This is a genomic window from Sphingomonas melonis, assembly GCF_013409985.1.
Taxonomy (GTDB): domain Bacteria; phylum Pseudomonadota; class Alphaproteobacteria; order Sphingomonadales; family Sphingomonadaceae; genus Sphingomonas; species Sphingomonas melonis_A.
This window is the reverse complement of the sequence record NZ_JACCBY010000007.1, coordinates 1-57,671: the sequence shown is the minus strand read 5'-3', so window position 1 is coordinate 57,671 and position 57,671 is coordinate 1. Positions and strand designations below refer to the sequence as shown.

49 protein-coding genes, 1 pseudogene and 1 riboswitch (1 of these 51 running past the window's edge) are annotated in these 57,671 nt (G+C 66.7%); of the genes and pseudogenes, 25 read left to right on the top strand and 25 right to left on the bottom strand.

Annotated elements, in window-relative coordinates; all coding sequences use genetic code 11:
• Positions 1 to 626, top strand: partial view of a hypothetical protein gene (locus tag HD841_RS17745; protein WP_179510225.1) — the end only. Its footprint begins 1,795 nt before the window's first position; the window shows 626 of its 2,421 coding nt (coding positions 1,796-2,421); the start codon falls outside the window, past its left edge; it ends in the stop codon at positions 624 to 626.
• Between the two features lie 10 nt (positions 627 to 636).
• Here HD841_RS17745 and HD841_RS20820 read toward each other — a convergent pair whose 3' ends face one another.
• Both HD841_RS20820 and HD841_RS17740 read right to left on the bottom strand, forming a co-directional pair.
• Positions 637 to 768, bottom strand: a complete 132-nt coding sequence (locus tag HD841_RS20820; protein ID WP_257015749.1) for a hypothetical protein — start codon at positions 766 to 768, stop codon at positions 637 to 639.
• A gap of 73 nt (positions 769 to 841) precedes the next feature.
• Positions 842 to 1,024, bottom strand: a complete 183-nt coding sequence (locus tag HD841_RS17740; RefSeq protein WP_179510224.1) for a hypothetical protein — start codon at positions 1,022 to 1,024, stop codon at positions 842 to 844.
• A 169-nt stretch (positions 1,025 to 1,193) separates the two neighbouring features.
• Here HD841_RS17740 and HD841_RS17735 point away from each other — a divergent pair, with 169 nt between their 5' ends.
• The 3 genes from HD841_RS17735 (at position 1,194) to HD841_RS17725 (ending at position 2,222) form a co-directional block, all read left to right on the top strand.
• Positions 1,194 to 1,538, top strand: coding sequence for a PilZ domain-containing protein (locus HD841_RS17735; RefSeq protein WP_179510223.1), 345 nt, complete (start codon positions 1,194 to 1,196; stop codon positions 1,536 to 1,538).
• Positions 1,539 to 1,607: 69 nt separating this feature from the next.
• The gene (locus tag HD841_RS17730) at positions 1,608 to 1,973 is read left to right on the top strand and encodes a hypothetical protein (RefSeq protein WP_179510222.1); all 366 of its coding nucleotides are present in this window, start codon (positions 1,608 to 1,610) and stop codon (positions 1,971 to 1,973) included.
• A 51-nt stretch (positions 1,974 to 2,024) separates the two neighbouring features.
• Positions 2,025 to 2,222: a hypothetical protein gene (locus HD841_RS17725; RefSeq protein ID WP_257015744.1), complete on the top strand. Its 198-nt coding sequence runs from the start codon at positions 2,025 to 2,027 to the stop codon at positions 2,220 to 2,222.
• A gap of 19 nt (positions 2,223 to 2,241) precedes the next feature.
• Here the strand turns inward: HD841_RS17725 and HD841_RS17720 are convergent, their stop codons facing one another.
• The 4 genes from HD841_RS17720 to HD841_RS17705 form a co-directional block, all read right to left on the bottom strand.
• The gene (locus HD841_RS17720; protein ID WP_179510221.1) at positions 2,242 to 4,305 is read right to left on the bottom strand and encodes a beta-galactosidase; all 2,064 of its coding nucleotides are present in this window, start codon (positions 4,303 to 4,305) and stop codon (positions 2,242 to 2,244) included.
• A 34-nt stretch (positions 4,306 to 4,339) separates the two neighbouring features.
• On the bottom strand, positions 4,340 to 5,878 hold the full coding sequence (locus HD841_RS17715; RefSeq protein ID WP_179510220.1) for an alpha-L-fucosidase: 1,539 nt from the start codon (positions 5,876 to 5,878) through the stop codon (positions 4,340 to 4,342).
• A gap of 95 nt (positions 5,879 to 5,973) precedes the next feature.
• On the bottom strand, positions 5,974 to 6,834 hold the full coding sequence (locus tag HD841_RS17710; RefSeq protein WP_373563063.1) for an amidohydrolase family protein: 861 nt from the start codon (positions 6,832 to 6,834) through the stop codon (positions 5,974 to 5,976).
• A gap of 73 nt (positions 6,835 to 6,907) precedes the next feature.
• Complete coding sequence (locus HD841_RS17705) at positions 6,908 to 7,264, bottom strand: L-rhamnose mutarotase (protein WP_179510218.1); 357 nt, start codon at positions 7,262 to 7,264, stop codon at positions 6,908 to 6,910.
• 167 nt (positions 7,265 to 7,431) lie between these two features.
• On the opposite strand from HD841_RS17705, the gene HD841_RS17700 reads away from it, so the two are divergent.
• Together HD841_RS17700 and HD841_RS17695 are read left to right on the top strand one after the other, a co-directional pair.
• Complete coding sequence (locus tag HD841_RS17700) at positions 7,432 to 8,211, top strand: IclR family transcriptional regulator (protein WP_179510217.1); 780 nt, start codon at positions 7,432 to 7,434, stop codon at positions 8,209 to 8,211.
• 84 nt (positions 8,212 to 8,295) lie between these two features.
• Entirely contained in the window at positions 8,296 to 9,306 is a 1,011-nt protein-coding gene (locus HD841_RS17695; RefSeq protein WP_179510216.1) for a zinc-binding alcohol dehydrogenase family protein, read from the top strand.
• A gap of 8 nt (positions 9,307 to 9,314) precedes the next feature.
• On the opposite strand, the gene HD841_RS17690 is transcribed toward HD841_RS17695, so the two are convergent.
• Together HD841_RS17690 and HD841_RS17685 are read right to left on the bottom strand one after the other, a co-directional pair.
• On the bottom strand, positions 9,315 to 10,322 hold the full coding sequence (locus tag HD841_RS17690; protein WP_179510215.1) for a zinc-dependent alcohol dehydrogenase family protein: 1,008 nt from the start codon (positions 10,320 to 10,322) through the stop codon (positions 9,315 to 9,317).
• Between the two features lie 119 nt (positions 10,323 to 10,441).
• Positions 10,442 to 11,638: a multidrug effflux MFS transporter gene (locus HD841_RS17685; protein WP_179510342.1), complete on the bottom strand. Its 1,197-nt coding sequence runs from the start codon at positions 11,636 to 11,638 to the stop codon at positions 10,442 to 10,444.
• Between the two features lie 248 nt (positions 11,639 to 11,886).
• Here HD841_RS17685 and HD841_RS17680 point away from each other — a divergent pair, with 248 nt between their 5' ends.
• From HD841_RS17680 to HD841_RS17625, 12 genes are all read left to right on the top strand, one after another.
• Positions 11,887 to 14,757 carry a TonB-dependent receptor domain-containing protein gene (locus tag HD841_RS17680; RefSeq protein ID WP_257015741.1) on the top strand — a complete coding sequence of 957 codons (2,871 nt, stop codon included), beginning with the start codon at positions 11,887 to 11,889 and terminating at the stop codon, positions 14,755 to 14,757.
• A gap of 99 nt (positions 14,758 to 14,856) precedes the next feature.
• Entirely contained in the window at positions 14,857 to 15,858 is a 1,002-nt protein-coding gene (locus tag HD841_RS17675) for an SDR family oxidoreductase (RefSeq protein ID WP_218845632.1), read from the top strand.
• Between the two features lie 126 nt (positions 15,859 to 15,984).
• Positions 15,985 to 16,959: a cytochrome c oxidase subunit II gene (gene coxB, locus HD841_RS17670; RefSeq protein ID WP_179510214.1), complete on the top strand. Its 975-nt coding sequence runs from the start codon at positions 15,985 to 15,987 to the stop codon at positions 16,957 to 16,959.
• Positions 16,956 to 19,466, top strand: coding sequence for a cytochrome c oxidase subunit I (gene ctaD / locus HD841_RS17665; RefSeq protein ID WP_179510213.1), 2,511 nt, complete (start codon positions 16,956 to 16,958; stop codon positions 19,464 to 19,466). Before coxB ends, ctaD begins: the two co-directional genes overlap by 4 nt.
• Positions 19,463 to 19,840 (top strand): hypothetical protein, encoded by a 378-nt coding sequence (locus tag HD841_RS17660; RefSeq protein WP_179510212.1) that lies wholly within the window; start codon positions 19,463 to 19,465, stop codon positions 19,838 to 19,840. The genes ctaD and HD841_RS17660 overlap by 4 nt, the downstream gene beginning before the upstream one ends.
• A complete protein-coding gene (locus HD841_RS17655; RefSeq protein ID WP_179510211.1) occupies positions 19,837 to 20,415 on the top strand; it encodes a cytochrome c oxidase assembly protein in 579 nt (192 codons plus the stop codon). Before HD841_RS17660 ends, HD841_RS17655 begins: the two co-directional genes overlap by 4 nt.
• A complete protein-coding gene (locus HD841_RS17650) occupies positions 20,412 to 21,440 on the top strand; it encodes a c-type cytochrome (RefSeq protein ID WP_179510210.1) in 1,029 nt (342 codons plus the stop codon). Before HD841_RS17655 ends, HD841_RS17650 begins: the two co-directional genes overlap by 4 nt.
• Positions 21,441 to 21,576: 136 nt before the next feature.
• Positions 21,577 to 21,717, top strand: a complete 141-nt coding sequence (locus tag HD841_RS17645; protein ID WP_179510209.1) for a hypothetical protein — start codon at positions 21,577 to 21,579, stop codon at positions 21,715 to 21,717.
• Positions 21,718 to 22,502: 785 nt separating this feature from the next.
• Positions 22,503 to 23,789, top strand: coding sequence for an MFS transporter (locus tag HD841_RS17640; RefSeq protein ID WP_179510208.1), 1,287 nt, complete (start codon positions 22,503 to 22,505; stop codon positions 23,787 to 23,789).
• 71 nt (positions 23,790 to 23,860) lie between these two features.
• Positions 23,861 to 25,267, top strand: coding sequence for a hypothetical protein (locus HD841_RS17635; RefSeq protein WP_218845631.1), 1,407 nt, complete (start codon positions 23,861 to 23,863; stop codon positions 25,265 to 25,267).
• Complete coding sequence (locus HD841_RS17630) at positions 25,268 to 25,981, top strand: DUF2161 domain-containing phosphodiesterase (protein WP_179510207.1); 714 nt, start codon at positions 25,268 to 25,270, stop codon at positions 25,979 to 25,981.
• Positions 25,978 to 26,997, top strand: coding sequence for a patatin-like phospholipase family protein (locus HD841_RS17625; RefSeq protein ID WP_218845630.1), 1,020 nt, complete (start codon positions 25,978 to 25,980; stop codon positions 26,995 to 26,997). The genes HD841_RS17630 and HD841_RS17625 overlap by 4 nt, the downstream gene beginning before the upstream one ends.
• Before the next feature lie 3 nt (positions 26,998 to 27,000).
• On the opposite strand, the gene HD841_RS17620 is transcribed toward HD841_RS17625, so the two are convergent.
• Together HD841_RS17620 and HD841_RS17615 are read right to left on the bottom strand one after the other, a co-directional pair.
• Positions 27,001 to 28,290, bottom strand: coding sequence for a sigma-54-dependent transcriptional regulator (locus tag HD841_RS17620; RefSeq protein WP_257015739.1), 1,290 nt, complete (start codon positions 28,288 to 28,290; stop codon positions 27,001 to 27,003).
• Positions 28,287 to 29,981, bottom strand: a complete 1,695-nt coding sequence (locus tag HD841_RS17615) for an ATP-binding protein (protein ID WP_373563062.1) — start codon at positions 29,979 to 29,981, stop codon at positions 28,287 to 28,289. Before HD841_RS17615 ends, HD841_RS17620 begins: the two co-directional genes overlap by 4 nt.
• A 333-nt stretch (positions 29,982 to 30,314) precedes the next feature.
• On the opposite strand from HD841_RS17615, the gene mqo reads away from it, so the two are divergent.
• From mqo to pnuC, 4 genes are all read left to right on the top strand, one after another.
• The gene (gene mqo / locus HD841_RS17610) at positions 30,315 to 32,030 is read left to right on the top strand and encodes a malate dehydrogenase (quinone) (protein ID WP_179510206.1); all 1,716 of its coding nucleotides are present in this window, start codon (positions 30,315 to 30,317) and stop codon (positions 32,028 to 32,030) included.
• A gap of 99 nt (positions 32,031 to 32,129) precedes the next feature.
• Positions 32,130 to 32,218, top strand: a riboswitch (TPP riboswitch).
• A gap of 131 nt (positions 32,219 to 32,349) precedes the next feature.
• The gene (locus HD841_RS17605; protein ID WP_257015759.1) at positions 32,350 to 34,563 is read left to right on the top strand and encodes a TonB-dependent receptor; all 2,214 of its coding nucleotides are present in this window, start codon (positions 32,350 to 32,352) and stop codon (positions 34,561 to 34,563) included.
• 4 nt (positions 34,564 to 34,567) lie between these two features.
• Positions 34,568 to 35,710, top strand: a complete 1,143-nt coding sequence (locus HD841_RS17600) for a phosphotransferase enzyme family protein (protein ID WP_257015735.1) — start codon at positions 34,568 to 34,570, stop codon at positions 35,708 to 35,710.
• Complete coding sequence (pnuC, locus tag HD841_RS17595; protein ID WP_179510204.1) at positions 35,707 to 36,291, top strand: nicotinamide riboside transporter PnuC; 585 nt, start codon at positions 35,707 to 35,709, stop codon at positions 36,289 to 36,291. The genes HD841_RS17600 and pnuC overlap by 4 nt, the downstream gene beginning before the upstream one ends.
• Positions 36,292 to 36,295: 4 nt before the next feature.
• Here the strand turns inward: pnuC and HD841_RS17590 are convergent, their stop codons facing one another.
• Genes HD841_RS17590 through HD841_RS17580 form a run of 3 tightly spaced genes read right to left on the bottom strand, consistent with a single transcriptional unit; the run spans position 36,296 to position 38,012 of the window.
• Positions 36,296 to 36,448, bottom strand: a complete 153-nt coding sequence (locus HD841_RS17590) for a CsbD family protein (RefSeq protein ID WP_179510203.1) — start codon at positions 36,446 to 36,448, stop codon at positions 36,296 to 36,298.
• Between the two features lie 35 nt (positions 36,449 to 36,483).
• A complete protein-coding gene (locus tag HD841_RS17585) occupies positions 36,484 to 37,326 on the bottom strand; it encodes an exonuclease domain-containing protein (RefSeq protein WP_179510202.1) in 843 nt (280 codons plus the stop codon).
• Positions 37,326 to 38,012, bottom strand: a complete 687-nt coding sequence (locus HD841_RS17580) for an alpha-ketoglutarate-dependent dioxygenase AlkB (RefSeq protein WP_306455799.1) — start codon at positions 38,010 to 38,012, stop codon at positions 37,326 to 37,328. Before HD841_RS17580 ends, HD841_RS17585 begins: the two co-directional genes overlap by 1 nt.
• Positions 38,013 to 38,171: 159 nt before the next feature.
• Between HD841_RS17580 and HD841_RS17575 the strand changes: the two genes are divergently transcribed.
• On the top strand, positions 38,172 to 39,215 hold the full coding sequence (locus HD841_RS17575; protein ID WP_179510333.1) for a rod shape-determining protein: 1,044 nt from the start codon (positions 38,172 to 38,174) through the stop codon (positions 39,213 to 39,215).
• A gap of 176 nt (positions 39,216 to 39,391) precedes the next feature.
• On the opposite strand, the gene HD841_RS17570 is transcribed toward HD841_RS17575, so the two are convergent.
• Entirely contained in the window at positions 39,392 to 39,784 is a 393-nt protein-coding gene (locus HD841_RS17570) for a hypothetical protein (protein WP_179510201.1), read from the bottom strand.
• A 152-nt stretch (positions 39,785 to 39,936) separates the two neighbouring features.
• Between HD841_RS17570 and HD841_RS17565 the strand changes: the two genes are divergently transcribed.
• Positions 39,937 to 40,443 (top strand): TIGR02594 family protein, encoded by a 507-nt coding sequence (locus HD841_RS17565; RefSeq protein ID WP_179510200.1) that lies wholly within the window; start codon positions 39,937 to 39,939, stop codon positions 40,441 to 40,443.
• 180 nt (positions 40,444 to 40,623) lie between these two features.
• On the opposite strand, the gene HD841_RS17560 is transcribed toward HD841_RS17565, so the two are convergent.
• From HD841_RS17560 to HD841_RS17520, 9 genes and pseudogenes are all read right to left on the bottom strand, one after another.
• Positions 40,624 to 41,340: an IS6 family transposase gene (locus HD841_RS17560; RefSeq protein ID WP_179510199.1), complete on the bottom strand. Its 717-nt coding sequence runs from the start codon at positions 41,338 to 41,340 to the stop codon at positions 40,624 to 40,626.
• A 127-nt stretch (positions 41,341 to 41,467) separates the two neighbouring features.
• On the bottom strand, positions 41,468 to 42,190 hold the full coding sequence (locus tag HD841_RS17555; RefSeq protein ID WP_179510198.1) for an IS6 family transposase: 723 nt from the start codon (positions 42,188 to 42,190) through the stop codon (positions 41,468 to 41,470).
• Between the two features lie 12 nt (positions 42,191 to 42,202).
• Positions 42,203 to 42,505, bottom strand: coding sequence for a hypothetical protein (locus HD841_RS17550; RefSeq protein WP_179510197.1), 303 nt, complete (start codon positions 42,503 to 42,505; stop codon positions 42,203 to 42,205).
• A gap of 490 nt (positions 42,506 to 42,995) precedes the next feature.
• On the bottom strand, positions 42,996 to 46,280 hold the full coding sequence (locus HD841_RS17545; protein WP_179510196.1) for a TonB-dependent receptor: 3,285 nt from the start codon (positions 46,278 to 46,280) through the stop codon (positions 42,996 to 42,998).
• A 730-nt stretch (positions 46,281 to 47,010) separates the two neighbouring features.
• The gene (locus HD841_RS17540) at positions 47,011 to 47,898 is read right to left on the bottom strand and encodes a trypsin-like serine peptidase (protein ID WP_179510195.1); all 888 of its coding nucleotides are present in this window, start codon (positions 47,896 to 47,898) and stop codon (positions 47,011 to 47,013) included.
• A 105-nt stretch (positions 47,899 to 48,003) separates the two neighbouring features.
• A pseudogene (locus tag HD841_RS17535) lies at positions 48,004 to 48,720 on the bottom strand (IS6 family transposase).
• 23 nt (positions 48,721 to 48,743) lie between these two features.
• Positions 48,744 to 48,947 (bottom strand): LacI family DNA-binding transcriptional regulator, encoded by a 204-nt coding sequence (locus HD841_RS17530; protein ID WP_257015733.1) that lies wholly within the window; start codon positions 48,945 to 48,947, stop codon positions 48,744 to 48,746.
• Between the two features lie 77 nt (positions 48,948 to 49,024).
• Positions 49,025 to 49,885, bottom strand: coding sequence for an IclR family transcriptional regulator (locus HD841_RS17525; protein WP_373563061.1), 861 nt, complete (start codon positions 49,883 to 49,885; stop codon positions 49,025 to 49,027).
• Between the two features lie 244 nt (positions 49,886 to 50,129).
• Positions 50,130 to 53,042 carry a TonB-dependent receptor gene (locus HD841_RS17520; protein WP_179510193.1) on the bottom strand — a complete coding sequence of 971 codons (2,913 nt, stop codon included), beginning with the start codon at positions 53,040 to 53,042 and terminating at the stop codon, positions 50,130 to 50,132.
• A 186-nt stretch (positions 53,043 to 53,228) separates the two neighbouring features.
• Between HD841_RS17520 and HD841_RS17515 the strand changes: the two genes are divergently transcribed.
• Positions 53,229 to 54,029 (top strand): GDSL-type esterase/lipase family protein, encoded by an 801-nt coding sequence (locus tag HD841_RS17515; RefSeq protein ID WP_179510192.1) that lies wholly within the window; start codon positions 53,229 to 53,231, stop codon positions 54,027 to 54,029.
• Between the two features lie 215 nt (positions 54,030 to 54,244).
• On the opposite strand, the gene HD841_RS17510 is transcribed toward HD841_RS17515, so the two are convergent.
• Both HD841_RS17510 and HD841_RS17505 read right to left on the bottom strand, forming a co-directional pair.
• The gene (locus HD841_RS17510) at positions 54,245 to 55,465 is read right to left on the bottom strand and encodes a glycoside hydrolase family 27 protein (RefSeq protein ID WP_218845629.1); all 1,221 of its coding nucleotides are present in this window, start codon (positions 55,463 to 55,465) and stop codon (positions 54,245 to 54,247) included.
• A gap of 421 nt (positions 55,466 to 55,886) precedes the next feature.
• A partial coding sequence (locus HD841_RS17505; protein ID WP_179510191.1) for a glycoside hydrolase family 3 protein occupies positions 55,887 to 57,671 on the bottom strand: 1,785 nt, incomplete at its 5' end.

Below are 57,671 nucleotides of genomic sequence, written 5' to 3'. Positions count from 1 at the left end.
TCGCGGTCACCGTCGGCGCCGCCCGCCCCACGCCGGTGCTGCTGCAACGCCATGTCCAGCCCGCACCGCGCCCCGGCGTCCTGCCGATGACGTTGCGGCCGGACGGCGCGGTCGCGCAGGATGCGCGGCTGACCTTCGCCTTCCGCCTCGATCCCGCGATGCCGCTGACCGGCAGGGAGGTGGTCGAGGTCGCCACCGTCGATGGTCAGGCGATCGGGCGACTGACCGCCGGCAAGGGCTATGACCTGCAGGATGCGACGACCGGCATCGTCGGCTTCGTGCCGGCCGAGGCGCTCGGTGGCCTCGCCCATGGCGCGATCCGCTTCCGCATCGTGCAGGACGGCGTGGCGACGCGGTGGACGCCGCTCGGCAGCATCGTCCGCCTGCCGGAGCTGCGCGCCGTCGCCTGTACCCCGGCGGGGCGCTGCACGGTGACCGGGGAGCGCCTGTTCCTGGCGCAGGCGATCGCCACCAACGACCGGTTCGACGCGGCACAGCCGATCCCCGACGGCTTCACCGCCAATACGATCGACGTCGCCCCGGCCGCGACCGGCCAGAAACCGGCGCAGCTGTTCCTGCGCCTGCGCGACGCCGCCGATACGGTCGCGACCGTCGTCGTGCCGTAAGCGAGGCCGGCTAGCCGCGCTTGGCGTGGCGGACGCGGACGAGGCCGCAATGGCGGCAGCGGTGCACCGCGGTTCCCGGGCGGTGGGTGGCGGGCTTGATCGTCCATTGATGCAGGCCGAAGCGGCAGCGTAGAGCAGGCATAAGACGCTCCTGAAAAGCCACGCTGTGGGCGACGGGCGATGCAGCGACGCTGAACCGCACGTTTATCTGCGGTTCAGCGCTGGGGTGACGATAAATCCTGCCGCGGCGCTGTCACGCCGGCGCGGGCTCCGGCCATCGCCCGTGTCAGCCGTCGGCGCGCGACGCTGCGCCGCTCCACCCGCTGCCGGTGGTGACCATAAGCGTAGGTCGCGACAGCGGCGATTGCGACCGCCGCGGCGATGATGAGATAGGTCATGCGAGCCCCCGGCGATCCAGCCTGTCGGGCGCAGGCGTAGGAGCGTCGCGGCGTCGCCGATACGGGCCGCGGCATTGCCGATGTTCCACCGGCTGTTGCCGCGGTGTCACCAGCCCGCCGCGGCGGTGTCGCAGGATAGGATGTTAACCTCTTTTTCGTAACGGGCGCCATGGCTTCCATCGTAGATCCCACTCCGCATCCGACCTGGCTCGCGCAAGACGAGCGGCAGGCCGACCGGCTCGCCGTCGTCTGGCCGGCCACCATCGCGTCGATGAAGTTCGATCCCGAAGCCTGTTCGATCAGCGACATCACGCATCGCGGCTGCCGCATCCTGCTCGGCCATCACATCACGGTGGGGACCTATGTCACCATCGACATGCCGCAGTTGACGAAGCTGGAGGGCTGGATCGCCTGGAACCGCGGGCATGAGGTCGGCGTCGAATTCAGCCACCCGCTGCCCAAGGATGTGCTCAGCGACATCGAGACTCGGATCCAGTCCGGGCCGCCGCACTGATCCTCTTCGTAAGTCGTTGATTATCAACATAAACTCAAGTTAAGTACTGACCTTTAGGGGGGAGAGGTCATGCCGCGCACCTTGACGGCATCCGATGGATCGGTGCGGGTCGTCAGCACGACGACGACGACCAAGTTGGCCGAGCGGATGCTCGCCGCGGCGCAGGTCATCGCCGAGACGCTGCCGGCCGGCTTCAACGCGCCGCTGCCGACCAACATCCTGCTCGCCCTGTTCGTCGCCGAGGAAGAGGCGCATTATCCATCGGAAAGCGAAGTCGGCGGCCCGCGCGCGACCACCGACCGATGGATCGCCGCGCTGGCGCAGGCAGGGCTGGTCGAGCGCCGCGATGGTCTGCTCGCCCTGTCGGAACGGGGCCATGCGATGGTGCAAACGATGCTTGAGCGGCTGTTCGACGCACAGCGTCGCCTGGACTGACGGCGCGACTCTCCGCTGCCCGTTCCGCAATACCTCTGCTAGGACGCCGCAATGCTCAAGACACGTATGAAACGGCTCACGCATCAGGGGGAACTGGCGGCGCAGCGGCTCGCCGCCATCGAAGCCTCGATCCTCGGGCTCGGCGACGAGGATCTGCTCGACCTTGCCGACATCTTTGGCGCCTCGTCCGACACGCCGCTCGGCGCGATCGCGGTGGCGGAGATGACGCGGCGCGGCATCCGTCTATAGGCACCGCGCCGACCGGCGATCACTCGACCAGCGCCACGTCATAGGCGGGCAGCGTCAGCGATCCCGCCACCGGCCGGCCACCGATCACGTCGCGCCCGGGTTTGGCGAGCGGCACGGCGACGGGTGCGGTGGTCGTGTTGACGTACATCGTCCGCCCCTCGACCCGACGCGCGACGACGCCTGCCGGTGTCGTCGGTCCCGGCACGATCCCGGTTTCCGCATAGAGCGATCGGATCAGCGGCCCCAGCAATGCCGCCTGCGGTGCGGTCGCGAGGTAGATCGCGCGGCCCTTGCCGAAGCGGTTGACGGTGATCGCCGGCGTCCGCTGCCCCGCCCCCTCGAACAGCGCGAGCGGCCGTGCGGTGGCGGGCTCCAGCACCTCGTAATAGCCGTCGGTCGCGGTCAGCGTCGTGCCGTTGAACGTCACCTTGAGCGGCGTGGCGGCGCGGTAGAAGGCATTGGTCCGCAAGCCGAACACATCGGTCAGCCGCCCCGGCAGCGGCGTCGCGAACCATTGTCCGGTCGCGTCCGCCTTCGCCGAATAGCCGGTCATCACCACCGTCCCGCCGTTGGCGACGTACCGGCGCACCGCCGCCGCGGTGGCAGCGTCCATGATATAGGCGCTCGGCAGCACCACGAGCTTGTAGGCGTCGATGGAATCGTGCGCGATGTCGATCACCGCGGCATCGACATTGTCCTCGAACAACGGCTGGAACGCCGCCTTGGCCTGATCGACGTAATTGCCGGCGAAATATTGCTTCATCGTATTGGGGCCGGGCGGCGGATTGACCAGCCAGTTGGTCTCGAACGAATACGCGATGGCGACCTGCGGCTGGCGATCGCGCGGGAAGCCGAGCGCCTTCATCCTGCCGAACTCCTTGGCGATCCGCGCGAACTCGGCGACCTTCCACGACGGCCGGTCGTCGTGGTCGATCAGGCCGAACAGCGACTGCTCCTCGCCGCCGAGATGCGAGTTGAACGTCCAGGCAAGGAAGGTCTGCGCGTAGGTGAGCAGCCCGAAATAGGCCCACATCCGCGATCGCCCCGGCGTGCCGTAATCGCCGCCGCCGCCCGCGGTGAACTCGTTGAACCAGACCGGCGTCTGGTGCCCCGCCTTCATCATCATCACCTGGAACGCCGCGCCCAGTGCGTCGCCGGGGTAGAAACCGAGCGCGCCATAGGTGGCATATCGGTTCCAGCTGCGCAGATAGTCGAACCCCTTGTTGCCCGACTCGGGCCACAGGTTGGACGCGGTCGGCAGGTGCGGCGCATAGTGCCGGCGCACGCCGTCGAGGTCTTCGAGCGCGGCGATCGTCTGGTCCGACCAGAAGCGGTGCAGGTCGAGGTTGCGCTCGTTCGGCCCCGGTCCGTTGCCATAGGGGATATCGACGCCGTCCCAATCGACGATCCGCCGCGACCAGCGCTGCGTCGCCCAGGCGGTGTTGAGCGCCTCGATCGTGCCGTAGCGCTGCCGGAGCCAGCCGACGAACCGCTGCCGGACGCCGTCCGAATAGGACATCGGCGAGCTGCCGACCTCATTGTCGTAACCGATCGCGATCACCGCCGGATGGTGGGCGTAGCGCTTGAGCATCTGCTCGGCGAGCGCATGGACGTGCCGGCGATAGTCGGGATCGCTGATATCGTCCCAATAGCGGCTCGCCGCATGCTGGCGCGCGCCATCCTGGTTGACGATGTCGACGCCGGGATATTTTTTGTGCAGCCAGCCCGGCGCGGGCAGGCCGGGAATGTCGAGCACGACGCGGATGCCGGCGCGGTGCATCTGGTCCATCACGCTGTCGAACCAGCCGAAGGTATAGCGCCCCTCTTCGGGCTCGAACGAATCCCACGACAGGTCGCCCATGCGCACCATCGTGAAGCCCGCCGCCTTCATCACCGCGATATCCTGCGCGATCTGCGCCGGCGACCGGTCGACCGGCTGGTAGCAGGTGCCGACGAACAGATCGCCCTTGCCCGGCCAGTCGGCGCGTAGCGCGGTAGCCGGTGCGCGTTCCTGCGGTGCGGGCGCTGCGGCGAGCAGGGCGGTGCCCAGCGCGAGCGCGGCGAAGGGCTTGATCGAGACCATGATGCGAATTCCGTCCTGAAAATGGGGCCGCCGCTCAGGCGAAGCTGATCTCGAACACGCTGGCGTGGCGGGTCGGCAGGCGATCGGGTCGCGCGATCACCAGCGCCTGACCGGTCTGCTCGAAGCCGATCGTGCCGCCATGGCCGAGCAGGCGGACCCGCTTGATCCGGCGCGCATCGTGCGGATTGCCCGCGGCCAGCGCCGTGATCGCGGTCGCCCCCGACGGCTCGCCAAGTGTGATCGCGTACAGCCGGCCGCGCTTCGTCGTGAAACGCACGTCCTGCGCGACATAGCTGCCGTCTTCCTTGAAGCTGCCCGCCACCGCCTCGGTCGGCCCCTCGCCGAAGATCGCCCAGGGGCGCGTGCCGTGGATCGCCTCGGCATTGACCGCCATCCACGCGGCGAGCTCGGCGAGCAGCTCCTGCGACTGCGGCGGCAGGCTGCCGTCGGCGTGCAACGCGACGTTGAGCAGCATATTGCCGTTCTTGCTGACGATATCGGCGAGCATCGCGATCACCTGTGGCGGCGTCTTGAACCTGTCGTCGACATTGTCGAACCAGTCGCCGTTCGACGTGTCGGTCTGCCACGCCAGCGGATTGATCCCGGCGAGCACGCCGCGCTCGACGTCCTGGACGCACGCGCCCTTGTAGAAGTCGCCCGAGCCCTGATCCTTGCAGGTATAGACCGCGTCGAGCGTGCCGTGCCGCGCAATGCTGCTGTTGTAGAGATGCGCGACCAGCGACCGCCCGACCGCCCCGAACGGCAGGCCGCCATCGGAATAGAGCAGGTCGGGCCCATAGGAATCGACCAGGTCACGGATGCGCGCGAACCACAGCGCATGGTAAGCGGGATCATTGGTGTACCAGCTGCCGGGCTTGTTGGTGTAGGGCTCGTCGTGTTTGGCGTGGTAGAGGTCGGCGAAGCGCGGATCGGCGCCGTCGTAATCGACGCCGAGCTTCGGCCAGAACTGGTCGTAGAGATGGCTGGGATACCACCAATTGTGGCTGGCGCCGAGATGTTCGGACACGCCGAAGCGCAGCTTGTTCCGCCGTGCCGCCTTTTGCCAGTCGCCGACGATGTCGCGCTTGGGCCCCATCGCCACGGCGTTCCAGCGGTGATGCTTGGACGCCCACAGGTCGAAATTGTCGTGATGGACGCCCATCGACACGAAATATTTCGCACCCGCCGCGGCATAGCGGTCCATCAGCGCATCAGGATCGAACTTGTCCGCCGTCCACAGCGGGATGATGTCCTTATACCCGAACTCCGACGGATGGCCGTAGGTGGCGACGTGATGCGCGTAATGCGGATGGCCGGGCACGTACATGAAGCGCGCATACCAGTCGCCGCGGCGCGGCACCGCCTGCGGCCCCCAATGCGCCCAGATGCCGAACTTGGCGTCACGGAACCAGGCGGGCGTCTGGTAGGTGCTGAGCGATTCGACGGTGGGCTGAAAGCGGCCCGGCGCGATCGCCGGCAGCGGCGCCGCCGCGACGGCACGCGCGAACGGCCCGGCGGCGAGGCTCGCGCCGAGCGACGCCCCCAACAATTCGCGCTTGCTGATGCCCGCCATGTCCGTCTCCCGCCGCGACGTCCCGTGCGAACGCTTGGCCTAAGTATCATACTTGCAAACGTATTTTCATTAGGCAAGCAATCTTCCGTACTTCGTTAGCCGGAGGGAAGCCCGTAGAAGCGGCGCGCGCTGTCGGCGAACAGGCTGCGCTCTCCCGCGGCATTGAGCCCGGCAAGGTTGCGCGCGGTCTCGAACCAGCACCCATAGTCATCGCCGGTGAGGGTGAGCACCGGCCAGTCGCTTCCCCACATCAGCCGCTCGCCAAAACAGGCGACGAGATGCGCCACATAGGGCGCCAGCGCCGCCGCCGGCGCGCCCGCCGCCTGTTCGGTGCGCAGGCCCGACAGCTTGCACCACACGTTGCCCAATCCGGCGAGCGCCGCGATCCCCTCGCGCCACGGATCGAGCCCGCCGGCCGCCGCGCTCGGCTTGGCGGCATGATCGATCACGATCGGCAGGTCGGGCCAGCGTCGCGCGAACCGGTACAGCGCCGCGAGATGCCGCGGCTGCACCAGGGCATCGAAGCGCAGCCCATGCGCGATCATCGCCGCGATCGCGTCGTCCAGCGCCGGTTGCAGGATCCACGCCTCGTCCGCGATCGCCTGGAGCATCGGCCGCAGCCCGCGCAGCTTCGGCCGCGCCGCCAATGTCGCGATCCGCGCCGACGCCTCGGCCGATGCGAGATCGACCCAGCCGACGACCGCCCCGACCAGCGGCTCCCCCGCGGCAAGCGCGCACAGCCAGTCAGTATCGGTATCGGTCGGCTGCGACTGGACCAGCACCGTCGCGGCGAGGTCCACGCCACGGCTCGCCGCGCGCAGGTCGGCGATGGCGAAGTCGCGGTGGATCGCCGGCAGGCTCGCGTCGGGCCATTGATGCCCCGGCGCGTCGAGCCGCCAGCAATGATGGTGCGCGTCCACCACGCCGACGACCGGCGGCTTGTCCTCGACCGTCACGCTATCCTCCCCACGCCGTACAACCCCATCGCCTTCCATGGACGTGCCCCCGCACCAGGGCCGGCGACGCGGGTCAGGGCTGCTCGTCCAGCGCGTAGATGCGCTCCGCCGCGACCCATTTGTCGCCCTCGGGCGCGAACGGCAGCCGTCGCTGGAATCGCTCCATCAGCGCCTCCCACGCCTGGACGTCGGGGTCCGCGGCATCGGCCGCCGCCTTCGCCGCCGCCGAGAAGTCGGGGCCCGTCTCCATGACCATCGCCAGCCGGTCGCCGACGTGCCAGATCTCCAGCGATTCGATGCCGCTGGCGCGGATCGACCGGTTGATCGCCGCCGGCGGCCCGCCGGCGCGATGCCAGTCGCGATAGGCGGCGACCGACTCCGACGACGGATCGATATCGAGGAGGAGGAGGTGGCGCGTCATCGTCGGCATTCTCGATGCAAGTGTTTGGAGACGCGGCAACATTGCGCGACGACCGGCGCGCGGCAAGCCGCCTTGGGCCGCGGACGCGCACGGCCGGCCGCACATCGCGCCGATGCCGCGGATTTGACAGCCGCCGACGCGCCCCGCATGGCTCGGGCAGGACAAGGGAGGGCCAGATGGCATCGGGTTCGAAAACGACCTATGCGGCGCCGGCCGTGGAGAAGGCGTTCGAGATCTTCGAACTGCTCGAAACGCAACCGAGCGGCATCCTGATCAGCGAGATGGCGGTGCGGCTCAACCGCTCGGTCGGCGAGCTGTTCCGCATCGTCGTGGTGATGGAAAAGCTCGGCTATCTCCAGAAATCGCGCAAGGACGATCGCTATTCGGTCGCCTACAAGCTGCTCGACCTCGCCTATCGCGCCACCCCGGCGCAGGATCTCGTCACCGCCGCGCGGCCGGCGATGCGCCGCCTGGCGATCGACACCGGCCAGTCCTGCCATCTCGTCGTGATCAACGGCGGCAGCGGACTGGTCATCACCCGCGAACAGAATCCGGGGACGCGCGGTTTCTCGCTGCGGCTCGGCGCGGCGATCGACATGCTGGCAAGCTGTTCGGGCAGCATCCTGCTCGCCTTCTCCTCCGACGAGACGCGCGACCATGTGCTGGCGGAGGCGATTGCGATGAGCGACAAGCCGGTCGATCGTGCCGCGCTGGAGGCGCAACTGGCGCAGGTACGCGCCCGCGGCTACGAACAGCGCAAGAGCCCGATCACCCGCGGGGTCACCGATCTAAGCTTCCCGGTCTTCGGCTTCGACGGACAGGTGGCGGCGGCGCTCACCATCCCCTTCCTCGAACTCATCGACGGGTCGCAGACCGTCGACATGCCCGCCGCGCGCGATCACCTGCGCCATGCGGCCGCCGACATCTCGATCGCGCTCGGCTACCACCCCTCCTGATCCGCATCGCCGGCGATCGGCGCTTGCAACGTCGCGAGCGATATTTCATATTTGCAATCTTACTTGCAAATCGGGGCTGCGTGCGTGCTGACGATCCTTTGCCAGCAACCGTTCGACCTGCGACTGGTCGACCGTGACCCGCCGCAGGCCGGCCCCGGCGACGTGCTGGTGCGTATCCGCCGCGTCGGCCTGTGCGGCACCGACTATCACATCTACGCCGGCGACCAGCCGTTCCTCGCCTATCCGCGGGTGATGGGCCATGAACTCGCCGGCGAGGTGATCGAGGCGCCGGCCGGCTCCGCCTGCCGCGTCGGACAGCGCATCACGATCAACCCCTATCTCGCCTGCGGTCACTGCGCCGCCTGCCGCCGCGGCAAGCCCAATTGCTGCGTCAATGTCGCGGTGCTCGGCGTCCACGTCGACGGTGGCATGGCCGAAATCATCGCCATCCCCGAACGCGCCGCGATCGACGCCGCCGGGCTCAGCCTCGACCAGGCCGCCATGGTCGAATTCCTCGCGATCGGCGCGCATGCGGTGGCGCGCGCGCGGCCGGGGGCGGGCGAGCGCGTGCTGGTCCGTGGCGCGGGCCCGATCGGCATCGCCACGGCGCTGTTCGCGCGGCTCGACGGCGCGCAGGTCGTGCTGTGCGACACGCGCCAAGCGCGGCTCGACCATGCGCGCGACCGGCTGGGCTTCGCCGAAACCGTCCTCGCCGATGACGGCGCGACCGACCGCCTCGCCGCGCTGAGCGAGGGCAGCGGCTTCGCCACGGTGTTCGACGCCACCGGCAGCATCGCCGCGATGAATGCCGGCCTCGCCGATGTCGCGCACGGCGGCAGCTACGTGCTGGTCGGGGTCGCCAGAGGCGCGCTGACCTTCTCCGACCCCGAATTCCACAAGCGCGAGACGACGCTGCTCGCCAGCCGCAACGCGCTCGCCGCCGACTTCACGCGGGTCATCGCCGCGATCCGCGACGGCGCGATCGACACCGACGCGCTGCACACCCACAGCATTGCCGCGATCGACCTGCCCGTCGAACTGCCCAGGCTCGCCGCCCAGGCCGATCACGTCCTCAAGGCGATCGCGGCCTTCTGAGCGTCAGCTCACCATTCGATGCCGATCTTGCCGAAGTGGCTGCCGTCCATTTCGTACTGGAAGGCGTCGGCGAGCTGGTCGAGCGGGAAGCGGCGGTCGATCACCGGCCGAATACCGGTCGTCTCCAGCGCGCGGACGAACTCCTGCTGCTCGCGGCGGCTGCCGACGATCAGCCCCTGCAATCGCGCCTGCTTGCCCATCAGCGCCGCGGTCGGCACCTCGCCCGAGACGCCGGTCAGCACGCCGATCAGCGAGATATGGCCGCCGACGCGCACCGCCTCGATCGACTGGGCGAGCGTGCCCGGCCCGCCGACCTCGACGACGTGATCGACGCCGCGCCCGCCGGTCCAGTCGCGCACCGTCCGGCCCCAATGGTCGTCGTTGCGGTAATTGAGCGTGAAGTCGGCACCCAGCGCCTTCGCCCGCTCCAGCTTCTCGTCCGACGAGGAGCTGATCGCCACCCGCGCGCCCATCGCCTTGGCGATCTGCAACGCCCAGATCGACACGCCGCCGGTGCCGAGCAGCAGCAACGTGTCGCCCGCCTTGATCTGCGCATCGACGACGAGCGCGCGCCAGGCGGTGAGCCCGGCGGTGGTGATCGTCGCCGCCTCGACCGCGTCATAGCCCTTGGGCGCGCGGGTGAAGGCGGTCGCCGGCAGCACGACATGCTCCTGCGCGAAGCCGTCGATGCCGTCGCCGGGCGTCCGGCTGAAGTCGCCGATCGTCGGCGTGCCGTCCTGCCAATCGGGGAAGAAGCAGGAGACGACCATGTCGCCGACCGCGAATTCGGTCACGCCCTCGCCGACCGCCTCGACCGTGCCGGCACCGTCGGCGAGCGGGATGCGGCCGTCGGCGCTCGGCATCTTGCCGGTGGCGATGCCGAGATCGTGATAGTTGAGCGAGCTGCCGTGCAGCGCGACGCGGATCTGCTGCGGGCCGGGCGCGCCCGGATCGGCGCGGTCGGCGAGGGTCAGCCGGTCGAGCCCACCGGGGGCAGGCAATGTCATCGCTTTCATCGGGAATTCCTTGTGCTTTGGGGCTCGAACGCGTCAGATCGCATCGCTTTCCCAAAAAGCCGCAGGCCCCCGGTCTTCGGCGCCGCCGGCGGGCGCTCCGCGGCCGCCGATCCGCGCGGTTATGCCGTCATCCGCGGCCGGAACAGCTCGCCCTTCTCCACCACCCAGATCAGCGCCAGCACCGCCAGCCCGATCAGCAGATAGCCGATCGCTAGCGGCAGCGTCGTGCCGGCATAGGACTGGCCGATCGCCGAGCCGACCAGCACCGCGCCGATGCTGGTGATGAAGCCCTGCACCGACGAGGCGGTGCCGGCGATATGCCCGACCGGCTCCATCGCCATCGCGCCGAAATTGGACCCGCACAGACCGATGCAGGTCATGCTCAGCGCCTGCAGGATCATATAGCTGGTCAACGTCTCCTGCCCCGCCTGGATGACGATCAGATGGACGATCGACAGCGCGATCAGCGCCAGCACCGCGCTTTGGGAGATCAGCCGCGTGCCCAGCCGCTCGACCAGCCGGCTGTTGGCGAAGGAGGCGACGCCCATCGAGAAGGCGCAGATCGCGAACAACAGGGTGAAGCGCCGCCCCGCGCCGAATTCGTCGACGAAGATCTGCTGCGCCGAGGAGACGAAGGCGATGATCCCGCCGAAGGTCAGCGCCGCGGCGATCGCATAGCCGATCGAATAGCGGTTGGTCAGCGTCAGACTGTAGCTCTGCCGCAGATTGGCGAGCGACAGCGGCCGCCGCGCCGCGACCGGCAGCGTCTCGGGCAGGCGGACCAGCGACCAGGCGAGCACGAACGCCGCAAACCCGCCGAGCGCATAGAAGATGAACCGCCACGGTCCGAAGGCGAGCAGTCCCTGACCGAGCGTCGGCGCGAGGATCGGCACGATGAAGAAGATCATCTGCGCGATCGACATGGTGCGCGCCATCTGCCGCCCGGAGGCGCCGTCGCGCACGATCGCGACCGCGAGCACCCGCGTCGACGCCGACATCAGCCCCTGCAACAGCCGCGCGCCGAGCAGCGCGGCGAAGGTCACCGAGCTGGCGGCGAACACGCTCGCGGCGATGAAGCCGATCAGCGTCGCGATCAGCACCGGCCGCCGCCCCACCCGATCGGCGAGCGGCCCGTAGACGAGCTGGCCGGCACCGAAGCCGACCATGTAGACGGTGACCACCCATTGCCGATGGTTGGCCTGGCTCACCAGCAGGTCGCGGCCGATATCGGCGAGCGCCGGCAGCATCAGGTCGACGCCCAGCGCATTGACCGCCATCACGGCGGCGATGAACGCGACGAACTCGCGCGGATGCATGCCCGATGGGGCGGGACGATCGATCATGCCGCGCCTATCGGCGGCATCGTGCCGCATCACAAGGCAGTGCGCATCCTAACTGCCGCATTGTTAAGCAAATTTTTCGTCGTCCTGTTACCATGCTGCAACATCCTTGCGGCAATGTGGCATCGAGTCGGCTGTCGCGTTCGCATCTTGTGGCCGCAGCGCAACAATCCTGCATACATTTCCCCGAACGCCGCAAAGGGCGCAGGACAAGGGGAACAGCAATGCGTGCAACGACGTGGATGATGCGATCGTCGAGCCTGGCGGTGATCGCCGGCTTGGCCCTTTCGGCGCAGGTCGCGCAGGCGCAACTTGCCACGGACCCGCAGACGCCGACCGCGCCGGCAGCGACCGAGGCGCCCGCCGAGGACATCGTGGTGACCGGTTCGCGCATCCGTCGCGACCCGCTCGACCAGCCCTCGCCCGTCGTCACCATCGACGATACCGCGATCGCGCGCACCGGCCTGTCCTCGGTCGCCGACGTGCTGCAGCGACTGCCCGCCTCGTCGGGCGGCCTCAATTCCAAGTTCAACAGCTCGGGCAATTTCGGCAATCCACCCGATGGCGGCGGCGTCGGCGCCGGCTCGGCGGTGCTCGACCTGCGCTATCTCGGCCCCAAGCGCACGCTGGTGCTGGTCGACGGGCTGCGCTTCGTCAACGGCGCCTCGGCGAGCGGCATCCCTGCCACCGTCGACCTCAATTCGATCCCCTCGTCGATGATCGAGCGGATCGAGGTGCTGCAATCGGGCGCGTCGCCGCAATATGGCTCCGACGCGATCGCCGGCGTCGTCAACATCATCACCAAGCAGAACCAGAAGGGCTTCAAGGGCTCGGCGCAATACGGCCAGTTCCTCGGCGACAATGACGGCAACACGCAGGATTACCAGCTCAGCTACGGCGTCGGCGGGGACGACGTCCATGTCGTCGCCGGCGGCTATTACACCAAGCAGGATTCGGTCAGCGCCGCCGACCGCAGCATCTCGCAATTCCCCAATCCCGGCCAGACCAGCTGCGCCGAGCCGATCGGCGGCTGTTCCAGCTTCACCCCGCTCGGCCGCTTCCTCGTCAACGGCCAGAACCTGACGCTGCGCGCGCCCGTCACCACCGGCCGCCCGGTCTACGACCCGACGCTCGCGACCGGCGACTTCAAGGCGCTCACGCCCGCCGACCGCTACAATTTCGCGCCCTTCAACTATTTCCTCACCCCGGTCGAACGCTTCGGCGGCTTCGTCAACGCCCGCGCGCGCTTCTCCGACGCGATCAACCTCAGCGTGAAGGCGGTGTACAACCGGCGCAATTCGCAGAACCAGGCCGCCTATCTGCCGCTCGGCATCGGTCCGGACGTCGGCAACGGCAACATGCTCGACGGGCTGTCGGTCGATGCGACCAATCCCTTCAATCCGTTCGGCGTCACGCTGACCCCGGGCCAGAACTATACCGCGATCTTCCGCCGTCTGGTCGAGGCGGGCCAGCGCACCTACAGCCAGCAGGTCGACACCATGTCGTTGACCGGCACGCTCGACGGCAAGTTCCGCATGTTCGATCGCAACTGGTATTGGGACGTCAACGCCGTGCTCGGCTATAACGACGCCAAGCAGCTGTTCACCGGCAACATCAACGCCGCCCGCCTCGCCCGCGCGATCGGCCCGGTCAGCCAGTGCACCGACGAATGCGTCCCGTTCAACTTCTTCGGCGGCGTCGGCTCGATCACCCCGGCGATGCTCGGCTATATCGGCTTCGACGAGCGCGATCGCAGCCGCCAGACGCTCAACGATTATACCGCCAACCTGTCGGGCGAACTGTTCGACCTGCCGGGCGGCCCGGTCGGCATCGCCGTCGGTTACGAGCATCGCTACCAGTTCGGCAGCTTCACGCCCGATCCGATCATCCAGGCCGGGCTCGGCGCCGACATCCCGGCGCAGGCGGCGAGCGGCCGCTTCAACGTCGACGAAGTCTACGGCGAGATCCGCCTGCCGCTGCTGCGCGACCTGCCCGCCATCGCCTCGTTCGAGCTGAACGGCGCGGTGCGTCATTCGAACTATTCGACCTTCGGCGGCAACACCACCTTCAGCGGCGGCGCGTTGTGGAAGCCGTTCAACGACCTGCTGCTGCGCGGCCAATATGCCGAATCGCTGCGCGCACCGTCGATCGGCGAACTCTACGGCGCGCAGTCGCGCTTCGACGCGTCGATCGACGATCCCTGCACCAGCGCGACCGGCGGCCTGTTCCAATCGAATGCGACGGTGCGCGCCAATTGCGTCGCCAACGGCGTCCCCGCGAGCGGCAGCTATGCCGAGCCGCAGGGGCAGTTGCCGGTGCTGACCGGCGGCAACCCCGAACTGCGGCCCGAAACCGCGCGGACGCTGCTGTTCGGCGGCGTCTACAGCCCGCGCTGGGCGCGCAACGGTGCGCTCTCGGCGCTCAGCCTCGAAGTCAATTACTACGACATCAAGGTCAGCGGCGCGATCGCCTCGATCCCGGCTCAGGTGCTGCTCAGCCGCTGCGCCGAGAGCGGCGATGCGCTCAGTTGCACCGCGATCCGCCGCGCGCCGAGCGGCATCGTCACCGGCATCAACGGCCTGCTGCTCAACACCGGCGGCGTCCGCACCAAGGGCATCGACGCCACGTTGACGGTCCGCTCCGGCGAGACCGGGGTCGGCCGCTTCGGTCTCTACGTCTCGGGCAATTACCTGCTCAAATATGCCGAGCGGACACCGGCGACCGACGGCTTCACCAACACCGACTATGTCGGCACCGAACGCGGCTCGCCCGACCAGACCTATCCGCACTTCAAGGGGCTGGGCACGATCGACTGGACGCTCGGCCCGGTCACCGCGAGCATCACCGCGCGCTACATCGACAACGTTCAGGAGATCGCCGCCGAGAACGAGCTGGAAAGCCGCCTGTACGGTGATGCGCAGCTGCAATTCCGCCCACGCTGGCTCGATTCGCGCTTCGCCTTCACGTTCGGCGTCAACAACGTCTTCGACAAGGACCCGCCGGCCTGCTTCAGCTGCAGCCTCAACAACTTCGATCCGACCACCTACGACATTCCCGGTCGCTTCGGCTATCTGCGCCTCTCCTACGGTCTGTAACCGTACCGGGCTGCCGATCCACGCTCGGCAGCCCGAAAGGTTCGGAACGGAAGCGCGCGGTCGGCGCTTCTGGTCCTGATCTTTCCGGGAGTTACGATCATGACCGATACCACACGCCGCACCTTCGTGGCGGGTGCCGCCCTGGCCGCCGGCTCCACCGCCGCGGCCAGCGCCGCCGCCGCCGCAGCCGCAGCCGCGCAGACCGGCGGCACCCCGGCCGCGACCACGCCCGCCGCCGCCGCCTATCCCAAGCCGCCCTATCCGGTGCAGCGCCAGCCGTGGCCGGGTCTCGCCTCCAAGATGACGCCGCGCCCCGATCATGGCGAAACCAGTTACAAGGGATCCGGCAAGCTCGCCGGCAAAAAGGCGCTGATCACCGGCGGCGACAGCGGCATCGGCCGCGCCGCGGCAATCGCTTATGCCCGCGAGGGTGCCGATGTCGCGATCAACTATCTGCCCGCCGAAGAACCCGATGCGCGTGAAGTCGTCGCGCTGATCCGTGCCGAGGGCCGCAAGGCGGTCGCGCTGCCCGGCGACCTGCGCGACGAACGCTTCTGCCGCAAGCTGGTGCAACAGGCCGCCGAGCAGCTCGGCGGGCTCGACATCCTCGTCAACAACGCCGCGCGGCAGCAGACCCGCACCGGCATCGCCGACATCTCCAGCCAGGATTTCGACGATACGATGAAGACCAACGTCTATGCGCCGTTCTGGCTGACCAAGGCGGCGGTCGAGCGGATGGGTGCGGGCGCGGTGATCGTCAACACCTCGTCCGAACAGGCCGGCAATCCCTCGCCCGACATCGTCGATTATGCGATGACCCGCGCCGCGGTGCTCAACTTCACCAAGAGCATGGCCAAGCAGCTCGCCAGCCGCGGCATCCGCGTCAACGCGGTCGCGCCCGGCCCGTTCTGGACGCCGTTGCAGGTCAGCGGCGGCGCGACGCCCGACAAGCTCAGGAGCTTCGGCAGCGATTCGCCGATGGCGCGCGCCGGCCAGCCGGCCGAGATCGCCGGCCTGTACGTCGCCGCCGCCGATCCGGCGCTCAGCTATTCCACCGGCCAGATCTTCGGGTCGACCGGCGGCAACGGCCAGCCGGCGTAACGCCGGCGCTCCTCCCGCAAGGCAGGCCGCATCCCTCCCCTCCCGTTTCGGGAGGGGAGCCGAAGGGAAACACTTCCTTACACGGCGCGGCCGAACCGTTTCGGACCGGTGGCGTTATGGAAGCACATGCGGGGGCTCAGATCTATTTCATGCGTCGGCGCGGCCGGCCTGCTCACCGCGTGCAATCGGCATCAATCGGCGCTCGCCCCGTTCGGCGCCGATGCGCTCGACATCCGCCACCTGTTCCTGATCATGCTGGCCGGGTCGGTCGTCATCGCGATCGCCGTGGCGCTGCTGATGCGGCATGCGGTGCGCGCGCGCGAGGGCGCGCTGACCCATGCCGGCGGCATGCGGCTGGTGCTGTGGCTCGGCGGCATCGTGCCGACGATCGTGCTGCTCACGCTGCTCGTCTATTCCCTCCCCTTCATGAAGCCGCGCGAGGTGCGCCCGGTCGACATGCGGATCGCCGTCGAGGGCGAGCAATTCTGGTGGCGCGTCACCTATCGCCCGCCCGGCGGCGGCGCGGTGGAGACCGCCAATGAGGTGCGCATCCCCGTCGGCCGCACCGTCGCCTTCCGCCTGACCGCCGCCGACGTCGTCCACAGCTTCTGGATCCCCGGGCTGGGCGGCAAGATGGACATGATCCCCGGTCGCACCAACACGCTCGTCGTGCGCGCCGACACCGCCGGCCGCTACCGCGGCCAATGCGCCGAATTCTGCGGGCTCAGCCACGCGCTGATGGCGCTCGACGTCGTCGCGATGGAGCCTGCCGCCTTCGACGCCTGGCTCGCCGCGCAGCGCCGCCCGGCAACCCCGGCCGCCGCCGATCCCGGCGCGCGACTGTTCGCCGCGAACGGCTGCGCCGCCTGCCATGTCGTCGGCAGCGGCAGCGGCAGCGCGCGCGGCATCGGTCCCGACCTCAGCCATTTCGGCGCGCGCCAGACGCTCGCCGCGGGCATCCTGCCGATGACGACCACGAACGTCGCGCGCTTCATCCGCCATCCCGAAGCCACCAAGCCCGGCGTGCGCATGCCCGCCTTCCCGCAGCTGTCGCAAGCGGAGGCCATTGCCATCGCCCGCTATCTCCAGGGCCTCAAATGAGCCTCCACGCGCAAGACGATCCCCAGCTCCGCGCGGCGCAGGAGGCGCGGCTGCGCGCGGTGTGGAAGCCGCCGTCGGGCTGGTTCTTCCGCTGGACCGACGTCAACAACAACCGCATCGGCGTGTGGTACACGCTGACCGCGTTCGGCTTCATGCTGTTCGCCGGCGTGCTCGCGCTGGTGATGCGCACGCAGCTCGCGGTGCCCGACAACGACCTCGTCTCGGCGAACACGTTCAACCAGCTGTTCACGCTGCACGGCTCGATGATGATGTTCCTGTTCGCGGTGCCGATGTTCGAGGCGGTGTCGATCATCCTGCTGCCGCAGCTGCTCGGCGCGCGCGACCTGCCCTTCCCGCGCCTGTCGGCATTCGGATACTGGAGCTTCCTGCTCGGCGGCGTGTTCGTCGGCGGCTCGATCTTCTTCAACGCCGCGCCCGATGGCGGCTGGTTCATGTATCCGCCGCTGACCACGCGCACCGACCTCAGCGGCCTCGGCGCCGACATCTGGATGCTCGGCCTCAGCTTCATCGAGGTCTCGTCGGTCGCCGCCGCGGTCGAGCTGATCGTCGGCGTGCTCAAATGCCGTCCGCCCGGCATGCGGCTCAACCTGATGCCGCTCTACGCCTGGTATATCCTCGTCGTCGCGGTGATGATCCTGTTCGCCTTCCCGCCGCTGATCGCGGGCGACCTGCTGTTCGAGATGGAGCGGCTGCTCGGATGGCCGTTCTTCGACGCGGCCAAGGGCGGCGATCCGCTGCTGTGGCAGCATCTGTTCTGGATCTTCGGCCATCCGGAAGTCTATATCGTCTTCCTGCCGTCGATCGCGCTGTTCGCGATGATGATCCCCACCTTCGCGCAGCGCCACCTGCTCGGTTATCCGTGGATCGTGCTGGCGGCGGTCGGCACCGCCTTCCTGTCGTTCGGCCTGTGGGTCCACCATATGTTCGCGACCGGCCTGCCCAAGATCAGCCTCGCCTTCTTCTCCGCCGCCTCCGAAGCCGTCGCGATCCCGACCGGCGTGCAGATCTTCGCCTTCATCGCGACGCTCTGGGCGGGCAAGGTCAAATGGTCGGTGCCTTTGCTCTATGCCAGCGGCAGCCTCGCGGTGTTCGTGATCGGCGGGCTGACCGGCGTGATGGTCGCGATCGCGCCGTTCGACTGGCAGGCGCACGACACCTATTTCATCGTCGCGCACCTCCATTACGTGCTGATCGGCGGCACCTTGCTGCCGCTGTTCGGCGGCCTCTATTATTACTGGCCGCTGATCACCGGCAAGAAACTGTCCGACCGGCTCGGCCGCATCGCCTTCTGGATCATGTTCGTCGGCGTCAATCTCACCTTCTTCCCGATGCATCTGTCGGGGCTGGAGGGGATGCCGCGGCGCGTGTTCACCTATCCCGCCGATCTCAACATCGGCTGGCTCAACCTCGCCTCGACCGCGGGCGCCTATCTGTTCGCCACCGGCGTGCTGGTGCTGGTGATCGACCTCGCGCTGTCGCCGACGCGGCAGAAGGCGGTGCGCAATCCGTGGAACGCGGGCACGCTCGAATGGCTGGCGCTGCCGGAGGACGAGGATTGGGGCATCCGCTCGGTGCCGCTGATCGAGAGCCGCTATCCGATCTGGGACCAGACGGATTTCGTCGCCAAGGTCGACGAGGGCCGCTTCTTCCTGCCCGACGCCGAGGAGGGCCGGCGCGAGACGATCATCACCTCGGTGCTCGACGCGAAGCCGGTGTCGGTGATCCGCCTCGGCACGCCGAGCGTCAAGCCGATGATGACCGCGGTCGCGCTCGGCGCGGTGTTCATCCTCACCACCTATCACCTCTATCTGCTCTCGGCGCTGAGCGGCGTGGTGACGCTCGGCTGCGTCCTGTGGTGGCTGTGGGACACCGCCGAGATCCCGGAAAAGCCCGAAAAGCCGATCGGCCACGGCATCACCCTGCCGCTGTACATCGCGGGTCCGGCGGCGCCGGGCTGGTGGGCGATGTTCATCACGATGATGGCGGATGCCACCGCCTTTTCGGGATTGGTGTTCGGCTATTATTTCTACTGGACGATACATCCCGATTTCGGCGCCGGGTTCGACGGACCGGGAGTCTCTTGGCCGATCGTCACCTTGCTGCTGTCGCTGGCGAGCTGGGCGGCGACCGTCGCCGCCCGCGGCCTGCATGCGCGCGCCGCGGTGCTGCCGGCGCGGGCGCTGCTCGTCGCCGGGGCGGTGGCGGCGATCGCCAGCCTGGCCACCGGCCTGCGCTGCCTCGACGGGCTCGATCCCAAGGCGAACGTCTATCCGGCGATCGTCTGGGTGCTGGTGATCTGGACGATCGTCCACGCCGCGATCGGCGCGATCATGCAGGTCTATACGCTGGCGCGCAGCCTCGCCGGGCGGATGACGCCGACGCATGACGCCGACCTGCGCAACATCACCGTCTACCAGCATTTCTTCGCGCTCACCGCACTCGTCACCTATCTGACGATCGGCCTGTTCCCGGAGGCGGGGCTGTGAGGCGCTGGCTGCACCGCGCCCGCCGCCTCAGCGTCACGCTGTGGACGCTGATCGTGCCGCCGACGACCTGGGCGGTGCATTTCCTCTTCTCCTACCTCTGGGCGGCGGTGTCCTGCGCCAAGCTCGGCGTCTGGGCGCGGTTTCCGACCGCCTTTGCGATCGGCACGCTGGTCGCGTTGCTGGTGATCGTCGCGGCGGGCGTGATCGCCTGGCAGCAGGCGCGCACCCCCGGCGCGCCCGCGCCGCACGACGACGGCACCGACATCGACCGCCTCCGCTTCCTCGCTTATTCGACGCTGCTGCTGTGCGCGCTCAGCTTCGTCGCGGTCGTGTTCACCGCCATGCCGGTGATCGTGCTGAGCGACTGCCGGTGACGCGCGCCAGCCTCATCGCGGGACTCGCACTGCTGCCGGTCGGCTGGGCGCTGAGCGGCCAGGGCATGACCGGCCATATGGCGGCGCATATGATCGCGGTGGCGATCGCCGCGCCGCTCGTCGCGTTCGGCGTGCAGCACGGTCGCTGGGATCCCGCCACTCGCTGGCCGCGCCTTGCCGCGCCGCTGCCCGCCGCGCTGGTCGAGGCGGTGATCGTCTGGGGCTGGCACGTCCCCGCGCTGCGCCGCCTCGCCGATCACCAGCCGGCGTGGCTGATCCTCGAACAGGCGAGCTTCCTCGCCGCCGGGCTGCTGCTCTGGTCGGCGGTGCTCGCCCCGCGCCACCGCGCCGCGGGCGTCGGCGCCTTGCTCGTCACGTCGATGCACATGACCTTGCTCGGCGCGCTGATCGGCCTCGCGCCGCGTCCGCTCTACACGCACCACGGCGCCGATGCGCTGATCGACCAGCAGATCGCCGGCGTCGTCATGCTGCTGGTCGGCGGCGTCGCCTATCTGCTCGGCGGGCTGGCGATGCTCGGCCGGCTCCTCCAGACCCGAAGCGAGGCCCCGGCATGACGATCCGCATCACCTGGGCGCGCGCGATCGCGACGCTGGTCGGCCTCGCCGTGGCGGGGCTGCTGTTCGCCTGGTCGGGCGTGTTCAACATCGCCGCCTCCAGCGGCCACTGGCCGATCACCGACTGGTTCCTGCATTGGACGATGCGCAATTCGGTGCGCACCCATGCGGCCTTCAGCAGCCCCGACGATCCCGCCGACCGCTCCGGCCTGGTCAGCGCCGCGGGGCATTTCGCCAATGCCTGCGCGGTCTGCCACGGCGCCCCCGGCCTCAAGCCCGCGCCGGTGATGCAGGGCGCGACCCCGCCCGCGCCCGACCTTGCCGTCAACGCGAAGCAATGGACGGACAAGCAGCTCTTCTGGATCCTCCAGCACGGCGTCAAATATACCGGCATGCCGGCCTGGCCCGTGCAGGACCGCCCCGACGAGGTGCGGCGCATGGTCGCCTTCGTCCGCCGCCTGCCCGGCATGACAGCGGCAGAGTATGACGCCCTGGTCGCCGAGGCGAACCCCGGTGCCGAGCTCGCCACCTGCACTGGCTGCCACGGCACGGACGGCCGGGGGCGCGGCGCACCCGACATCCCCGTGCTCGGCGGGCAGGACCCGGCCTATCTGCTCGCCGCGCTGCAAGGCTATGCCGACGGCCGCCGGTCCAGTGCGGTGATGCAGCAGGTCGCGATGCGCATGAAGCCGGCGGCGATGGCGGACGCGGCGCGGCGCTTCGCCGCCATGCCGGGGCTCGGCGGCGCGCCCGCGGGCAGCGAAGCGGCGGCGCGGATCGTCACCGCCGGCCTGCCACGGCTGCAACTGCCCGCCTGCGCCAGCTGCCACGCGCCGGGCAAGGCCTATCCCGTCCTCGCCGGCCAGCGCGCCCCCTATATCGCCGCCCGGCTGCGCCATTGGCGCGGCGACGAGGCGGTGGTCGACGCGCGCAAGAGCCCGGCGACGATGCCGGTGATCGCACGCCGCATTCCCGAAGAGATGATCGACCCGCTCGCCCGTTATCTCGCTGGCCAGACGCGCTAATTCCGCCGCCTCGCCGAAGATCGGGCCGGACCGGCCCGTTCTTGGGTCGGACGGAGCCTGTCGTCAGCATTCCGGAACGTCACGTCGACAGGATCGGCCGCGACCCCATCGACGATCACGGCGAAGCGAGACGGACATGATCAAGAGAACCAAGCCATCGGAAAAGGTGCGGCCCGGTCCGATCGCATATGGCGCGATCGCGCTGCTCGTCATCGCCTGTCTGATCGCCTTCGGCGGCATGTACGAAGGCTGGTTCCGCTTCCTGCTCGACCGCTGAGCCGCATCGATACCCTATCCCTCCCCGCCAGAGGGAGGCCCATCGCCCATGCCCGCGATGATGAGGCTCGATCGGCATCCAGCTCCTACCCGTCACCCCGGACTTGTTCCGGGGTCCACCGGGCGACAAGAGCACGGTGTCCCCTCAAGCCGTTCCCCTCGCCGCAGGGTGGACCCCGGAACAAGTCCGGGGTGACGGGATGGGATTAGACGGGATCGACATTCCGCCAATTCTGCCGGCCAGAGCAGAACTACCGCCTATGGCTGCAATGATGAGGTTCGATCGGCGTCCTCCCCCTATCCGTCACCCCGGACTCGTTCCGGGGTCCACCGGGCCACAAGAGAACGGTGCCCCCTCAAGCCTTTCCCCTCGCCGCAGGGTGGACCCCGGAAAAGTCCGGGATGACGGGTGCGATTAGACGGACGACATCCAGTCCAATTCCTCCAAATCTTGAATGTCGATCCAGCTACCCAGATCCACCGCTCAAGCGGCGTCGCTAGCGATAGCGAGTGCAGACGCTGGTCAGACCAGATCAGCCGAATTCGGCTTCGGCCACCACGCAACTCCTCATAATCTGCTCAAAAGACAGCAACACCAATCCCCCGCATCCCTCACACCACGAACGCACCGCCGCCCACCACTGGTAAGGCCGATAATCCGATGCTATCGCAGTCGCATAGGAGAGGCAGAACCATGGCTGACCGTGTCACGCGGCTGATCGTTGCCGCGGCTCGTGGGACAGGCACCCCCAACGGGTCCGCCACGCCCGTCATCGAGCGCATCCGATGAGCGTCGGCCATCGTCGCGGCTGGCGCGGCATCCCGCTGCGCTGGCGGCTGATCGGCCTCGTCACGCTCGGCACGATCCTCAACTATCTCGCGCGGTCGACGCTGTCGGTGGCGGCGCCGCAGCTCAAGAGCGAATTCGGCATGACGACCGAGGATTACAGCTGGGTCGTGCTCGCCTTCCAGGCCAGCTACACCGTGATGCAGACCGTCGCGGGCAGCATGCTCGACCTGCTCGGCACGCGGCTCGGCTTCTTCCTGTTCGCGGTCGGCTGGGCGCTCGCCAACATGGCGCATGCGCTGGCGACCGGCTGGCCGAGCCTCGCGGCGTTTCGCGCGCTGCTCGGCGCCAGCGAGGCGGCGGCGATCCCCGCCGGCGCCAAGACGGTGTCGGAATGGTTTCCGCCGCGCGAACGCTCGCTCGCGACCAGCGTCTTCCAGATGGGCACCAGCGTCGGCAACATGATCGCCCCGCCGCTCGTCGCCTTCTGCATCCTCGCCTGGAACTGGCAGGCCGCCTTCGTCGTCACCGGCGGCCTCAGCCTCGTCTGGGCGTTCCTGTGGTATTGGGCGTATCGCAGCCCCGCCGATCATCCCGCGCTGAGCGAGGCGGACCGCGCCGCGATGACGCTGGCGCGCGGCGAAGACGTCGACGCCAAGCCGGCGACGCGCAAGGATCTGCTCAGGAGCCGCGCCTTCTGGGGCATTGCGGTGCCGCGTTTCCTCGCCGAACCGGCGTGGCAGACCTTCAACTTCTTCATCCCGCTCTATCTCGTCTCGGTCTGGCAGCTTGACCTCAAGAGCATCGCTCTGTGGGCGTGGATGCCGTTCCTCGCCGCCGATGTCGGCAGCCTCGCCGCGGGCGTGCTGCCGAGCTGGCTGATGCGCCGGGGCGTATCGCTCGTCGCCTCGCGCAAGATCACGATGACGATCGGCGCGCTGTGCATGATCGGTCCGGCGTGCATCGGCCTTGCCGCGTCGCCCGGAATGGCGATTCTGCTGTTCTGCGTCGGCGGCTTTGCGCACCAGATGCTCAGCGGCGCCCTAATCACCCTCTGCGCCGACATGTTCGACAGCCGCACTGTTGGCACCGCCAGCGGCATGGCCGGGACCTCGGCGTGGGTCGGCGGCATGCTGTTCACGCTGCTGATCGGCCAGAGCGCCGATGCCTGGGGCTATGATCCGCTGTTCGCGGCGCTGGCGGCGCTCGACCTCCTCGCCGCCGCGGTGTTGTGGAGCCTGTTGCGCGCCACGCCACGGATCGCGCCGCCCGCCGCAGGCCGTTGATGTGCGAAGAACTTGGCCGGGACGCGCGGAGCAGGATGGTCATCGGGCGGGGCCAGGGCTAATCGACCGCCGTGTCATCACCGCCCCGCATCCAGGTCCGCCCCGGCCTGCCCTATTTCGTCACCGAGCACGGCGCCGCCTGGACGCCGATCGGGCACAATGATGCGGTGACCTGGCCCGAACTGGCGCCGTTGTTCCGCCGGCGCGACACCGCGGCGGTCGAGCGGCACCTCGTCTGGCTGCGCGATCACGGCGTGACCTGCCTCCGGCTCATGCTCGAATATTGCCATGGCGAGCATCGCTATCTCGAGCGGCCCGTCGGGCGGTTCGTGCCGAACATGGTCGGGTTCTGGGACGATCTGTTCGCGCTGCTCGAAAAGGTCGGGATGCACGTGCTGCTCACGCCCTACGACACGTTCTTCATGTGGATCCGCTGGCGTCACCATCCCTACAATCGCGCCAACGGCGGGGTCTGCGCCAGCCCGCGGACGTGGCTGACCTGTGCCGAGACGCGCGCGGCGATCAAGCACCGGCTCGCCTTCGCCAGCGACCGCTGGGGCGGCAGCCCGGCGCTGTTCGCGTGGGACATCTGGAACGAAATCCATCCCGCGCACGGCGGCAACGATCCGGCCGCGGTGGCGCCGTTCATCGCCGATGTCGCCCCCTGGCTGCGTGCGCATGAGATCGCCCGGCGCGGGGTCGCCAACCTGCAGACCGTCTCGGTCTTCGGGCCAGAGCTGATCAACCATCCGACGCTGGTCGAGCCGATCTTCCGCCATCCCGACCTCGATGTCGCCAACACCCATCTCTACGAGCGCGGCACGATCGATGCGCCGCAGGACACGGTGATCCCCGCGCTCGCCGTCGCGCGGCTGATGCAGACCGCAGTCCACGAAGCCGGCACGGGTCGCCCGGTGTTCGATTCGGAACATGGGCCGATCCACAGCTTCAAGGACAAGAAGCGGACGCTGCCCGACGCGTTCGACGACGAATATTTCCGCCATATCCAATGGGCGCATTGCGCCAGCGGCGGCGCGGGCGGTGGCATGCGCTGGCCCAACCGCCACCCGCACGTGCTCACCACCGGCATGCGGGAGGCGCAGCGGGGGCTAACGGCGTTCCTGCCATGCATCGACTGGACGCGCTTCCGGCGCCGCAACCTGACCGGCGCGATCACCTGCGACGATGCCGGCGTCGCGGTGGTCGGCTGCGGCGACGACGCACAGGCGCTCGCCTGGCTGGTCCGCACCGACAGCACGAAGGCGGGCACGATCAGCCCGTGCGACGACGCGCCGATGGCGACGGTGACGGTTCCGGGGCTCGCCGACGGCGATTACAGTCTGGTCGAATTTGACACGCGCGCCGGCGCGATCCGGCGGCGGGCGACGGCAGCGAGCAGCGCCGGCCTGCTGCACGCGCCGCTCGGCCCGATCCACAGCGACCTTGCGCTCGCGGTGCGCCGGCAGGGCGCGGCCTAAATGACCGATGCCGCGACAGAGAATGCGGTGCCGCATACCCATATCCGACTCAGCGAGACCGCGCTTTACCCGCCGGTAAAGGCGTTCCTGGAGGCACAGGGCTTCGCGGTGAAGGGCGAGATATGCGGCTGCGACGCGGTCGGCATCCGGCCGGGCGAGCCGCCGATCCTCGTCATCGCCGAACTCAAACTGTCGTTCACGCTCGAACTCGTGCTCCAGGCGGTCGACCGGCTGCGCTGCGCCGACCAGATCTACCTCGCGGTCATCGCCAGCCGCCGCGGCCGCGATCAGGACGGCCGCGTCACCCGCCTGTGCCGGCTGCTCGGCGTCGGCCTGCTGACGGTCGACCTGCGGCTGAACACGGTGGCGGTGCTGTGCGAGCCGGTCGCCTACCGGCCGCGCGCCAACCTGCCGCAGCGCCGCCGGCTGCTCAAGGAACATGCCGGGCGCAAGGGCGACCCGACGCAGGGCGGATCGACGCGCCAGCCGATCATGACCGCCTATCGCCAGCGCGCCATCGCCTGCGCCCAGGCGATCGGAGCGGCAGAGATGCGGCCGCGCGACCTCACGCATCTCGCCGAGGATGCCGGCACGATCCTGCGCAACAACGTCTATGGGTGGTTCGAGCGGGTGCGCCCCGGCGTCTATCGCCTGTCCGCGGCGGGGCTGGCCAGCTTGCCTCCGCCGGCGCCCGCGCCCAAGGTCGCGGCATGACCGCAGACCGCGCCTTCGACCTCGTCCTGGTGTTCAGCGGCGGCAACGCGCTGGGGGCGTTCCAGGCGGGCGTCTACGAGGCGCTGGACGAACAGGGACTCGCGCCCGACTGGATGATCGGCGCGTCGATCGGCGCGATCAACGCCGCCGTCATCGCCGGAACCGCGCGGGAGGACAGGCTGGCGGCGCTGCGCGACATCTGGCGACCGCAGACGCCCATGCCCCTCGACTGGACCGCGCCCTGGCTGTCGGGTGCGATGGAGACCGGCCGGCGCACCTCCGCCGTGACCTGGACCGTCGCCGCCGGGCGGCGCGGCCTGTTCGGCCCTGCACTCTCCGCGCTGCTGCCATGGACCGACGACAAACCGTCGCTGTTCGAGACCGAGCAGTTGCGCGAGACGCTCGCCCGCACGATCGACTTCGACCGGCTCAACGCCGGCCCCTGCCGTTTCACCGCCACCGCGGTCGATCTGGAGAGCGGCGACGACGTGGTCTTCGACAGCCGGGAGCGGCGGATCGGCCCTGATCATATCCGCGCCAGCGCCGCGCTGCCGGTATTCTTTCCGCCCGTCGCGATCGACGGGCGCTGGCTGGTGGACGGCGGGATCGCCGCCAACCTGCCGCTCGATCCGGTGCTCGCCGATCCGCCGCCGCGGCCGACGCTGTGCATCGCGGTCGACCTGCTGCCGCTCGACGGCGCGCGGCCGGCGACGCTCGGCGAGGCGGCGAGCCGCATGCAGGACCTGATGTTCGCCGCCCAATCCCGCCGCACCATCGCGCGCTGGCAGGCTGTCTATGCCGGCCGCACCGACCGTCAGGTCTCGCTGGTGCGGGTGCCCTATACCGAGCAGCAGGACGAGGTCGCGGGCAAGGCGCTCGATTTCTCCGCCCGCACGATCGAGCAGCGCTGGGCGGCGGGGCTCGCTGCGGGCCGGCGTGTCGTGGCGCGCTTGCAGGCGGGTCGCCTGTCGATCGGCGTGCCCGGGCTCACCGTCGTCGCGCCGGACGACGACTGACCGTCAGGACCGCGCCTTGCGGCGGATCGCGCGCAGGTCGATGCCGAGCCGGTTGACCCGGTAATAGAAGGTCTTGCGCGGCAGCTTGAGCGCCTGGATCGCCGCGGCGATCTCGCCGTCGGCAGCGGCGATCGCATCGATGATCGTCGCCCGTTCGAACGCATCGAGCCGTTCCGGCAGCGACGCCGGTTCGCCGCTGCTCGGGGCACCATCGTCGAGGCCCAGGCAGATGCGCTCCGCCGCTTTCTCCAGTTCGAGCACGTTGCCCGGCCACGGCCGCGCCGCCACCCGCATCGCGTGATCGGCGAGCGCCGGCACGGCGCAGCGATGCCGTTCGGCGGCGCGCGCCGCGAAATGCGCGAAGAGCATCGGAATGTCCTCCTTGCGCTCGGACAGCGGCGGCAGGCGCAGCGGCACGCCGGCCAGCAGATGGAACAACCCCGGCAGGATACGGTCGCGCTGCCCCTCCTCGAGCGCGGCGACGATCCGCACGTCGACCGCATGCGGATCGCGCCCGTCGAGCGGCAACGCGCGCGTCTCGGCGAAATGCGCGAGCCGGTTCTGCAATTCAGGCCCGGCGGCTTCGAGATGGTCGAGGAACAGGGTGCCGCGATGCGCGCGGTCGATCGGCCCGTTGCGCGCGAACAATTCGCGTTCGACCAGCGCGACCGGCACCGTCGCGCAATCGATGACGAGGAAGCGGTGGCGCGCGCGCCGCCCGGCGCGATGGACCAGCCGCGCGAAATGCTCGCGCCCCGTCCCCACCTCGCCCTCGATCACCAGATCGAGCGGCGCGTCGGCGAGCAGCGGGATCATGCCGCGCAGCCGCCGGATCGCGAGACTGTCGCCGATCAGCGTCTCACCCTGCTGTTCGTCGGCCAGCGCGCGCAGCCGCCGGTTCTCCAGCGTCAGCCCGCGCGCGGTCGCCGCCCGCACCGCCGCCGCGACCAGAGCCTCGGGATCGAACGGCTTGGAGAGGAAGTCCCACGCGCCGTTCTTGATCGCCTCGACCGCCATGCCGATGTCGCCATGGCCGGTGAGCAGCAGCACCGGCAGGTCGGGATCACGGCCGCGCACCGCATCCATCAGCTCCAGCCCCGACATGCCCGGCATGCGTACGTCGGTGATGACGATACCGGGAAAGTCGGCGGTGAGTTCAGGCAGCGCGCTGCCTGCGTCGGTGAAGGGGCGTACTTGGAAGCCGTGCAGGGTGAGCAATTGCGTCGCGGCGTTTCGCAAATCCGCCTCATCGTCGACCAATGCGACGACCAATGCCTTGTCCATCGTGGTCATGCGCGTCGCATCCCGATCTCGAACAGCGCCCCGCTCGCGGAGGGCAGATGATGCAGCCAGCCGCCAAGGTCGGCCATGATGTCCTGCGCGATGACCAGCCCGAGGCCGAGGCCGGCCTCGCGGCTGGTGTTGAACGGCTTGAACAGGCCGGCGGCGATCGCGGGGTCGATGCCGGGGCCGCTGTCCGCGACCCGCAGCCGCACCTCGGCCTCGTCCTCGATCAGGGTGAGCGTGATGCGCCGTTCGGCCCGGCCGGCGAGCGCATCGAGCGCATTCTGGACAAGGTTGACCAGCACCTGTTCGAGGCGGACCTTGCCGCCGACGACCATCAGCGCCGGATCGACCGCCGGCCGCTCGAGCACCGCCTCCTTGAGCTGCTCGCGCACGATCAGCAGCGCGCCGTCGATCACCTCGGCGAGCGAGACGGGGCGCAACTCGCGCGGCTGGCGGCGCGAGAAGGCGCGAAGCTGCGCGGTCACCACGCCGACCCGGTCGGCGAGTTGCGCGATCGTGCGCAAATTGGCGCGCACCGCGTCGGGATCGTCGCGGTCGAGCAGCATCCGGCTGGTTTCCGCGTAAGTGCGGATCGCCGCCACCGGCTGCGCGGTCTCGTGCGCGACACTGGCGGTGATCTGGCCGAGCGAGGCGAGCCGGTTCGCCTGCCGCAGCCCCTCGCGCAATTCGGCGCCGCGCGCGTCGGATCGCGCCCGTTCCGCCGCCTCGCGGCGCAGGTCGGCGGTGCGCTCGGCCACCGCAGCCTCGAGTTCAGCGGTCCGCCGGCGGGTCGCGAGGTGGCGCTGGCGCAGCGCCCAGGCGATCACGCCGAGCGCCACGACGCTCGCCCCGGCCGCCGCCGCGGCGAACCATCGCGCCGCCGCGATCGCCCGGTCGACGGGGCGCATCTGCACCAGTCGCCAGCCCGGCTGGCTGACCGGCACCGCATGCGCGACGAACGAGGGCCCCACGCCGCCGATCCGCACCCGTCCGTCGCCGACCGGCACCAGCGCCACCCTCGTCTGCCCGCCGCCGCGCCCCGTCGACGCGCCATGCGCGACCGTGGCGAAGCGCCAGCCCGGGCGGCTGGTGACGAGGATGCGCTGCCCGGCGTCGTGGACGAAGCTGATGCCACCGCTGCGCGCCCAGGCCCGTTCGATCCGGTCGAATTCCAGCTTGATGACGGTGATGCCGCCAGCCGCCGCGCGCGCGGCGAGATAGAGGCCGGGGCGCTGGCTGACGCTGCCGATCGCGAAATGGCTTCCCTCCCCGGTCGCCTTCGCCTGCCGGACATAGGGGCGGGTGCGATAGTCGATGCCGACGAAGGCGCGCGGGCTGCGCCAGTTGCTTGCCGCGATCGACCAGCCGTCCGGGCCGACGACATAGATCGCCGGTGCGCCGGTGACATGCGCCAGCGCCTCCAGCTTGCGGTTGAGCGCCGAGCGCGCCGCAGCGGTGCCGGTGATCGCCGCGGCGACGTTGCGGTCGTCGGCGAAGGTCAGCGGCAACAGCCGGAAGCGCGCGATCTCGCTGTCGAGCAAGGCGGCACGCAGCCGCGCGTCCTGCGTCACCTCGACCTGCTGCTGCGCGATCGTCCGCCGCTGCGCGATCGTGCCGGCGAGGATCGCGGCAGCGACCGCGAGCAGCAGCACGCCTGCCAGCCACGGCCAGCCGCGGATCAGGGAGCGGAGACTCACCCCCAAGTCTTTAGGCCCCTGCCCGGCCCGCGGCAAGATGTTGCACTTTCCGGGATGGCGATGTGTCACTTCTTGCCCAAGACGGAGCCCGGAGCAGGGCTCGATGACCCCCAAACCCGCACGATTCCGCCGTTTCTTCCGGATGTCGTTTTCTGCACAGTCCGCAGGCCGGCATGGGGCACAAGCAGCGCACACGTTCGCCGTGCTCCGTCCGGGGTGCGGCGACGGCGGCGGCGGCCGGGATCAGCCTGGCGCCGCCGTCCCGATATCATCCCGCTCCGACCGCGCCGTCCTATGACGTCGTATCGGAAGCGGTTGCAGAAGGATCATGCGATGCCTGACGAAATTCGCGCGGCGGCCCCCGCCGTGGACAGTTCGCCCCTCTCGGCGCCCGCCATCACCCGCCGCGGCCTGATCGGCTCGGTCGTCGCCGCGGGTGGCGCCTCACTGCTGCCGGCGGCGGCACGCGCGCAGGAGCGCACCGAGCACACGGTCGACGTGCTGCTGATCGGCGGCGGCATCATGAGCGCGACGCTCGGCGTGCTGCTGCGCCAGCTCGAACCGACCTGGACGATCGAGATGGTCGAGCGGCTGGACCGCGCGGCGGGCGAGAGTTCGGACGGGTGGAACAACGCCGGCACCGGCCATTCGGCGCTGTGCGAGCTCAACTACACGCCGGTCAACGCCGCCGACGGCCGCGTCGAGATCGCCAAGGCGATCGAGATCAACGAGCAATGGCAGATTACCCGCCAGTTCCTCAGCCACCAGCTGCGCGCCGGCGTGCTCAGCGATCCCCGCGCCTTCATCAACTCGACGCCGCACATGAACCTCGTCTGGGGCCGCGAGAACGTCGCCTTCCTGCGCAAGCGGCATGCGGCGCTCGGCGCCAGCCCGTTGTTCTCGGGAATGGAATTCACCACCGACCCGCATCAGATCGGGCAATGGGTGCCGCTGATGATGGAGGGGCGCAGCGGCGGCCTGCCGCTGGCGGCGACACGCTCGCCGCTCGGCACCGATTGCGACTGGGGCGAGGTGACGCGGCAATATGTCACGTCGCTCGGCCGCCAGCAGGGCGTGACGATGACCGCCGGCTATGAGGTGCGCAAGCTCGAGCGCAATGCGGACAAGAGCTGGCGCGTCACCGCCGAGGCGACCAACGGCGGCGGCAAAAGGATCATCAACGCGCGCTTCGTCTTCGCCGGCGCTGGCGGCGGCGCGCTGCCGATCCTGCAGGCGTCGGGCATTCCAGAGGCGGACAATTACGCCGGCTTCCCGGTCGGTGGCTCGTTCCTCGTCTCGGAGAAGCCGGAGATCGCCAACCGCCATCTGGCCAAGGTCTACGGCAAGGCGGCGGTCGGCTCGCCGCCGATGTCGGTGCCGCATCTCGACACGCGCTATTTCGACAAGCGCCGCGCGCTACTGTTCGGCCCGTTCGCGACCTTCTCGACCAAATTCCTCAAGCACGGCTCCTATTTCGACCTGCCGGCGTCGGTAACGCTCGACAATTTCCGGCCGATGGTCGCGGTCGGCTGGGACAATTTCGACCTGGTCGAATATCTCGCCGGCCAGCTGATGATGTCCGACGAGGACCGGCTGAAGGCATTGCGCGAGTATCTGCCCGGCGCCCGCGGCGAGGACTGGAAGCTGTGGCAGGCGGGGCAGCGCGTGCAGATCATCAAGCGCGATCCCAAGAAGGGCGGCGTGCTCAAGCTCGGCACCGAGATCGTCGCGTCGCAGGACGGCTCGATCGCCGCGCTGCTCGGCGCGTCGCCGGGTGCCTCGACCGCACCGGCGATCATGCTCAACCTGCTCAAGACGGTCTTCCCCAAGCGCCTCGCGACCGCGGCGTGGCAGGATACGCTGCGCACGATCGTGCCCTCCTACGGCATCGCGCTCAACGACCATCCCGATCTGCTAGCGCAGGAATGGGCGCAGACCAACGACGCGCTCCAGCTGACGACGCCGCCGCCGGCGGTTCACATCGCCACCCGGCCCCGCCCCGCCGCCACCCGCGTCAAGGCCGACCGCCACCCCGACCTGGCGCTGTAACGGCGGACAACACCGGCGCGATCACGGTCGCGCCGGTGGTGCCGGTCCCCGTGCAATTCCCCTATCCACGTCGCGCGAGAGCGCCTAAGCCATCGGCATCCCCGGGGGGCCGCTGATGCGCGGCTGAGAGGTGGGCAGCAGCCCATGACCCGCTGAACCTGATCCGGGTGATACCGGCGTAGGGAGGGTCTGCGGCGCGGCCGTCGTTCCTCCGATGAAGTGGATGTGGACGATTTCGGCTCGTAATTCCCGTTTCGATCGACCCGCGCGGCGCCGCCGCGTGCTGGCTGTGCCGGCGTTGCTGCTCGCCGCGCCCGCGATGGCGCAGACCGGCGAACCCGCGGAGATCCGCGTCGTCGGCCATCCCGACCCGGCGGGGCTGCTGCCCGATCAGGACGCGCCGAAAAGCCAGAGCGCGATCTCGGCCGACTTCATCGTCAAACAGGCGCCGACGCTCAACGCCTTCCAGCTGGTGACGCTGCTGCCCGGCGCGAACGTCGCATCGAGCGATCCCTACGGCCTGTCGACCAGTTCCAGCCTGACGCTGCGCGGACTGGGGCAGGACGAGATCGGCGTGCTGATGGAGGGCGCGCCGCAGAACGACATCGGCTATTATTACGCCTATCCCTCGCAATTTGCCGATCCCGGCAACCTCCGGCGGATATCGGTGGCGCAAGGGTCGGTCGACATCGATTCGCCGACGCTCGGCGGCGCCGGCGGGCTGCTGTCGCTCGCGCTCGACGATCCCAAGGCGCGGGCGGGCGGTCTCGTCGACCTGTCGCTCGGCAGCTATGCGGCGCGGCGCGCCTTCGTGCGCGTCGACAGCGGCACGATCGGCAACACCGGGATGAGGGCCTTCCTGTCCTATTCGCGCACCCGCGCCGACAATTGGCGCGGCGCCGGCTTCGACACGCGCCAGCATATCGACGCCAAGCTGCTGAACGAATGGGGCGCCGGCAATCGCGCCAGCCTCGCGCTGTCGTTCAACGACGCCAACAGTTCGAGCTATCCCAGCCCGACGCTCGCCGACTGGCAGGCGCAGGGCCGCGGCTTCAACCATGATCGCCGCTACACGCCGGGCGACACCAATTACTGGCGGCTCTACCGCGCGCCGTTCCGCAACCTCTACGCCTCGGCGCCGGTGCATCTCGTGCTCGGCGAGCGGCTGACGCTGGACAGCACCAGCTATGCGCAATTCGGCTACGGCAATTCGCCCTACGGGACGCAGCTTGCCACCACGGGCAATTATCTCGGCACCGAAGCGCTCGCCGACCCGATCGTGCTGCCCGGTGCGGTCGACGGCGTGGCGACGGTGCTCGGCAATTACACCGGCGACCAGTTCCGCGGCGGCACCGTCACCAAGCTGACGCTGCGCGCCGGCAACCATCGCATCACCGCCGGGCTGTGGTTCGACTATGGCACCGACCGGGTCACGCAATCCTATACCAGCATCGACGCCGACGGGCAGCCGACCGACCGCTGGGGCTATCGCGCCAAGGCGATCCGCACCGCCGACGGCCGCCTGCTCGCTTATGAGAACCAGCGCACCGTCACCGTCACCAAAGGCTTCTTCCTCGCCGACAGTATCGCGGTGACGCCGCGGCTGACGGTCGACGTCGGCTTCAAGGGCGTCGACGTGCTGCGCAACGGCCGCAACTATCTGCCCGGGCCGCAGGGCAAGGTGCGGATCGACCGCTTCGCCGCGCTGCCGCGCGCGGCGGTCCACTATCGGCTCGACGACCGGCAACAGCTGTTCGCCAACGTCACCACCAACTTCCGCACCCCCAATGAATTCGCCTTGTACAACAGTTATGCCGGCGGCGTGGTGGTGGCGCAGGGCAGCGATGCGCTGAAGAACGAATATGCGGTGTCCGAGGAGGTCGGCTATCGCTTCATCGGCGAGGCCGTGTCCGCCTCGGTGACCGGCTTCCACTACGCATTCCGCAACCGCCAGCTGGCGACGGTGATCGACAGCGGCGGCGCGCAGGTGAATGCGACGCGCAACGCCGGCGGGCAGACGTCCTATGGCGTCGATGCCGAGATCGATTACCGGCCGACGCCGACGGTCAGCCTCTATCTGTCGGGCGAATATCTGCATGCGCGGCTCGACGACGACCTGCCGGTCGGCGGCGATCTGCTGCCGACGCGCGGCAAGCATGCGGTGTCGAGCCCGACGGTGCAGGTCGGCGCCGGCGGCACCTTCGACGACGGCCATGTCTTCGGCAGCGTCGCGTCGAAATATCTCGGCCCCCAATATGCCAGCTTCATGAACGACGAGCGTATCCGGGGCTATGCGACGCTCGACCTGTCGATCGGCGTGCATCTCGCCGAATGGCTCGACGGGAAGCGCACCGATCTGCGCATCAATGCGATCAACGTCACCGACCCGCACGTGCTCGCCGGCGTCCAGGCGGTGACCACCAACGCGCGCGACACGACCGGTCGCAACGGCAGCATCATCGCCGGCCAGGCGCCGGCTTATTATATCGGCAGCGGCGCCGCGGTGATGGCGACGCTGTCGCGCGCGTTCTGAGGCGATGACGCCGGTCCGCGAACCCGCCGGCCATCTGGTGCATGGCATGGGACAGGCGCTGGAGGCGGCGACCTGGCCGGCGATCACCGTCGGCGAGGCGGCGGCGGTGATCGCCCGTTTCCCGGCGGCGGGGCGGATGACCGGGCTGGCGTGGCACTCGCCGCGGCCGTTCTCGGCGGCGACGCTGGTGCATACCGCGACCGGCATTGTCCTGCTGAAGCGCCATCATTATCGCGTCCGGTCGATCGAGGGGCTGGGCGAGGAACATGCGTTCATCGCGCATCTCGCCGCAGCGGGGGTGTCGGTGCCGGAGATCGTGCGGGGCGCGGACGGCGCGACCGCGGTGGCGATCGGCCGCTGGCGCTACGAACTGCACCGGCAGGCGGCGGGCGCGGATCTGTATCGCGACCGGCCGTCGTGGACGCCGTTCTTCTCGCACGCGCAGGCGCATGCCGCCGGCATGGCGCTGGCCCGCTTGCACCGTGCCGCGCGCGACTATTCCGCCCCGGCGCGCACGCCACAGCCGCTCGTCGCCAGCCTCACCATCCTGCCCGCGCGCGATCCTCTGGCGGCGGTCGCGGCCTATGCCGCCGCCCGGCCGGCGCTGGCCGCGTTCCTCGCACCGCGACCATGGCGCGCGCCGCTCGCCGCGCTGTTCGCGACCTTCGGCGAGGGTCTCGCCGCGATGCTGGCGGAGCAGCCGCCGCTGTGGACGCACAACGACTGGCATCCCTCCAACCTCCTGTGGGCGGATGACGGCGCCGTGCGCACGGTGATCGACTTCGGACTCGCCGATCGCACCTGCGCGCTCCACGACATCGCCACCGCGATCGAACGCACCGCGATCCGCTGGCTCGACCTGCCGCAGGGCGACGACATCGGCGATGCCGAGGCGGTGCTCGCGCTGCTCGCCGGCTATGCCGCCGTCATGCCGCTCGCCGCCGCCGATATCGCCGCGATCGTCCGGCTGCTGCCGCTCGTCCACCTCGAATTCGCGCTGTCGGAGATCGACTATTTCGCCGGCGTGGTCGCCGACCAGCACGCCGCGACCGCGACCTGGGACGACTATGTCCTCGGCCATGCGCGGTGGTTCGCCTCGCCTCCCGGACGAGTCTTCCTCGACCGGATCGGCGAGTCCGGGCGATGACGACGCTGGAGATCGTCGCGGTCGTCGTCAGCTTCGCCGGCATCTGGCTGACCGCGCGGCGGCACATGCTGTGCTGGCCGGTCAACCTCGTCGCCTGCGCCCTATACGCCAAGCTGTTCCTTGCCGAGCGGCTCTATGCCGACATGGTGCTGCAGATGCTGTTCGGGATCGCGATCGTCTACGGCTGGGTGGCGTGGGCGCGCGGCACCGACAGCGCGGGCGAGGTGGTGGTGACGCCGTTGCGCCCGACGCCGGCGCTGGCGGGACTGGCGGCCGGAGCCGCGGGCGCGGCGGCCATCGGCTGGCTGACCAGCCACCATACCGACGCGGCGCTGCCCTGGATGGATGCCACGCTAAGCAGCTTCAGCCTCGTCGCGCAATATTGGACCGCGCGCCGCCATGCCGCCAGCTGGCTGCTCTGGATCGTGGTCGACACCTGTTACGTCGGCATGTTCGTCTGGAAGGGGCTGCTGCCGACCGCGGGGCTGTACGCGGCGATGATCGGGCTGGCGGTCATCGGCTATCGGCAGTGGCGCGAGGCGGGCGCCGGCCGGGGGGACGCGCCCCGCCGGCAGGCGTAGCGGATCAGTCCTTCTTCTTCGCGTCCGCCTGCTGACGCGTACCGCGCGCTTCCTGCTCGGCGCCTTCGCCGTGCAGCGAGGGATTGTCGGCGTTCTGCTTGGCCTTGCCGACGGCGGTGTTGATCGCGCCTTCGATGCCGGAAATGAGCTTGTTCATGGCAATGTCCTCGTTCGTGTCGGGGCCTCAACCCCTCAACCGCGAACAATGGTCCCGCAATCCTCGGGCAGCAGCCCAGGCGTGTGCGCCGATACGATGTGGATCGGCCGGCCGGCCCGGCGCGCCGCCTCTGCCTTGCCCAGTTCCGCGACGGCGCGCGGCGCGCGTGCGTCCACGGCGCCCTCCGCGACGACCACCATCGTCGTCGTCAGCCCGACTGCGGACATGATCGCACCGCCCTGCGCCGCCAGCGCATGTGCGATCCTGCCGTCGCGCGCCTCGCCGACGACGACGATCCGTTCGCCCTTCAGCGGCCCCTCGGCCGCCGCGCGCGGTGCCGCCTGCGGCTTGCGCGGCGGCGCGAGCCAGTCGGCGAGCGACAGGCCGGTATGGTCGATCGCCTTGACGATCACCCAGCCGGCCGCGCGCGCATCGCTCAGCGCATCGTGGTGGCGATGGGCGATGCCGAGGAAGCGCGCGAGGCCGCCGAGCTTGTGATTGGCGAGGTCCGGCCAGGCGCGCTTCGCCACCCGGACGCTGTCCAGCCACACCGTCTCGATCGGCGCGCGATCGTGGACGCGGCAGGCGGCGGCGAGCGCGCCCTTGTCGAAATAGGAATGCGCGACGGTGATCCGCCCGCTCAGGTGACGGTCGATCTCGGCATGGACATGCGCGAAGGTCGGCTGGCCGACGACATGATGCGCGGCGATGCCGTGGATGCGCGTGTTCATCGCATGGAAGTCGTCGCACGGGTCGAGCAGCGTCTCATAGGCGAACACCTCACGCCCGTCGCGGAAGCCGACGATGCCGACCTGGCAGATGCTGCTCACCCGCGCACAGGCGGTCTCGACGTCGATGACGACGAAATCGGGCGTCATCACGCGCCCCCTCCGGCCGCACCGAGCATCCGGCGGCCGCGTTCGGACAGGCTGCGCAGCGTGATCGACCAGCGCGTCTCGGTCATGGCGGCGATGCTATGCTCCCAGTCATGGCGGGCCTCGCCGTGAAGGTGGTAGATGCCGCGCGGCGGCAGCGGTGCGGTGAGCCGCTCGAACCGCTCCCCCGCGCGGCGGCGGAAGCGCATCGCGGCCGGCGCGCCCAGCGAGACGCCGACGACATGGTCGAACTGCGGACGGTCGCGGTGCCAGCCGATCCCCGCGCCGGGATCGTACCGGATCAGCAGCGCCTGGACGAAGGTGCCGGCCGCCACCCCGGCGAACGCCTCGGCGCGCGCGCGGATCGGCAGCAGCCAGTCCGGCATCGGCGCGGTCGGCGCGAGCGCGCCACGCTCGAAATCGTAATGCAGCCCGAAGCTGTGCGTCAGCCGCTTGCCCGTCCAGCCCTGGAACTGGAACGGTGCCAGCGCGAGCGCGTCGATCGCCGCGATCAGCGCCCGTTCGTCGTCGGGCGTGACGAACGCCTCCTCGCTACGCAGTCCGGGCAGCAGCGGCCGGTCGAACAGGTCGCGCATCAGCGGCAGGCGCCGCGGCGCGGCGGGCAAAGGATCGAGGTCGGGGAGATGCGCACGGGCGTCCGATGTAGGCCCCGCCCCCAGTCCCCGCAACCGAACCGATCGCGCCGCCCTATCTCTTTGAGAAACCGTCCGTCCGCTTGAACAGCCCGATCGGCGCAAGGCCGATTGACGCTGCCCGGCAAACCGCCAATGCGCGAAGGCCCTCGTGCCGCGCCGCGGCCGATGCCACCCTCAACAAGGTAGCCTGCGCTGCGACTCTCCCTCAATTTCGGTCTTGCCTCGCATGACATGGCCATCGACCTCGGCACCGTGAACACGCTGGTGTTCGTCGCCGGCCGCGGGATCGTGCTCGACGAACCCTCCGTCGTCGCGATCGAGACCAAGGACGGCATCCCCAAGGTGCTCGCGGTCGGTGCCGACGCCAAGCTGATGATGGGCAAGACGCCACAGGGCGTCGAGACGATCCGCCCGTTGCGCGACGGCGTCATCGCCGACATCGACGTCGCCGAACAGATGATCAAGCATTTCATCAAGAAGGTGCATGGCGACGCCGGCCGGCTGCAGCGCAGCCCCAAGATGGTGATCTGCGTGCCCGCCGGATCGACCCAGGTCGAGCGGCGTGCGATCCGCCAGGCCGCGACCAGCGCCGGCGCCTCCAAGGTGCTGCTGATCGAGGAATCGCTCGCCGCCGCGATCGGGGCCGGGCTGCCGATCACCGCGCCGATCGGCTTCATGGTCGTCGATATCGGCGGCGGCACCACCGAGGTCGCGGTGCTCTCGCTCGGCGGGCTCGCCTATAGCAATTCGGTGCGTGTCGGCGGCGACAAGCTCGACGAGGCGATCGCCTCGCACATCCGCCGCAAGCACAACCTGATGATCGGCGAGGCGACCGCCGAGCGGATCAAGCAGCAGATCGGCGCCGCCTGCCGCCCGGACGACGATGCGGAGCCGGACATGCGCGTGCGCGGGCGCGACCTGATGAACGGTATCCCCAAGGAGATCAGCATCAGCCAGACCGAGATCGCCGATGCGCTCACCGACCTGGTCGCGCAGATCGTCGAGGTCGTGATGAAGACGCTCGAACAGATCGAGCCCGAACTCGCCGCCGATATCGTCGAACAGGGCATCGTGATGACCGGCGGCGGCGCGCTGCTGCGCCGGCTCGACGAGGTGCTCAGCCGCTCGACCGGCCTGCCGGTGATCGTCGCCGAATCGCCGCTGCTGTGCGTCGCGCTCGGCGCCGGGCGGACGCTGGAGGATACGGCGTTCAGCGGCGTGCTGCACAGCCAGTAACCCCACGCCCGCACCGCGCGGGCACCGGACACAAAAAAAGGCCGCCGAAGCGGCCCAAGTGATCCTGTTGGGGAGGATGCCTTACGGCCCGGTTTTCATGGCGATTCAAAAGCCTACCGTCAAATATAAAAGCGCGTTTCACGCTTGGATCGGTTCGCCCCGACGGGCCGGTGGGGTCATTCGCCCGCTGTGACCGTTGCCAGCGCATGGCTGAGCACGAGACCGGCGGCGGGTCCGCGAGCGAGATCGTGCGATGCCGTCGCGGGGGTCGAGGCGATCGCACCGAGGGTCGCGCCGGTGAGCGCCAACCCCAATGTTGCGGCAGAGCGACCACCGAGCGCGGCGTTGACGATCGCACCGATCAGCCCCGCCGCGATCCCGACCGCCGCCGCGATCGACGCCCAGGCGAGGACCGGCACCGGCAGATGCGCGCAATGGCCGGCGAGCAGACCTCCGCCTGCCATCGCCAGCGCCGCCGGACCGTCGCGCCGCAGCAGCGCGGCGACGAGCGCCGCGACGAACCCGCCGGTAAGCATCACCCATATCGTCGCTGCCGACATCTGCGCCATGATCCGCCTCCTGCCGCGATCGATAGCGCACCGCCGCCGCGCCGCCCGGCGCGATCTACGGTTAACGAAGTCCTAATTTGGCGCAGTGGGTTGCCCCGGCTTCACCGCACGCCGCTGCGCCGATAAGGACGGGCGGCAGCGCGGGAGGACGAGTGGCGAAGGATCCGGCATGGCTGGCGGCGGCAAGGGCCAAGCTCGGCACGCGCGAGGCGGCGGGTGCCGCCAACAGCGCGACGATCCTCGGCTGGGCGAAGCGGCTCGGCACCCGGGTGCTCGGCATGGTCTACAATGCGGACAGCGTGCCGTGGTGCGGCGTCTTCGTCGCCGTCTGTCTGGCCGAGGATGGCATCGCCGCCGCGCCGCTGGTGGTGCGGGCGACGGCCTGGGCGGCCTGGGGCCAGGCGCTCCGCCCCGACCGGCTGGCACCCGGCGCCATCATGGTGTTTGCGCGGCCGGGCGGCGGCCATGTCGGCTTCTACGTCGGCGAGGATGCAATGGCCTATCACGTCCTCGGCGGCAACCAGGGCGATGCCGTGACGATCACCCGCATCGCCAAGAGCCGCTGCATCGCCCGCCGCTGGCCACCGGGACGACCGGTGATCGGCAAGCCGCTGATCCGTACCGCCGCCACCACAGCGCTGTCGCACGACGAGGCGTGAGGCTGAGTCCCGGTTGGCGACGATCGGCGGTGCGAGGATTGGCAAGCGCTCGCCAGCGCATCGTTGAGGAGGCGACCGGTCTTGGGACGCACGCGCGATCAAGAGCGGCAAGTGGCGGTGCTGTCAGTCTAACGCGAACCGCTCTCCACATGATGCACGTCGGTCTTTGACCGTGGCGGCCTAGCTTGCCAGGATCTGCCACTCCGCCATCGCGGCGGAGCGTCGTTCCTTGTAGGTCTGTCGATCGATGAGGTGGCGTTCTAGGCTGAAATGGTTGTGGACGTTGGCGTGGACGGAAGCGAACTTCTGTAGCGTCTTCATCTGTCTGAATCGCAGCATCGCCCGCTCTCGTCGTCGGAATGGCAAATGGCTGTTTTCCACCCGGTTGTTCGCCCAGCGGCCGATCTCCTGACGCTCGCGACAGCCAAGCTCGTCCATGGCAGCACCGTAGCTGCGCAGACCATCGGTGGTGATCGCATCTGGTGAACCGTGACGCTTTAGCGCCTTCTTCATGAAGCGGAGCGCTGCCGCCTTGTCGCGGCTCCTGGTAACGTAGCTTTCGAGCACCTCGCCCTCATGATCCACCGCCCGCCACAGGTAGACCATCTCACCGTTCAGCTTCACGTACATCTCGTCCAGATGCCAGCGCCAGTGGCGAAAGCCCCGCATGCGATTGATCCGCTGACGGCGTATGTCACCGGCGAATAACGGCCCGAACCTGTTCCACCACAGCCGCACCATTTCATGGCAGATGTCGATCCCACGCTCGAACAGAAGGTCTTCCACGTTCCGCAACGACAGCGGAAACCGCACGTACATAAGCACCACCAGCCGGATCACCTCGGGCGACGAGTTGAAATAGCGAAACGGCGACGCTGGTTTACGGGGGCGGGGCATCGGAGCACCCTACCCGGAGCTCATTACCGGCAGGTGCATTTGGTTTGACGGAGCCCTTCAGCGGGTGCTGTCAGTCTTATGCGAACCGGTCTCCATACGATGCACCTTGGCCTTCGAGCGTAGCCGCCTAGCTCACAAGGATCTGCCACTCAGCCAGTGCAGCTGAGCGTCGCTCCTTGTAGGTCTGTCGGTCGACGAGGTGGCGTTCCAGGCTGAAGTGGTTGTGGACGTTGGCGTGGACCGAGGCGAACTTCTGCAGCGTCTTCATCTGCCGGAACCGCAGCATCGCCCGCTCTCGTCGTCGGAACGGCAGGTGGCTGTTCTCAACCCGGTTATTGGCCCAGCGGCCAACCTCCTGACGCTTGGCGTTGCCGAGCTCATTCATCGCAGCGCGATAGCTGCGCAGACCATCGGTGGTGATCGTCTCCGGCGGGCCGTGGCGCTTCAGCGTCTTCTTCATGAACGTAAGAGCGGCGGCCTTGTCACGCGTCCTAGTGACGTAGCTCTCCAGTACCTCCCCCTCGTGATCAACGGCACGCCACAGGTAGACCATCTCACCGTTCAGCTTCACGTACATCTCGTCGATGTGCCAGCGCCAGTGGCGAAAGCCGCGCATGCGGCTCACCCGCCGGCGGCGCACCTCGCCTGAGAACATCGGCCCGAACCTGTTCCACCACATCCGCACCGTCTCATGGCAGACGTCGATGCCGCGCTCGAACAGCAGATCCTCGACATTCCGCAGCGACAGCGGAAATCGCACGTACATCATGACGACCAGCCGGATCACCTCAGGCGAAGAGTTGAAACGCCGGAACGGGCTAGGCGGCAGTGCCCTCGATTTGCGGCTCATTCGAAGCCGATATCAGCTCTCTGCTCTGCCTGCCACGTTGGTCTGACAGAGCCGCGCCAGCGTGTCCGCCAGGTCGTTGGAGATCGTGGATCCGATCGCCTGCCTGGAGAGCACGTCCACTGGTGCAAGGGTGTCGAACTGCGTCCGGCTGCGATCACGGGTGCCGGTCACAACGATTGTGTCGTCCGGTGCAGCAGCAGTCATCTCATCTGCCGTCGGAACTACCACCGGCTGAGGAGCAAGCGTCTGGGCACAGGCAGACGAACAGGCGAGCAGCTGCAGCGCGCTGGCTACGCTGACACTCAGTAATTTCATGGTTCCCCCAGGGACGTTCAGGCCTTCGTGGCTTTGAGCGACGCCCTAGGTCCCCGACGTTGCACAGCGGTGACGGCGCTTTTGCGGATTTAAGTCATGCCTCTGACTGCCGGCCCGTCCCGTACGAATTAGGCTGACCCAGAAGCCGCCATTTAATAGCGCTTTGTGGCGATCCAAAAGCAGCCGGTCGTTCATCGCGGTTGGCACCGGCCTTCGGCATGCAGACGCACCGCCTCATGGCAGAAATCAGGATCGCGCTCAATTAGCAGATCTTTGACGTTTCGCGGCAACGGCAGAAAGCGGACGTACATAGCACCAGTCCGATAACTTCAAGTGCCGACGTGTAGTACAGAGAAAGGCTGACAAGCCTGCGGGGCGGGATATAGCCCCGCCCCAACACGCTCCCAATACCAGCTGCGGCTTTCGGTCTGACAGTATCAAAAAGATTCTGCCGAGCCGGCACACTCAAGATGAACCGGCTTTTGGCGTCTTAGAAGGTAAAGCGCGCTCCAACACGAATAGCGTACAGCGATGCGGTAAGGTTCGGAACGGCATCGTTCGGCGAGCGGAAGCCCGAGTAACGATATTGTGCACAAGCCTGAGTCGACGTCGTAGCCGGGGTCCCGGTAGCTCCAGTCGGTGCTGGCGCCGTTAAGCACTGCACCTGTACTACAGCGGCGGTGTACGGGAAGCCTAGCTGGCGCAAGCCGCCCCACTTGCTGTTGAGCAAGTTCGGCAGGTTGTTGATGTCGGCGAAGATCGAAATGCGTGAACCACCAAGCCCGGTGGGCAATTCTTGTTCAAGATGAAGGTCGATGCGAGTAAATGCTCGGTTACGGACGATGTTTTTTGCAGCAATCTTCCCACGGTAGTCGCTCAGCTTGGTGCCGTCGATGAAAGCGTTGAACGCGTCACGGGTGGCAGGATTGTCATAGCTGACGCGCGGGTCATCAATGCCCGTGGGGACGTAGACGAGATATCGGTCGCTATTTAGCAGCGTGCCGAAGACAGGCGAGCGCCCGTTGACGCTCTGCTGCATCGTCAGGCTGTAGGGGCGGCCTGCACGGGTCTCACCGAACAGCTGCACAACTGTGCGATAATCACCGAAGAAGGCGTGGTCAAAGCCGACATTGTACTTGAACTGCCATGTGGTTTGGTCGTTCGACGTGCCAAGCGCAGGTAGATTAGGATCCGCCATGGCCTGGTTGGTATAGTTGGAGTTGATCGTTGATGACGTCGCCGCAGACACATCCCGGACATCCTGCAGCGTATAGCTGCCGCCGAGCGAGAGGCCCCAATCGAATGCCTTGTCAAACCGCACCACGCCGATGTGGCTGCGGCCCTTCCCCGTGTTGGTGAGGAGGATATCGTAATTGTTGTCCGAAAACCCGTTGGCGCTGATCGAGTTGTAGCGCGGCCGGCCGTCGGGCAATGTGCCAACCACCTGCGACCGGATGTCAGTGAAAACTACACCATCCTTTACGGCCGAAAAATAATAATCCGCGCCAAAATTAACTCCGAAGATCTGGTAATCGGCCGACAGGGTTGCCTTGTAGGAGGATGGCAGGCGAAAGTCGCGGGCAAGGGCACCGGTATTGGTGAACTGTGCCGTCGTCGATCCGGCGCCAGCGTAATCCTGCACCACCTGCGGTATGGCGGCACCATTCACGTTGTTTAACGCAGCGTTGCAAACTGCCGCAGAAACGCCACCCGTGCACGTGTTAGCGCTAGCTGCAGCGCGCGTGATGGTCACGGAATTTGTAGTCAGCGTGTTCGAGAAGCTGTTCGACAGATATATGTCTGGCGATCCGCCACCGAAGATGCCGCCACCGCCACGGATCGTCAAGCGCGAGATCGGCTTCCAGTTGAAGCTGACGCGAGGCTGAAAGATCTCAAGGCCCTTATAAGTCTTGGTGTTGGGGAAACTATATCGGTCAGCAAAGAAATTGTTGTATACCGGAGCATCTCGCATCCCGTACAAGTCCCAGCGAAAGCCGTAGCTCAGCTGCAGGTTGTCACGGATCTGCCAGTCATCCTGCACGCCAAATGTCCACTGGTCATAGTGGAAGTCCGCCGCTGCACTGCCAGGACCATTCCGCGGTTGCGCGTACGTCAGCTGGCTTGCCCTTCCCGCCTGATAATCAGCAAGGGAATCAAAATAGTAATTTCCAGAGCTGTTCGGTACAAAGTCGTTAAATGTCCGATTCTCGTTGAACTCAACGAGCATCTTCAACTCATGATTGTTCAGGCGGAGGCGAGAGAGAAACGATCCGGCCCACGTGTCGAAGAACAATGAATTGGTCTGACGGTTATTATCCGGTCCGAAGGCGATCACAGGAGCGCCAGCAGCACCGCCCGTTGCACCGGTGCTGCAGGCAGTCAGCGAACCGACGGTCAAAGCATCGGTACAAACACGGAACTGAGCAAAGCCGCGTCCGAGCAGCGGCTCCTGCCCACGCTTGGTGTACCGGTAGATGCCGCGCGCTTCCGTCGAAAAATTGTCCGTCCAATCCGAGTTCAGCTGAACGATGCCAGCCTTCAAAAGCTCGGTGAGCGCGTAAGCGTTAGATTGCAGCCCATAAGACGGGCTGACGTTGGAGACGGCGGTGTTGTTCTGACTGTCCAACGTGTCGAAGGCGTTGATGTAGGAGACCGACAGTCGTTGGCCATCGGTGATGTTCCAGTCGATTCGGCCGACGATCTTCTCGTCTTTGCGTCGGTTGATTGAAAGGATGCCGCCGGGCTGATAGCTGTAGCGATTGTTGGCCGTTGCAACCACGCTGTCGACTTGGCCTTGGGTCAGGCCTGGAATCTGGCCGAACTGGGTCGCGAAGGGCCGGGGATCGGTATTGCGCTCAGCCGACACCATGAAGAACAGCTTGTCCTTGATGATTGGGCCGCGCAGCGTCGCGCCATAGGTCTCAGACTTGAAGTTTGGCAAAATCGTTCGCGTCGAACCGATTTTGTCACCCGAGAGTTCGTCGCGATTCTGCGAGTAGAAGCCGGTGCCGTGAAATTCGTTGGTACCTGAGAGTAGGACAGTGTCGATAGCACCGCCCTGGAACCCGCCCTGCCTGAAATCATAGGGAGCAACGGAGACCGACACCTGGCCGATTGCGTCGAACGGCACCGGCCCGCGCCCGGTTGGACTTGCGTCCTGATTCAGACCGAACTGGTCGCCGACGGTCACGCCGTTGATCGTGAAACGATTGAACCGTGGATTGACGCCTGCGAAAGATACGGCACCGCCGCGTTCACCCGAGTTAGAAAGATCGAGTGAAGCAAAGGGATCGCGGCGTTCGATATCGCGGATGTCGCGGTTTACCGACGCCACCTTGCTGATGTCAGCTTGGGTAAGTACGGTCTGCGGGCCATCGGACTGGACACCAGCACCGCGGATTCGAGATGCGGTGATAACAATGTCTTCGCCGGTGCCAGCATCACCCGTGGCCGCCAGTTCGATCGGCAGGGTATATGCCTGCTGAACGACCGTGAAGATGTCGGTGATGGTCTTGTTGCCCTCGGGACTGGTGACCTCAACGGTATAAGGTCCGCCTGCCCGCAGACCTGGGATGGTGAACCCGCCGTCGGTGCCGGAGCTGCTTTGCGAGCGCGTACCGGACTCTACGTCAGTCGCAACAACGGTCGCGCCCACTACGGGAGCGCCAGCATTGGTGATCGTACCACGAATTTGAGCGGTTGTTTCCTGTGCCGATACCGCGGCCGGCATGATCAGCGCGACCGCAGCCGCGCCCAGAAACAGGTTCGTACGCATTTCTCGATTGACCCCTTTAAGCAGCAAGCCTGTGCGCGCTTACCGTCTTTAAGGTGCCCTCTGCGATTGGAATAAGTCGCCTCTGTTACACGGCAGACGTATTTACCATATCTGCTCCGAAGATCGTAAGAGCGTTGCAAAAAAGTAACACCGGCTAGCTGAGGTGGCAGTCCCCTCGGGACATGCACGAGTGACCATAAACTGAAACAAATTGCCCGTACGCTGTTAAAGCACCAGATCGTAGCACATGGCTTCTCTGGCTGGGAATCTCGCTGACCCGTTCAAAGCGGTTCACTATTTAGGTATAGACGAACGGCGCAGCAGTTGCTGATTGTTTGAGGCGTCATGAGCAACCATTCACTATTAGTAGAAAAGACGCTTGGACGACCCCGGCGCACGTATGATTCGAAGCTTGCACATGATGTGCAATGCCGTTTGGTAGCGTCTCAAACGTCATTACGTTCGTTATCAACTACTTTAAAAATAAGTGCCGCCACACTTTCCCGCTCCCTTGCGGCATCATCGTTTTCCAACGAAGTGGGGAAAAAGTTGCGGCGATGGCTTAAGAGTAGCATTTGACGCAAGCCTCGACGTCGCAGCAGACTGGCGGGTACCCTGCAATCTGCTATCCGTTCAGATGAGGCAGGGCAACGGTACTGGAGCGATAGTGTCGGCGTTCCGACGCCAAAGCACCGGCGGAGCGAGTCATCGCTTGAGCGCGTTCGTAGAGTCAGGATCCGGAACCGGATGATGGGGTATCGAGCGGGTTGGTGACGCCGGCGCGTCGTTGGTCGCGCACGATCATCGCGGACAGGCGCGTGGTGGCGCGCAGGACGGCGGTGCCTATTGCCCAGTTGGCGCGCGCAACGGAAAAGCCGGGCTGCACCTCCGCCTGCGCGTCGAACTCACCTGCGTTGATCCCGACGACGACGTAACGATCGCCACGCTGTGCGAGGAGCGGCGCGCCAGACGCGCCCTCGCGTGAGGCGCAATCATGAAGCAACCAGCCGCGTGCGCGTAGCGCGGTGTGGATGCGGCAATCGGATTGCAGGCTTAGGCGGCGCATGCTGCGATCGTGCGCGTAGCCGGGCATGGCGACGCGAGTGACTTCGATCGCGGGATCTGGCGCGGCAAGGTCAAGCCAGCCGATCTGCTTGCCCGGACAGCCGTCGAGCAGGATCAGTGCGACATCGGGCCCGGCGCGGTCGGTCGATCCCCAGAAACGTACGCGTCCTTTAACCAACAGCGCGGGCCGGCTGCTGGCATCGCCGCCAAAGCGCAGCGTCACCGGGTAAATCCCCATCGGGTTTAACGACAGCGCGCCGCTGCCGAACAGCACGTGATAGGCAGTCAGCGCGTAACAGGGCGAGACCATGAAGGCGGTGCCCTCTCCTGAATTGACGCCACCGGGCGCGCGTAAGTTGCGCAAGGTGAAGTCGCCGGTGACGCTGCCGACAGGCAGGAACAGGCGTGCCTCCGCCGTTCCGGGCGCGACGAAGTGGCGTGGGTCTCGGCCATCAGCGGCGAAGATATTGGCGACGGCTGCGGTGCTGAGGGTCGAGGCGGCGAGTGCGAGGGCGCCTCCCCAAAATGGAGATCGGTGGACGCTGCCGGTCACCCGTTCCGCCGAGCGCCGCGCGCGTCGATCAACGACGTGCAGGGAGCTGTCAGTTTAATGCGAACGCGTCTCGGCAGGTTAAGGATGGTCTTTTGAGGTCAAGCCTCAGCTGACAAGCGTCTGCCACTCCGCCAGTGCGGCGGAGCGTCGCTCTCGATAGGTCTGTCGGTCGATGAGGTGTCGTTCCAGGCTGAAGTGGTTGTGGATGTTGGCGTGCACAGAGGCGAACTTTTGCAGCATCTTCATCTGCCGGAACCTCAGCATCGCCCGCTCTCGTCGTCGGAACGCCAGGTGGCTGTTCTCGACCCGGTTGTTGGCCCAGCGACCGACCTCCTGCCGATCACGGCAACCCAGCTCATTCATTGCAGCGCCGTAGCTGCGCAGACCGTCGGTAGTGATCTTTGAGGGCGAACCATGACGCTTCAGCGCCTTCCTCATGAAGGTCAGGGCCGCCGCCTTGTCACGGGACTTGGTGACGTAGCTTTCCAGCACCTCGCCTTAATGATCGACCGCTCTCCACAGGTAGACCATCTCGCCGTTCAGCTTCACGTACATCTCATCCAAATGCCATCGCCAATGGCGAAAGCCGCGCATCCGGCTGACACGCTGTTGGCGGATATCGCTGGCGAACATCGGCCCGAACCTGTTCCACCAGAGGCGCACTGTCTCGTGGCAGATGTCGATCCCCCGCTCGAACAGCAGGTCCTCCACGTTCCGCAGCGACAGGGGAAAGCGCACGTACATCAGCACCACCAACCGGATCACCTCAGGTGACGAGTTAAAGTAGCGAAACAGGCTGGCAGGCTTGCGGGGGCGGGGCATGCCGCTGCCCTACCCGCTTTCAATTACCAGCCGGTGCATTTGGTTTGACGGAGCCGATGAGAACTCTTGCCGGCTAAGCTCCGGGCTGCCGAGTTAGGGACGTATTTGAGCGCCGATATAGCGGCATCAACCGCATCCCTGGTCTTTTTCCGTAGTGGCTCCTTGCCATTGATGAAGCGCGAGACTGACATGGTCGAGACGCCGGCTCGACGAGCGACATTCGACATCGTCGGTTGCATGATCGGATTGCGTCGAGTTCCCGGGGGCGAGGCCGCTGCACCCGCCTTTGGTCCAGTGGGGTCCATCAGGCTTGATCGAGATCGTCTTGATGGGCGACATCGATCATGACGCTGCGGGGTGCGAGCTGGACGGCTATATCGGCCGATGCCTTATGGAGAGTGGCTTGCGCTGAAGCCAACGTCACTCGCGCGCCAGGATCTTCGACAAACGGGATCGTAAGCGCCGCGCGAGCGACGCCGGCAACACAGATCGGCACCGAAAGATCGGTGATGCCGGTGAATACCGAGTTTTGTATTAAACCGACGCCCTGCGCGACAATCGCGTCAAGTTGAGCTGTAAGCGCCTCCTCATCGACGATCTCACCGCTTCGGGAGATTTCACTTATCATCGCTTCCCGACAATCGGCAGATTGGAAGGCCATCAAGACCCGTCCTGACGCGGACTGATGAAGTGGCCGGCGGTATCCGACGCGTACAGCAAAGCCTGCTAAGCCCGGCGCCTCGATACCGGCGATCACGACCATCTCAGCACCCGACTCGATCGCTAAGTGGCAGCTCTGCCCAGTCCGTCGCGCGACATCGTGCATAACGGGAAGTGCATTTGAAAGGAGATCCCGGACAGGAGGGCGCCCCATGCTAAGGGCAAGGAGTCGGTTGGTCATTCCAAAACCATTCTCATCGCGTGAGATGTAGCGAAGCTCCTCGAGCACGTGCAGCATCCGGTAAATCTCGCCGACCGACCGCTGCAAGGCAGACGAGATTCCCCTTGCATCAAGCGGCGTGTTCGAGCGCGCGAGCAACTCTAGAATTTCAAGACCCTTTGTCAGAGCCGGGGCTTTATAACGAGATTGCTTATCCAAGACGTTTCCAATGTCACGGTATTTGTCGGGGATCAGATCGGTGGATGATACGATGTGGTCCTTCACCTACCTCATTGTACACATCGTTCCGAGTGACTGTAGCGATCATTCACCGATGGGCGGCGCGTCTTGCCGATCCGCTTTAAACCCAAGTCCCCACACCACCACCCCTCTGAGGCTTGAGGACCGCATTTGGATGCAGGCCACGCCTGCTGTGATCAACGATCCCGAACAGCAACGTGGCTTGGCATTGTTGGTCTGAAAATGATCGGGCCGGGCGCCGAGGCCCGACCCAAAGGAGGCGGTTTGATCAATATGTCAGGCGTGCGATCACGCTGATCCGTCGATCGTTGAGCACATAGGACTGAGGGCGGCTGGCGATACCATAGTACGTACGGTTCTCGGTGTTGGTCAGGTTCGTGCCGTCCACCGTCAGCGCGAAATGGGGTGCTACGGTGTAAGTGATCGAGGCATCGAGCTGTCCCCGCGCCGCGTTGAAGATCGGCAGATTGCCGCTCCCGTTCCCCGCCGTCGTCACCACGTACTTGCTACGCCAGTTGTAAGCGGCGCGTGCCGATAAAGGCCCGCGATCGTAGAAGCCAATGACATTATAGCTGTACTTCGACAGTTGCTCGAGTGGGACTAGCAGGCGATTTCCAGACGTATCAGTTGCGCCCGGGCTAGGCGCCTTGCTGTCGACGAAGGTGAAGTTGGCCTGCGTTCCAAAACCGGAGAGCCACCCCGGCAAGAAGTCGAAGAAGGTGTTAGCACCAACCTCGAAGCCCTTGATCTTACCGTTGTCCCCGTTGACCGGCCGCGTGACCTGATACGTGTACGTGTTGTTGCCAAAACTGTAGTTTTCCGGCCCCGTTATGTTGGCGATAAAACCATCGACCTTCTTGTAGAACCCAGCAGCGTAAAGAGACCCGGTCCGTGAGAAGTAGTACTCCAGTGAGGCATCGAATTGGGTTGCCGTCAGAGGCTTCAAATTCGCATTGCCTGACGTCGCGACGCGCTGACCGCCGGTAGCGACGAACTCGTTGATGGAGACGTTCGGATTGAGCTGGGTGAAATCAGGGCGGGTGAGCGCTTTCGACCCAGCGAGGCGAAGTTGTAGCTTCTCGGTGAGGTGGAAGGTGAGGTTAACGCTAGGCAAAAACTTAGTATAATCTGAGTCAACCGAGATCGGCACGAACGACACCGGACCATTGCCGAAGATCGGTAGCCCGGTCGTCGTGTCCACGCCGGTCTGCACCTGAGGTGCACGGCTTTCGAAACCCGAGGTCCCGACCTTCGTCTTCACGACGCGCAAACCGATATTGCCGTCGAACGGCACGGCAAAGTCGCTCGTGCCAAACCGTGCCACGCCATAGGCCGTGTACGTCTTTTCGCTCTGAGTATTGCGGTCGCTCGGCTGATAGCCAACACCGTTGAGAAGGGCTTGGGTCTGCGACGGATCAACGTAGGGGGCCAACGCCGCACGCGTGGCGTCATAATCAAGGACGATGTTGCGATCGAAGAAAATCGCGCCTTCCGGCACACCCTGGTAGCCGCGGTACACTTCCCTGCGGAAGGGACGCAGTTCGTACAAGGATGACGCCAGCGGTCGGGTCAGACCGTAGTAGGCATAGGTGCTGCTATCGGTCACTGCCGACCGATCGGTATAGCGAAGGCCGACTGCGATCGACTTCAGGAAACCGTCGAAGGTGTACTTCGCGTCGAGCCGTCCAGCGTACTCCGTGCCCACCGAGTGTTCGATATGGTCCAGATAGCCCGCACCCGACGCGTAATTGGCGGGGTCGGTGGTCAAACCGTTGCCGTTCGCAGCGTTTGCGTCGGGCGAAATAAGCATTGTCGGGACGCCATTACCAGTCGCCAAGAACAAGCTTTCCGCAGTCGAGCCGAGGATGACGATTGATCGCTGTCCGTCAGTCGTTCCGCGGATATACTGGAAGTCGCCGTTGATCGTGAGGCGATCAGATGGCGTCCATTTCGCGTTCAGCGAATAGTCGCTGGTCACGGAATGACGGGTTTCCAAACTGGTATTCGCGTTTGTCGGAACGTTGACGAACGTTCCGCTCCGGAAGTTACCATCTTCGTCATAGGTGAACGGCTTGGTGAAATCCGGAGTGATCGGATTGTCGCCGGTATAAGCGAAGTAGCTGTAGTCGGCATACCGGAACTTGTAGTCCGAACGAATATATTCGCCCGTGAACTGCAGCGTGTCGGTGGGCTTCCATTGCAGCGCTACGTCGATACCGAGGCGACGCCGATCACCAAGATATTCGCCGATACCGACGCCGTGCGACAGATACGTCGGCTTACCCGTTCGGCCCAGGCCCGCTGCTGTCGCTGCATCGACAGGGTTCACGAAGGTGCCGTCCGCGTTACGTGCCTCATTTAGCAAGTAGAACGGCTGGCTTGAGATCTGATCCTGACGGAAGGCCGTCTGCTGAAACGCAACATCAACCAGCACGCCGATCTCGCCGATGCCGGTGTTCCAGCGATCAGAGACCAGCAAGTTGGCCTGCGGTTTGCTGGCGGCGTACAGATCGTAATAATTCACGCCGCCCGACGCGGAGAGCTTGAAGCCGTCGAAATCGAACGGCTTGCGGGTGCGAAGGTTGATGAGGCCGCCGATGCCACCTTCAATCAATTCCGCCGAGGGGTTCTTGTAGACGTCGACACCTGCAAGAAGCTCGGAAGGAACATCCTCAAGGCTGAGCGATCGGCCGCCGCTTGCGGTGAAAATGTCCCGGCCGTTAATCTCAGTGCGGACTTGGCTGAGGCCGCGGATGGCCACGGAGCTGCCCTCGCCGTAGCTGCGCTGGATCTGCACACCCGTGATGCGCTGCAACGCTTCGGCCACGTTGCGGTCAGGCAGCTTGCCGATGTCTTCGGCAACAATTGAGTCTACGATCTGGTCGGCGTTACGCTTGATGCTCTGGGCACTCGACAGGCTTGCGCGGACGCCGGTCACGACGATGTCGCCGTCCGGCACGCCGCTACCAGCCTGTTGGTCAGCGACGCCCTGATCACCGCTGGGCGGAACGGTGGCACTCTGGCTCGCAGCGTCTGCCGGTTGAGTGGCGGGCGTAGGGAGCGGTGCAGGAGCGGTCTGGGCAAACACTGGCGTGGCCATGCCGATCAGCACAGCAGCAGCTGACACTCCGGTAGCTAGCTGAAGGGTGCGCACTCTGCGTGCAGCGGCCAATTTCTTCATCACATTCCTCTCCTGATCGTCGACCCCTGAACGGGATGCTGTGAGATCTCATAGACTTATGTACGACAATATGAAATATGAAAAATGCTTTTACCGGTGCATATGCCAGCGGCGGGCTGAAATGGCTGCAGAGTCGGCGAACATGAGGAGGGAGCGCGTGCTGGTATGTCGATGAATGTCACGAGCATGAGGGACGCTGCAGCCGCCTCGATTGGCCTGCTTCTGCTTGCAGCGCTGCCCGCATCAGCTGCAGAAAAAACGTATCAAAGCTCGCCAGAGCGGCGTTCCACGGTGGAACGGGATTGGGGACCGTGGCTTGGTCCGTTTCGCGCCAAGTTGGTGCCGGTGCTGATGCAGGACTTTGGCGAGCGCTACATCTACCGTGATGCCAACGCCGCCCTTCCACCGCCGCATGCCAGTGAGCAGCGTGTCGTGTTTATCGGTGACTCGATCACAGATCGGTGGAACCTGGCATCAAGCTTTCCAGGTAAGGCTTACGTCAACCGCGGTATCGGCAGCCAGGTAACGTCGCAGATGCTGTTACGCTTCCATCAGGATGTCATCGCGCTTCAACCTACCGTGGTGGTCATCCTCGCTGGGATCAACGACGTGCAAGGCTTCCTACAGCAGGAACGGCCGGAACAGATCGAGGCAAACTGGGAAGCGATGGCAGATCTTGCCGATCGCCATCGTATCGCAATCGTCTTCGGCGCCGTGCTTCCGGTTAACAGTTACACCGAGGCAGCGCACGACGTGGTCAAGGAGCGCAACCCAGCCGAGCTGCGCGCGCTCAATGCATGGCTGGAGGCATTTTGCGTGCGGCGTGGCTATGCCTTTGCCGACTATCATGAAGCGCTGGTGGATCGGCACGGCCTGATGGATGCACGCTACACGAACGATGGCGTCCACCCGCTGGACAACGGCTATGCGCGCATGGCGCCGATTGCCGCTGCCGCCATTGCAAAGGCACTAAGGAAGACACGATGACGTCTATCGATCGCCGCAGTCTACTGGCGGGAAGGGTAATGTCAGGCTAACCAGATAGTTAGTCAAATCAACGTTTGCGGGCCTGTGAGGGCTGGCGGCGGGCGACAACACGTGCGGAAATCTACGTGAACAAAGAGCGACGTTGAGCACGCTTGGTGGCGCTCTGACCAAGAAGGTAATGAGCGGTGCAATGGGTCTGACAGTGCCCTACATCCTCATGAGCTTAGTCTCACCATTACTACGCCATGCGGAGCGACTTCCGCTTCGTATCGCCCGGCGAGGCGCCCCAGGTCCTTGTGCGTCCAGACGTCTCGACCGCGCAGTCGAAGCGAAGCGGGAAGGCCAAGATCGGTCCAGCTTGCCGTCATGCGCACCGGTGATTCCCCACGGTTCCACAGGAGGAGGGTCCGCCCACCGTCAACCATTTGCTTGACCCAAACCTCTTTGTCGCCATCGCGGATCACCCTGTGCCCCTGTTGGCCGAGCGTGTCCTGGTTCACGGCGATGACGTCTCGGTTGAGCAGAATGTCGCGAGTTGCGGGCGACATGTTCGCAACGTCGTTGCCCGCGATCAAGGGAGCGGCCATAATCGCCCAGAGTGAGAAATGTGAGCGATACTCGACATCGCTGAGTCCGCCATTGCCAACCTCGAGCATATCCGGGTCGTTCCAGTGACCGGGTCCCGCGAAGGGCCATAGCGGCTCGTTCATGTCGACGATGGACGCCACGCCCCAGCTATAGTTGTGCTTGCCCTGCCACTTGTCTGTGATGTCGCCGGTGGTCCTCCACAGGTTGCCGATCTTCGCGCCCCAGAGCCACGGCTTGGAGTTGCCCCACTCGCACAGTGAGAAGACGATCGGGCGCCCGGTTGCCTTGAGCGCGTCCGCCATCGTCGCATAAGCCTCCTCGGCGTTTCGTACCCCGCTCGAGCACCAGTCGTATTTGAGATAGTCGACGCCCCAACGAGCATACTGCACAGCATCCTGGTACTCGTGGCCCTGACTACCCGGTCGACCGCCGCAGGTCTTCGTGCCGGCGTCCGAGTAGATGCCGAACTTTAGCCCCTTGCCGTGGATGTAGTCCGCAAGCGCTTTAAGGCCGCTTGGGAAACGCTGCCGATCCTCGGTTATGAATCCGTCGGCGTTGCGGGTGCCGTGCCAGCAGTCGTCGATAACAACGTACTGGTACCCAGCCGCCTTCATGCCATTCGCAGCGATCGCGTCCGCGGTGTCCCTGATCACGTTTTCGTTAACGTTGCAGGCGAACTTGTTCCAGCTGTTCCATCCCATTGGCGGGGTGGTGGCGAGCCCATTGGCCACCCGCTTCGGATCCTTGGAAGGCGCGAGCGTGTTCGGATCCGTGTCGAGCACCTCCTGCGCGAGCGCCGGTGTGACAGCATGAAGGAACAGCACGGCTGCAGACAGGAGTTGCGTCATTCGTCTCATCGAGGTCTTTTCCCTAGGTGTTGAAAGTCGTTCATGCGATACAATGGCGAGCAACATAGTTCTCATTCGGCGGCCAGAACCGCTTCGCTCGCAAAGAGCCTTTCAGGCCAGCTATCGGGCAGCGCAGGCTGTCACATGCGACCGAACCCAAGAGCGGACTGGGTTATACCATGACTCAGGCCGCCCAATGACAAGCGCGACCCGACTAGCGACACGATATTCCATAAAAAGTTGGGATTATAGACTGTCCGAAATCTTGCAACTTCGCCCAATTTCTTAAGGACTGAATTATCTTAATTTTGCACCGTATAAGTCATCCTCGCCCTCAATTACCTGCTTGAAGTGCAAGATAGATTTTTGATTGCAGGACAGTGATTAATTAAGAAAATGATCTAAGCCCATCGGGGCACGCTCACTTAGCACCGCAGGCGATCGAGGTGGTGGAGCTGCCGATGCGGATGCTCGACACATCGACGCCGAGCGCACCGCTGCTCGTCAGTTCGAACGGCTTGGTCACCTTGTTCATCACGATCCCCTGGCTGGCGAAGCAGCGCAACGGCACCGCCACGGTCGCCCAATCGCCGACGGTAAGCGCGTTGGTCAATGGCACCGTCGCAGTCTTGGCGGTATCCGCCACCCCGACCGTTACCGCGCCCGCCGGCTTAACGGTCACGCGATAGTCGATGATCAGGCTGAGGTCGCCGTTCGCTTCGCGCATCAGGTCGATCGGCATCGCCTGTTCGATTCCGACGCTGCCCACGCCCTTCCAGGTCAGCCGCAGGCTGTCCTCCTGCCCGCGCCGGTCGGTGCGCGTCTGCACCGCGGCGCCGGTCGTGCCGATGCGTGCGCCGCCGACGACGCGGCCGCGCACGAACAGCGCATTCTGGTCGCCCGCCGCGACCTTGGGCTTGGTTTCGTCGAGCCGGGCGAGCGTCGCCTTGTCGGCATAGGTCAGGCCGAAGCCGATCGGGAACAGCGGGTCATAGCCCGGATCGGTGCGGTTGAGCACGTTCTGGTCGATCCGCTTCGGCCAGCTGAAGCTCAGCTTGCCGTGGAAGTCGGCGACCGGACGGCCGCCCTTCCCCGCGATCAGCACGTCGGCGACGCCGCCGCCCTCGGTGCCGGGCAGGAACGCCGCGACGAAGGCGTCGGCGGCGTTCATCTCCGGATTGACCCACATCGGCCGGCCCGAAAGGAAGACCGCCACGGTCGGCACGCCCGCCGCCTTGAGCTTCTTGAGCAATGCGAGGTCGCTCTTGTCGTCGGGGCTGTATTCGAGGCTCGGCCGGTCGCCGGTGAATTCGGCATAGGGCGTCTCGCCGAACACGACGATCGCGACGTCGGGCTTCGCGGTGAAGGCGCCGTCGACCGCGAGTGTCGCCTTGCCGCCGGCGGCACGCGCCGCCGCATCGATCCCCGACCAGATCGACTGGCCGTTGGGGAAATCCTTGTTGGCGACGTCGGTGCCCTGCCAGGTGATCGACCAGCCGCCGGCCTGCTGACCGATATTGTCGGCACCGCGCCCGGCGACGAGGATGTTGGCGCCCGGCTTCACCGGCAGCACGCCGCCGTTGTTCTTGAGCAGCACGAGCGACTCCCGCACCGCCTGCCGCGCGATGGCGCGATGTTCGGGCGCACCGAGCAACGCGAACTTGCCCGACATCGGCCGTGCCGAGGGCCGGCCGTTGTCGAACGTGCCCGCGATCACCTTAACGCGCAGGATGCGGCGCACCGCATCGTCGAGCCGCGCGGCGGGGATCGTGCCGGCCTTCGCCTCGCGCAGCGTGTTGGCGTAGAGCTCCTTCCACTTCGGGCCGGAATACATGAACATGTCGAGCCCGGCGTTGATCGCGGGGGCGCAATCCTCGTTGGTGCAGCCCGTCACCTGGCCGTGCGCGTTCCAGTCGCCGATGGTGAAGCCCTGGAAGCCCCAGCGGTCCTTGAGCACGCCGGTGAGCAGGCTCTTGTTGCCGGTCATCTTCTCGCCGTTCCAGCTCGAGAAGCTCGGCATCACGGTCAGCGCACCGACGGGCAGCGCGGTCATATAGCCCGCGGCATGGACGTCCCGCAGCACGCTCTCCGAGACACGCGTGTCGCCCTGATCGTGGCCGCCGGTGCCGCCGTCGCCGAGGAAATGCTTGACGGAGGCGATGACATGGCCGGGCTTCATGAAGTCCTGACCGATCGTGCCCTGGAT

Coding starts and splice junctions, on each gene's coding strand:
- HD841_RS17740 (WP_179510224.1), bottom strand. CDS start 1,024: ATGACCTATCTCATCATCGCCGCGGCGGTCGCAATCGCCGCTGTCGCG.
- HD841_RS17630 (WP_179510207.1), top strand. CDS start 25,268: ATGACCGATGCCGCGACAGAGAATGCGGTGCCGCATACCCATATCCGA.
- HD841_RS17510 (WP_218845629.1), bottom strand. CDS start 55,465: ATGACGCAACTCCTGTCTGCAGCCGTGCTGTTCCTTCATGCTGTCACA.
- HD841_RS17515 (WP_179510192.1), top strand. CDS start 53,229: ATGAGGGACGCTGCAGCCGCCTCGATTGGCCTGCTTCTGCTTGCAGCG.
- HD841_RS17675 (WP_218845632.1), top strand. CDS start 14,857: ATGACCGATACCACACGCCGCACCTTCGTGGCGGGTGCCGCCCTGGCC.
- HD841_RS17570 (WP_179510201.1), bottom strand. CDS start 39,784: ATGGCGCAGATGTCGGCAGCGACGATATGGGTGATGCTTACCGGCGGG.
- HD841_RS17690 (WP_179510215.1), bottom strand. CDS start 10,322: ATGAAAGCGATGACATTGCCTGCCCCCGGTGGGCTCGACCGGCTGACC.
- HD841_RS17650 (WP_179510210.1), top strand. CDS start 20,412: ATGACGATCCGCATCACCTGGGCGCGCGCGATCGCGACGCTGGTCGGC.
- HD841_RS17715 (WP_179510220.1), bottom strand. CDS start 5,878: ATGGCGGGCATCAGCAAGCGCGAATTGTTGGGGGCGTCGCTCGGCGCG.
- HD841_RS17530 (WP_257015733.1), bottom strand. CDS start 48,947: ATGTCGAATGTCGCTCGTCGAGCCGGCGTCTCGACCATGTCAGTCTCG.
- HD841_RS17705 (WP_179510218.1), bottom strand. CDS start 7,264: ATGCCGACGATGACGCGCCACCTCCTCCTCCTCGATATCGATCCGTCG.
- HD841_RS17685 (WP_179510342.1), bottom strand. CDS start 11,638: ATGCATCCGCGCGAGTTCGTCGCGTTCATCGCCGCCGTGATGGCGGTC.
- HD841_RS20820 (WP_257015749.1), bottom strand. CDS start 768: ATGCCTGCTCTACGCTGCCGCTTCGGCCTGCATCAATGGACGATCAAG.
- coxB (WP_179510214.1), top strand. CDS start 15,985: ATGCGGGGGCTCAGATCTATTTCATGCGTCGGCGCGGCCGGCCTGCTC.
- HD841_RS17545 (WP_179510196.1), bottom strand. CDS start 46,280: ATGCGTACGAACCTGTTTCTGGGCGCGGCTGCGGTCGCGCTGATCATG.
- HD841_RS17520 (WP_179510193.1), bottom strand. CDS start 53,042: ATGAAGAAATTGGCCGCTGCACGCAGAGTGCGCACCCTTCAGCTAGCT.
- HD841_RS17735 (WP_179510223.1), top strand. CDS start 1,194: ATGGCTTCCATCGTAGATCCCACTCCGCATCCGACCTGGCTCGCGCAA.
- HD841_RS17625 (WP_218845630.1), top strand. CDS start 25,978: ATGACCGCAGACCGCGCCTTCGACCTCGTCCTGGTGTTCAGCGGCGGC.
- HD841_RS17560 (WP_179510199.1), bottom strand. CDS start 41,340: ATGCCCCGCCCCCGTAAACCAGCGTCGCCGTTTCGCTATTTCAACTCG.
- pnuC (WP_179510204.1), top strand. CDS start 35,707: ATGACGACGCTGGAGATCGTCGCGGTCGTCGTCAGCTTCGCCGGCATC.
- HD841_RS17645 (WP_179510209.1), top strand. CDS start 21,577: ATGATCAAGAGAACCAAGCCATCGGAAAAGGTGCGGCCCGGTCCGATC.
- HD841_RS17620 (WP_257015739.1), bottom strand. CDS start 28,290: ATGACCACGATGGACAAGGCATTGGTCGTCGCATTGGTCGACGATGAG.
- HD841_RS17590 (WP_179510203.1), bottom strand. CDS start 36,448: ATGAACAAGCTCATTTCCGGCATCGAAGGCGCGATCAACACCGCCGTC.
- HD841_RS17605 (WP_257015759.1), top strand. CDS start 32,350: ATGGCGCAGACCGGCGAACCCGCGGAGATCCGCGTCGTCGGCCATCCC.
- HD841_RS17680 (WP_257015741.1), top strand. CDS start 11,887: ATGCGTGCAACGACGTGGATGATGCGATCGTCGAGCCTGGCGGTGATC.
- ctaD (WP_179510213.1), top strand. CDS start 16,956: ATGAGCCTCCACGCGCAAGACGATCCCCAGCTCCGCGCGGCGCAGGAG.
- HD841_RS17550 (WP_179510197.1), bottom strand. CDS start 42,505: ATGAAATTACTGAGTGTCAGCGTAGCCAGCGCGCTGCAGCTGCTCGCC.
- HD841_RS17600 (WP_257015735.1), top strand. CDS start 34,568: ATGACGCCGGTCCGCGAACCCGCCGGCCATCTGGTGCATGGCATGGGA.
- mqo (WP_179510206.1), top strand. CDS start 30,315: ATGCCTGACGAAATTCGCGCGGCGGCCCCCGCCGTGGACAGTTCGCCC.
- HD841_RS17555 (WP_179510198.1), bottom strand. CDS start 42,190: ATGAGCCGCAAATCGAGGGCACTGCCGCCTAGCCCGTTCCGGCGTTTC.
- HD841_RS17730 (WP_179510222.1), top strand. CDS start 1,608: ATGCCGCGCACCTTGACGGCATCCGATGGATCGGTGCGGGTCGTCAGC.
- HD841_RS17640 (WP_179510208.1), top strand. CDS start 22,503: ATGAGCGTCGGCCATCGTCGCGGCTGGCGCGGCATCCCGCTGCGCTGG.
- HD841_RS17720 (WP_179510221.1), bottom strand. CDS start 4,305: ATGGTCTCGATCAAGCCCTTCGCCGCGCTCGCGCTGGGCACCGCCCTG.
- HD841_RS17700 (WP_179510217.1), top strand. CDS start 7,432: ATGGCATCGGGTTCGAAAACGACCTATGCGGCGCCGGCCGTGGAGAAG.
- HD841_RS17585 (WP_179510202.1), bottom strand. CDS start 37,326: ATGACGCCCGATTTCGTCGTCATCGACGTCGAGACCGCCTGTGCGCGG.
- HD841_RS17725 (WP_257015744.1), top strand. CDS start 2,025: ATGCTCAAGACACGTATGAAACGGCTCACGCATCAGGGGGAACTGGCG.